Origin of the sequence: Novosphingobium fuchskuhlense (genome assembly GCF_001519075.1) — a bacterium.
Classification (GTDB): domain Bacteria; phylum Pseudomonadota; class Alphaproteobacteria; order Sphingomonadales; family Sphingomonadaceae; genus Novosphingobium; species Novosphingobium fuchskuhlense.
The window spans coordinates 452,055-505,891 of the sequence record NZ_KQ954246.1 but is presented as its reverse complement, the minus strand read 5'-3'; the positions used below and the strand labels follow the sequence as shown (position 1 = coordinate 505,891).

The following is a 53,837-nucleotide window of genomic DNA, read 5'->3' as shown; positions in this document are numbered from 1 at the left end:
ACAGGCTGTCGTCGATCCGCGGATGGAGCGCGATACGGTCGGTGCGCGCTCGCGGCCCGAAGTCGAAACGTCCGGCGCGCGCATGGGTGCCCTGCTGGTTTCCCCCAGTTTCGGGATCGAGACGGATGCGACGGACAATGTCTATGCCCGCAGCGACGTGAAGCGCGGCGATGTCGCGCTGGCCCTGCAGCCCGCGCTCGCGGTGCGGTCGCAATGGGTGCGCCATGCGCTCGGGCTGTCCGCCGAAGGGGCAGTGAAGCGCTATGCCAAGCGCAAGACAGAGAACATCGAGACTTATGCCGTGAAGCTGGACGGGCGGCTCGACATCGGGGCGGATACGCGCCTGACGGGCGATATCGGCGGGGCGCGGCGTATCGAGGCGCGCGGCACCAGCGGGGATACGTTGTTCGGCGCGGCACCGATTGCCTACACCGTGCTGACAGGCGGCGCCGAAATCGAGCAAACCTTCGCCCGCGCGCGCCTCACGCTTGGCGGACGCTACGAACGCTATCGCTATCAGGACCGCGAACTGGGCGGCGCGGTGATCGATCTGTCGCAGCGCGATTTCGAGGCGCTGTCGGGCTCGCTGCGCGCGGCGCTGGGGATCGGACCGGGCGTCTCGGCTTTCGCCAGCCTCGCGCTCAACCGCAACCGCTACCTCGCCCCGCCGATCGGGCCGAGCCGCAACTCGCACGGCTTCACCGCGCTGGCCGGCCTGTCGTTCGGGCTCAACCGGTTGCTGCAGGGCGAGGTGGGCGCCGGCTGGGTGCAGCAGGATTTTGCGGCCCCGGTGTTCCCCCGCATCAGCGGCCTTGCCTACAGCGCCCAGCTCAAATGGAGCCCGACGCGGCTGACGACCGTGCGGCTCAGCGGCGGGCGCAGCTTCCAGCGCTCGCCGATCGCCGGGATCGCGGGGATCCAGCAGCACGAAGCGATGCTCTCGGCCGAGCACGAATTGCTGCGAACGCTGATCCTGCGGCCCTCGCTGCGCTATGTCGTGGCCGATTTTCAGGTGCCGAGCGGTGCACAGCACCGGCAGGAGCGCTACTTCACCGGCGCCTTCGGGGCGACCTGGCGGCTGAACCAGCATGTCGAGATCACCGCCGACTATGCGCACAGCCTCGGGCGCAACAGCGGCGCCGTCGAACCGGGTCGGTCCTATGACCGGAACCGGGCAACGGTTTCGGTGCGCTGGCGGCTCTAGCACAGATCATGGCAACCCTGCCCGAAACCCTGCCCGATACGTTTGCGGCCGATCCCGGCCTGCCGCCGCCCCTGCCGGAATGGGCCGCGCGGCCCCGCCAGTTCGCCCTGCGACTGGTCATGGCCGCGCTGTTTCTCGCGGCGCTCGGCGCGGGCCTTGTCCTGCTGGCACCGCCGCCCGCCGGGCCGGTCGTCCGCCTCGTGCTGCCGCCGCCCTTGCCCGATCCCGCCGCGCTCCTGCCCTATCAGCCGGAAACCGCACGGATCGCCAATGCCGCCATCCCGATCGAGCCTCCGCACGCGCCCGCACCGCCGTTTCGCCTCGGCAGCGCCGATGCGAGCGCGGCGGCCCGCGCGCTGGACTGCCTGGCGGCGGCCGAATGGTATGAAGCGGGCGATGATCCCTCAGGCATGCGCGCGGTCGCGCAAGTCGTGCTCAACCGCGCGCGGCATCCGGCGTTCCCGTCCAGCGTCTGCGCGGTGGTGTTTCAGGGATCGGAGCGCACGACGGGCTGCCAGTTCAGCTTCACTTGCGACGGATCGATGCAGGCCCGCCATCCCGGGCCCGCCGCGTGGGCCCGCGCGCGCGCGGTGGCGGGGGCCGCGCTCGGCGGTGCAGTCGATCCGCGTGTGGGCCTGGCGACGCATTATCATGCCGATTATGTCGTGCCGGTCTGGCGCAGCGGTCTGGTCAAACTCGCGCAAGTGGGCCTGCACTTGTTCTACCGCTGGCCGGGCGAATGGGGTTCGCCCGCCGTGCTGCGCGGCAGCGGCGGAGGAACCGAGCCCCGGATTGCCGCGATGGCTGCGCTCTCGCCTGCACATGCCGGCGATGAGGGGGCCCTCGCGGGTGCCGCCGCCGGCCTCGCGCCGGGCAGCGCAGGCACGGTCCAGCCGCTGTCCTACCTCCCGCTTGACGAGACCGACGCCGCCGCCAGCTCCGGCGCGCGCGGCGGCGGCCCTTTCGACACGGCGGCACAGGGCGGGCAGGATGGTGCAAGACAAGGTGGCAGCAGCCGCATCGTGCTGATGCTCGATCCGGCGGCGTTCCCCGGCACCTATGCCATGCGCGCGCTGGCAGCCTGTGCCGAGCGGCCGCGCTGCGCGGTGGTGGGCGAGTTGCTCGGTGCCGCGCCCGGCGAAGGGCCCGGCTTCGTCTATCTGCGGGATCGGCGCACCGGCGCGGAAGGGGCATGGTGGGATTGCGCCGCCCTCCCCCGCGCCAATCCGGCCCGCTGCCTGCCCAAGGGCAGCGCGCTCGCCCGCCTGCTCGCGGACTGGGGCTGAGGCGCGCGCGGAACCGGCGCTGAGGGGGGGGCGCCGCAAAGGTGCTGCGCAGATCGGTGGCAATTGCGGTTGCGGTCGCGCGGGGCCGTGGCATGCTCCGCCTTGCCTGCGGCTGCACCGGCGGCGCAGGCCGGGAGAATGGCTTTCATGCGCACGCTGTCCCTTGCTCTGCTCGCCGCGTTCGTGGTCTGCGCCCCGGCCCGGGCGCAGGGTGACGCGGCGCAAGCCGATGCTGCAGGGGCAGCAGCCGAAGCGGTGACCGCCGCCGCCGAGGCGGAAACCCTCGCGACGGCGACAAGCCGGCTCGATGCACGCGTGAAGAACCCCATGACACTGTCGGATCGCCAGCTTGCCGCGGCAGCGGTGAAGCTGGAACCGCTGGGATCGTGGCAACAGCCGCAGCCCCGGCTCGCGGCCTGGAACGACGCGCTGATCAGCGGCCTGCGCAGCGCCCCGCTCGCCGCCGTGAGCGCCCGGCTGGCACCCGGGCTGGGCCTTGGCAGCGCGGCGATGCAGGCGCTGGCCCGCGATTGGCTGATCGCCCGGATCGGCGGCTACGATCTTGGCAAGGATGGCGCGCTGGCCGCCGTCCGCCCCGCCTTCCTCGCGCAGCTCCAGCGCGATCTTGCCGCAGCGGGCCATGCGCCCATCGCGATCGAGATAGCTGGACGGGCGTTCTACATGGGCGGCGATTGCGACGAGCCGGGCCTTGCCAGCCTCCTCTCGGCCGCGCCCGACCGGACCGTGGCGGGCTGGGCCCTGGCGCGCGGCACGTTGTGCCCCGCGCCCGGCTTTGCCGCGCTGGCCAGCCCGGACCACCGCACCACGGTCCTGCTGCAACTGCTGATCACGGGCGAAGCCACGGGGATCGATGCGCTGCCGATGGCGGACTGGCTGCTGCAGGATGGCCGGCTCGCCAGGATCGATCCCGCCGATGCGCCGCATGTGCGCCTCTGGCTCACGCGCCTGCTGATCGGCACGCTGCTCGAAGCGGGCATGGCGGACGCAGCGCTGGCCCGGTTTGACGCGCTCAGCACTGACCTGCGCGCCGCCGTACTTCGGAACGCCATGGCGAGCTTCACCGCCACAGTCGACGGCGCGCAGCTCGCGTTCGATGACACCCGGCCCTCACCGCGCCTGCCGCTTGCCGCCGCCATGGTGCTCGGTGCGCGCGCCCGCGATGCGCAGGCCATGCTCGCGGAAGATCCGGCGCTCGCCACCGGCGAAAAGCTGCTCGCCTGCGTGGCCACCTGGCAGGCGCAGCCGCCGCGGAAAGGGGGCCGGAACGACGATCCGTGCGGGATGAGGGCCGCGTCCGGCGACCGCCTGCTCAGCGATGCTCTCGACCATGCCTATTTGCGCGAGGCCATCGACCGGACCGGTGCCGATCTCTACCCCCTTGTCGAGATTGCCGAGGGGTCGAGCCGGAGCGGGGAGCGCGGCGGCGTGATGGTCGCGCTGCGCTGCCGCCTGCTGGCCGAGCCGCAATATGTCGGCTTGTGCCGCAAGGGGCGCGGCGAAGTCGCCCGTTCGCTGCGGGCCATGGCGGACCGCGACGCCTATGACCGGAAAAGGGCCGAGCCGATCCGCGCCGCGCTGGCCGGGGCCGGCCTGCCCGGATGGGATGCCCTCACCGCGCGTTATGAAGCCCTGCGCGCGGCCACGCTTGCCGCATTCCAGGGCCCGGATGACGAACCGCGCTTCATCCGCTGGGCCGAACGGCCGGCGGTCGAGCCCGAGCCATCGCCTTTCGCCGAAAAGCCGCTCCCGCCGGAGTTGCGCTCGCCCGCCGATGCCGAGGCGAAGGACGCCCCCTGGCCGCGCGGCTGGGCACCGCTGCCGCAGGGCTTCGCGCCGCTGCGCACCGATCGGTCGGGCACGTTCGCCGTCGCCGTCAGCGTCTCCTCGCGCTACGACCCTTCCGGCGAGGTCGGCCGCGGCGCCTACTGGGTCCATGTCAGCCGCGATGGCGGGAAGACCTGGCAGGCCCCGCTCCCCACCGGCCTTGCCGCCTTCTTCCCCTATGTCGCGGCCGATGCGTCGAAACTGCGGCTGCTGGATGGCGAGACGATCCGGCTCGAAGTCAGGGTAGATCTTCTGGATACGCGCAGCATAACCTATCCGCCGGTCGGCCTGCACACCCGGCGCACCGCGCGCGATCTCTATCTGGAGCTGCCGCTGGCCGCCCTGCAAGCAGACAGCAACGGCGACGGGCTGACCGACATCGCCGCGCATCACCTCCTGCTCGATTCTCCGGCCCCGCTCGCTCCGTTCGTGGTGGGGAGCGATCTTGCAACCTGCCCCGCCAAGGGGTCGCCCCTGCAGGAATTGCGCGCGCTGCTGCTCGGGCGGCTGTTCGGTGGGCGGCAGGACCGGGCCGTGCTGGAGCCGATCAACCGTCCCCCCGGCGCCATGGGCTTCGGCTGGGCCCAATCGCCTGACGCGCAGAACGGGCCGCTGTTCATCAAGGGCGATGCGGCGGCCTTTGCCTGCCTGCGCCTGCCCTTCCCCGCTCTGGTCTACAGCGCCGCGGGCGAGGAGGCCCTGCAGCGCAAGAGCCCCGATTTCCGCCTTCTGGAAATGCCGCCGATGATCATGAACCGCACCGGCACGCGCGGTTTCGCGGTGTGGTCGTTCGGCTGGACGGGTGGCACGACGCTGTTCGTCCAGAACCCTGATGGCACATGGCGTTCGGTGGAGATCCAGTCCTGGATCACCTGAACATGGTGCCCCCGGCCCAGCGCAGCAGCGATATCGCCCTTGGGCAGGCCCGCATCGGGTGCCGGCAGGGGCCGGATCAGGAAAGCCCGAGCGCGCCCAGCACCGGGCGAAAGCCGGTCCCCTCACGCAGGACGCGGGCCATGTGGCTCCCGCCGAAATGCGCCGGCACCAGCAGCGCCTTGCGGTCTGCGGCAAGATCGAGCACGCGGCGCCGGGTTTCGCGCGCCTGATCCGGCGCCTCGCAGAACACGCTGTTCCATTCGGGCCGGTAGATCTGCGCCGGATGGTGGACGACGTCGCCGACGAACAGCGCGTTGTCGTCCTTGCCCGCCACTTCGAGCATCATGCTGCCGGGGGTGTGGCCCGGGCAGGAGAGCAGCGTGATGCCCTCCGCCACGGCAAAACCTTCCTCCGCCCATTCGGCGCGACCGGCCGCCACGATGGGCGCCACGCTGTCCTCATACATCCCGGCGTTGACGGCCGCGCCCACGCCATCCGGCCCGGCGGCGGCATCATCCGGGTCCCAATAGGCCCGGTCGGCAAGCGGGAGGACATAGCGGGCGTTGCGGAAGGTCGGCTCCCAGCGGCCCTCGACCAGCCGCGTGTTCCAGCCGACGTGATCGATGTGGATGTGCGAGCAGACGACGACGTCGATATCCTCCGGCTGAAACCCCGCGCGGGCAAGATTGCCGAGAAAATCGGTCTGCAGGTTGCTGAACACGGGAATGTTCGGGCGGTCCTTGTCGTTCCCCGCGCCGGTATCGAACAGGATCCGCTGCTTGCCGGTATCGAGCACCCAGCTCTGCAGGAAGGCGTAGAGGTGCCCCGTGGCGGGATCGAAGTATTCGGGCGCGAATTCCTCGGCATGCGGGTCCCAGCCTTCGGGCGTGTAGCCCTGAAACAGATAGGACGGCGGCGCGAAGGTGCCCTGCCATTCCTCGATGCGGTGGACGGTGACGGTGCCGATCTGGAAACGGTCCATATGCTCTCGCTCTCCCCGCCGGGCGGTTCCTCGGCGCAGGGAGAGAGTGCCCGAGCGCGCCGCGTTTCACAACCGGCGGCGGAAGGGCCGGGTTTGGGACAGGCAGGACAGGCTCGCGTGCTTTCGCCGTGCATCGGCTGCTTCACGGCCCTCTCGCCCCGGCCGCAGGGGATGCCGAGCCCATCCGAACTGCTCCGGGCCGGCGCTTCCCGGCCGTCTGCCGGCCGATCCTGCACATGGCGGCTGGGCAGATGGCGCAGAGCGCGGTAGCCGGGGCTTTCAGAGGGAAAGGGCCGGGCATGGTCGAAGGGGCAGGCAGGTTGGGCGGGCGCGGAGCGGCAGAGCGCGGCGGGAGCAGCGGCGCATGGAGCCGCGCCATCGGCGTCTTTGTCCTTACGCTGCTGATCCTGCAGGGCCTCGTCCTCGCCTCGTGGATCGTCGGCCTTGCGCTCATGCTGCCATCGTGGGCATCAAGCACAGCGCTGATCGTGGGCTGCCGCGATGTGCCCGCCGCGCGCCCGCGCGCCGCGGCCCTTGGCCATGTGATCTGCGGCGCGGTCGGCGTTGCCGCGGTCTTGGTGGCGGGCCCCGCCGCGCATCCATGGGCGCTGTGGCTCGCCGCGCCCGCCGTGGCGGTGAGCGCCGCGCTGATGTGGGCGCTTGGTTGCTACCACCCGCCGGCTGCGGCCAATGCGGCGATCCCGCTGTTCACGGCAGCCAGCATGCCCGTTTATGCCGGCGCGGTGGCGCTGGGGGCGGCGCTGCTGCTGCTCGCCGCCCTCGCGTTCGACCGCGCCGACAGGGCGGCCAGCGCCTAGAAGTAGCGCTCACCCACGCGGATCGTGTCACCCGGCAGGACGGCGACCTGCGCGCTGCGCAGCGGCACGGCGCTTTCGCCCTGCCCGGTCTGCCGGCGCAGGAACACGGTTTTCTCGTTGGCGCGGTAGGTGAAGCCGCCGGCGCGGGCGATGGCCTGTTCCACCGTCATCCCGGAAGCATAGGAATATTCACCGGGACGGTTAACTTCGCCCAGAATGTAGAACGGCCGGTAATTGAGCACCTCGATGCTCACGCGCGGGTCGTTGACATAGCCTTCGGCGAGCTTTGCGGTCAGTTCCTGCTGCACCGCCTCGATCGTGCGGCCCCCGGCAGCAACCACGCCGATCAGCGGGAACGCCAGCGAGCCGGCGGGCGTGATATTGTATTCACCGGTCAGCGAAGGCTCGTTGAACACGGTGACGCGCACCTTGTCTCCCGCGCCCAGCCGGTAGGTTTCCAGCCCTGCCGCGACATCCGCGGTCGAGATCGGCGGAGCCCCCGCGGCGGCGCATCCGCCGAGCATCAGCGCAGCGGCACCGGCCACCGCGAGCGCGAGGTGCCGCCGCTTGCCCCGAGGGCCATCGTGCTTGCAATTCATCCGAAATCTCCAGTGCTTTTGCGAACATCGCATCGATGCCGCCAAGTCTATGCCGCGCGCGCCAAAGCGCAATCACCTGGCCCTCTGGCGAATCCTCCGACTTGGAGGAGTTCCGGGGCGCATTGATCCGGGATGCCGGCGCCAGCCCGCCGGTCGGCCCGGCGCACTATCGGCGCAGTCCCGGGCAGGCGGAAATAGTGCACAAATCCTTAAGCATTCACCCGGATTTGCCCCAGGTCGGACGATGCGGGATGCAGGACTCAACGAAGCCTGGGACTGCGCCTGTGAAGTCGCGCAGCGATCCTGCGATGTCTGCCGGCCCTCTTGCTGCCGCCGGTTTGCCTCCGCAGCGGATACGCTTCGCCTTCCCCGTCGCGGCCCCTTGCCTAGTCTTGAGACATGCCGTGAAGGGAGATGCTCTTCCTGATTGGCGAAATTGTACCAATACGGTTCCTCGCCGGTCTGTTCGCCCGCGCCGGATCCGTCGATCGAGGAGAACAGGGGTGAACACGGCAGTCGGTCTCTATCGCAATGCTGGCGGGGTGCCCGGAATGGCCCCCGCCCTCGCTTTCGAGCCAAGGGTCCCGCCCCCGGCCACGGACCGGGTGGACCTGCGCCTGCTGCTGGCGGTGTTCCGCCGCCGGCTCGGCGTGTTCCTTGCCGTGCTGCTGGCCGTGCTCGCGGCGGGTTTTGTGGTCACGGCGCTCCAGCCGCGCACCTATACCGCCCGCGCCGAAGTCACGCTCAACAGCCGCCCGCAGTCGGTCGCCCCCACGAGCACGAGCGACGGGCCGCAGCAGGCGGCGATCCCCAGCGAGGGCTATGTCGACACGCAGGTCGCGGTGGTGACCTCGGAAGCCAACCTCGCCGCGGTGGCGGAAAGCCTTGGTCTGGCCCGGGAGGAACGCTTCGCGAAGAGCCCGGCGGGCGCGCAGGCGGCGGCGCTGGCGTGGCTGCGCAAGGGCGTGGTGGCAACGCGCATCGGCACGACCTACGGCATCGCGATCACGTTCGAAGACAGCGATCCGGCGCGGGCCGCGCGCGTCGCCAACACGTTCGCCCAGCAATACACCGCTGGCGCGCTGGAGGCGAAGCGGCTAGCCGCGCGGCGCACGACCACGACCATTGCCGAGCGGCTTGAGCAGCTGCGCCAGCAGGCCCTGGCCGATACGGCAGCGGTGCAGCGCTACCGCATCGGCAACAATCTGCTTTCGACCACGATGGGCTCGCTCACCGAACAGGAAATCTCGAGCTACAATCAGGCAGTGACCACCGCGCGGGCGGAAGCCAGCGAGGATGGCGCCCGGCTGGATGCGGCGCGGCGCCAGCTGGCGCTGGGCGTCAGCGCGGGCGGGGTCGGCGAAGTGGCCAGCTCGGCGGCGGTGGGCTCGCTGCGGGCGCAGCAGGCTGCGGCAGCGACCGAACTGGCCTCGCTCACCGCGCGCTATGGCCCGCGCCATCCCGATGTGCTGCGCGCCAAGGCCGCGCTCGGCGCGATCGATGCGCGGATTGCCGACGAGACGCAGCGGGTGATCTCGAGCCTGGAAGCGCGCGCCCGGGTCTCGCAGCAGCGGCTGGCCTCGCTCACCGGATCGCTGCAGCAATCGCGCGGCACGCTGGCGCAGAACAACGCCGCGATGGTGGGCCTGCAGGACCTCGAGAAGCGCGCCGAGACATCGAACGCGCTCTATGAAAGCTACCTCAACCGCTTCAAGGAACTGACCGCGCGCGAAGGCACCGAACAGGCCGACGCGGACCTGCTTCACCCGGCCGCTGCCCCGCTGAAGCCAACCAGCCCCAATGTCATGCTCAACCTCGTGCTGTCGGTCGCGCTCGGGCTCGGGCTCGGCGTGGCGGCGGCCTTCGCGGCGGAAATGACCTTCAGCGGGCTGACCACGGGCGATGACATCGAGCAGCGCCTCGGCGTCCGCTACCTCGGCTCGATCCCGACGCTGGGCTCGGTCTCGCGCGGGGGCGAAAAGGTGCCGATGACGGCGCTGCTGGAGGATCCGCGCTCGGCCTTTGCCGAAAGTTTCCGCTCGCTGCGTGCCTCGATCGCGATGAACACCACGCAGGCCCGCATCATCGCGCTCACCTCGGCGCTGCCCGACGAGGGCAAGACCACGACCTCGATCTGTCTCGCGCGGTCGATGGCGCTCTCGGGTGACAAGGTGCTGCTGATCGACGGGGACTTGCGCCGCCAGGGCGTCAGCCGGTTCCTGCGGGGCGATGCGGAGCGGCCGGGGCTGATGGATGTCTTGTCCGGCACCGCCTCGTTTGAGGCAGCGCTGGTGGTCGATCCCGCCACCGGCCTCAACATCCTGCCGCTGGCGGAAAGCAGCAACAAGGCGCCCGAACTGCTGACCGGCGACGAGATGGACCGCATGTTGGCGCAGGCGCGCGAGATGTTCGATGCGATCATCATCGATACCGCGCCGGTGCTGCCCATCGCCGATGCGCGGCTCATGCTGCGCAAGGCCGATGCCTCGGTCTTCGTGGTGCGCTGGCGCAAGACGCCCGAAGCCGCGCTGCGCTCTGCCCTGCGGCTGCTGCCCGACGACCGGGTCCAGCTCGCCGGTGTCGCGCTCACCCGCGTCGACATGCGCAAGCAGGCCCGCTTCGGCTATGGCGACGATGCCTTCTACCATTCCTACAAGCGCTACTATGCCTGAGGCGGCCGCACCAACCCCCGGGCCCACGCCCCGGCGCCCCGGCCCCGCTTCAGGCAGCACCGGCCCGGAGGTGATCCCCTTCCTGCTCCAGGGCAGCGCGGAAGAGCCCCATGCCGCCGCAGCAGGCAGCTCTGCCCCCAATGGGACGTCCACCACCGGGACGTCCATCACCGGGACGGGCACCACAGGAACGGGCACCGACGCAGCCACGCTCGCCGCCGGCACCTATGCCGGACGCCTTGCCGGACTGGACCTTTCCAGCCTCGGGCTGGCGGGTCCGCCAGTCCCCGGGGAAGAGGCGCGGCCGCTGCTTCCCCGCGGCGAAGTTGCCGCCGCGCGATCGGTCGAAGCGGCCGCAGCGGCGGTGGTGCGCGCAGCGGCGGCTGTCGAAGCGGCGGCCGGCACCGTGCACATTGCGGCAGCCGCCATCGATGTAGCCGCAGCAGCGCTCGCCCGGTCCGAAACGCCCGGCAACCCCGAGGGCCTCTCTAGCCCTTCGCCCATACCGGACGCGCTGCCCCTCGCGCTCCCGGCCGATCTTGCCGCATACGCCCCCCTTGCGACCATCGTCGGCGAGGCGCCCCACCGCCCCGCGCCGATCCTGCCCGGCGCCGTCCAGCCGCTCGATCCGCGCCGCCGCTTCCGCCGGGTCGCCATCATCCACTACTGGCTGGTGACGATGCGCGGCGGAGAGCGCGTGCTGGAGCGGCTGCTCGAGCTGTTTCCCGAGGCGGATATCTTCACCCACGTCTATGATCCGGCGGCGATGTCGGCCGCGATCCGGGCGCGCACGGTGCACACCAGCTTCATCCAGAAGCTGCCCGGCGCGCGGCGGCACTACCAGGCCTATCTCCCGCTGATGCCCATGGCGCTCGAACAGCTCGATCTGCGCGGCTACGACCTTGTCATCAGCAGCGAGAGCGGGCCGGCCAAAGGCGTGATCCCCGCGCCCGATGCGCTGCACCTGTGCTATGTCCACTCGCCGATGCGGTACTTGTGGGATCACTACCACGATTACCGCGCCGAAGCGGGCTGGCTCAAGCGCGCGGTCATGCCGCTGCTGTGCCACGGCCTGCGCCAGTGGGACACGAATTCCGCGGCGCGCGTGGACCGCGTGCTCGCCAATTCCAGCTTCATCCGCGAACGGGTGGCCAAGGCCTGGCGGCGTGAGGCGACGGTGGTCCATCCGCCGGTCGATCCCGCGCTGTTCACCCCCTCGGACGAGATCGAGCCCGGCTACCTCTGGGTCGGCCAGCTTGTCCCCTACAAGCGCGCCGATCTTGCCATCGATGCCTTCAATGCGCTCGGCCTGCCGCTGACGGTGGTGGGCGACGGGCCGCAGGCGGCCATGCTGAAGAAGCGCGCCGGGCCGACGATCCGGATGATCCCCCGGCTCGATTTCGCGGCGCTGCGCCGCGCCTATGCCCGGTGCCGGGCGCTGGTCTTCACCGCCGAGGAGGATTTCGGCATCGTCCCCGTCGAAGTCATGGCCTCGGGCCGTCCGGTCATCGCCTATGGCCGCGGCGGCGCGCTTGACAGCGTGGTGGAGGGGCGCACCGGCCTGTTCTTCGGCGAACAGACGCCCGAAGCGCTGATCGCGGCGATCGAGCGGCTGGAAAGCTGGCTGCCCCACTTCGATCCGGCGGCGGCGACCGCGCGCGCGCGCGATTTCGCGCCCGACCGCTTCGATGCCGGGGTGCTGGAGGCACTGGTGTGAGGCTCCAGCCGCTCAACCGCCTGCGCACCTGGCTCACCATCCTGCGGCTGCGGCTGCGGGGCGACCGGCCGGGATCCCGCTTCTTCGTCCACAGCGGCCTCCCCCGCATCGAGGGGCGCGGCCGCATCAGCATCGCCGAGCGCGTCAACTGGAGCTGCCACGGCGCGCCGGTGGCGGTCGAAGTCGGGCCGGGCGCCCTGCTGGAGATCGGCGCGCGCGCCTTTCTCAACGCCGGGGTCGAGATCGTGTGTCACCACTGGGTCCGCATCGGCGAACATTGCCGCATCGGACCGCGCTGCGTCCTGGCCGATACCAACCACCATCCCGTACACGAGGGGCAGGGCGTGCGCGTCGCCCCGGTGAAGCTGGGCCGCAATGTCTGGCTGGGGCGCGGTGTCATCGTGCTGCCCGGGGTAACGATCGGCGATCATGCGGTGATTGCCGCCGGCTCGGTCGTGTTCGGCGATATCCCACCGCGCGAGGTTTGGCGCGGCAATCCCGCGGCCTTCGTGAAGCCGGTACGCGCCGGGGAAGGATACGTCCGGCCATGAAGCCCCCCATGCCCGCCACAGGATTGACGCCACCATGGAACTGACATTCATCGGTGCCATTCAGGTCCTCATCGGCCTCGCGCTGTTCGTCGCGGGATCGGTCGAGGCGATGTTCGCCTTCGTGCTCGTGTCCGCGATGTTCGGCGGATCCGCCGCGATCCTGCTGCCGCTGCTCGGCAATTCCTCGATCCCGCCGGTGCAGTTCGCGCTGCTTTTCGTGGCCATGCGCCTGCTGGTGCCCGGTGCCGGGCAGATGGAAGGGGTCGGCCGCGCGCTCCGGGCCAATGGCTGGCTGGTGTGCTTCGTGGTCTATGGCGTGGCCCTCGCCTTCATCGCACCGCGCCTGTTCGCCGGCCAGATCGAGGTGACGCCGCTGCGCGGCAAGGTGGAGGCCCGCTATGTCTCCACCCTTGCCTATATCTATGCCGTGCGCCCGCTGGTGTTCACCCCGCAGAACCTGACAACCGCGGTCTACCTGCTAGGCACGCTCGTGGCCGGCCTCGCCAGCTTCGTCGCCTCCGGGCGCGCGCGGGGCCGCGCGGTGCTCGTGCGCACGTTGGCGGTGGTCGGCATGGCCCATGCCCTCACCGGCTTCGCCTCGGTCCTGCTCAAGGGCACCCCGGCGGAGGCCGTCCTCCTTGTCTTCCGTAACGGGTCCTACGCGCAGCTCGATCAGTCCTACCTCGGTTTCGTGCGGATGACCGGGCTGTTTCCGGAGGCATCGACTTACGCAAACTACGGCATGCTGCTGTTCGTCTTTGCGTTCGAGTGCTGGCTGCGCCGGATCGATCCGCGCTGGACGGGGCCCGCCGCAGCCCTGCTCGCGGCCGCGCTGGTGCTCAGCACATCGAGCACGGCCTATGCCGGCCTGCCTGTCTATGCCGCGCTGGTCGGCGTGCGGGCCCTGCTGTTCCCCGGTGCACTGCCCACCGATCGCGCCGTGTGGATCGGCGCGGCCGGCCTCGCGATGGTCGTGGCTGGCTGCACGGTGATGATCTGGCACCCCAGCCTTGCCGATGCCTTCTCCGACATGATCCGCCACATGACCGTGGAGAAGGGGGAGACGCTCTCGGCCGTGCAGCGGCGCTTCTGGGCCTGGCAGGGGATCGAGGCCTTCCTCGCCAGCAGCGGGATCGGGATCGGACCGGGCAGCTTCCGCTCCTCCAGCCTCGCGACGGCGGTGCTCGGCTGCACCGGAGTGATCGGCGCGCTCACGCTCAGCCTGCACTTCCTCACCGCGTTCGGCCCGCTCCGTCAATCAACCTGGGCACCTGTCCCCGATCCGGCCCTCTCGACCGGCGCGGCCTGTGCCTGGGCCATGCTGATGGGGATCGCGATGACTTCGATTTCCTCGCCCACCTGCGATCCGGGGACAGACATCGCGATCCTCGGCGGCGCAGCCCTCGCCCTGCGGCGGCGGCAGCAGCAGCAGGCCGCTGTGACCATGGCCGCGCCAGCCCCGCTTTCCAGCCCGCTGACAGCCCCGTCGATCGCGCTGAGCCCTGCCCCGACGCCGTTCATGCTGGGCAGCCCGCCCCCCACGCGCGGCTTCATGCTGCAGGAGCCCTTTGTGCTGGGTGCCGAACTGGAAATCGCCTGAACGGGGCCGGCCGCCGCCCTCGCGGCACCCGCCATGGGCCCCGCGCGCGCAACGGAGGAAGTTCCTCGCACCATGTTCCGGCTTTCCCGCAGCTGGTCGTGCACGCCCGGGGCAGCGCGATGCGGGCACGGTTTTTCCTGTCCTACAGGGCGGGTGCCGGTCAACAATCAGGCGATGCGCCGCCCTATCTTTCAGCCCTGTACCGAGTCGGGTCGCCCAGCCCGATTAATCGAGCCAGCCGATCAAAAGCCCCCTACTGATCGAATACAATTATTCCCCAGGACTGTGTCAACCGTGTCAACCTGCTCCCGTTTCGGGACAGGTGGGGCGGGCTTGACCCCGCCGCCGGCGCAGCGGACAACGCGCAGACCCCGTCCGCCTTGCGCGCAAGGACAGGACGAAATGCGAGGGAACCGGTCATGAATGAAACGCCGCTGCGCATCGTGTTTGCGATCTATCCCGGGATGACCCAGCTCGATTTCACCGGGCCGCAGCAGTTCCTGTCACGCGTCCCCGGGAGCGAGACGATCGTGGCCAGCCGCGATGGCGGAGAGGTGCCCTCGGAGGGGCTGGTCTTTGCAGGAACGCGGGTGCTGGCCGAGATCGACCGCTGCGACCTTGTCTGCGTGCCGGGCGGCCTGAATGCGACCGAAGTGGCGCTCGATGCCGCCTTCGTGGGCGAAGTGCGGCGGCTGGCGCTGGGCGCGCGCTATGTGACCTCGGTTTGCACCGGCTCGCTGATTCTGGGGGCGGCCGGGCTCCTGGTGGGTAAGCGCGCGGCGTGCCACTGGGCATGGCGGCACTTGCTGCCGCTCTACGGCGCGGTGCCCGATGAAGGCCGGGTGGTGCGGGATGGCAACGTGATCACCGGCGGCGGGGTGACCGCAGGGATCGATTTCGCGCTGACCGTGCTGGCCGAGATCGGCGGCGAGGCGCTGGCGCACTCGCTGCAACTGGGCCTCGAATATGCCCCTGCCCCGCCGTTCGATGCCGGCCGGCCAGAGACCGCGCCGGCGGAAATCCTCGCCGCCTACCGCGCACGGATGGAGGCGTTCGCGGCGCAGCGCGAAGCCCAGACGCGGGAAGCCGCCGCGCGGCTGGGGCTTTAGTTCACTTCGGCCCGGTCAGCGCGTCCCACGTGGCCCAGGGGATATCGCGGCCGGGCCAGGCAACCTTGCGGAACGGCCATCTGGCGGCGATCCACTGGTGCGCCCATGCCTCGAGCGCCTTGTCGAAGCCGCCATCGTATTCGGCCTTGGTCACCCAGATCCGCACCACGGCATCGTAACCGGGCACCGGGCTCGGCGCGACATAGATGCAGCCGCGCTCGCGCTTGCCGTCCGGCGTGAGGACCGAGTAGGCGAAGCTCTCGCGGCGGGCGAAGCGTCCGGCCTCCGTCTGCATGTCGAGCATGGCATCGGCATCGCTGATGCCGGCATCCGGCCAGTCCGTACTGCGCGTGAAGGTCTGCTGGAGATGCTCGACCGACGACATGTAGGCATCGAAATCGATCTTCACGAGATCGGGGCCGAGCGGCCGGAGGTGGAAGCCGGGACCTTCCGCACCGGTGGGGACGGCAAAGGCGGGCGCGATGAAGGCAGGCGCGGCGGAGGAAGGGGCGGCGGAGGAAGGGGCCTGCTGATCGGCAGCCCGGGCAGCGGCAGGCGCGGCAGCGGCAAGCAGGATGGCGGCGGCGAGGGAGATGCGCTTCATCGATCAGAGCCCCTTTGATGCGGCGGCGAACGTTCCACGAGCGCGCGCTGGCGGCAAGCGGCATTTGGGGTCAGGCAGGTCGCGGCGCCTCGGCCAGCAGGGCGGCAGCGCGGCGCAGTGCGGGGATGACGGGCCAGGCGGCAAGGAGCCAGCCGGCCGCGGCGCACGCGAGCGGGACAGCAAGCGCCGTCAACGGCGCGGCGCTGCCGAGCAGGCGATCAGCCGCGAACGCCGCGCCGAACGCTCCGCCGAGCGGGAAGATCACGAGACGTACCGCCTCGGCCAGCGCAGGGCGGTCGCGGCGATGGAGCGCGGTGAAGCCGAGCGCAGCGGCGGCGAGAATGGCAACGAGCGTGGCAGCAAGCGCCGCGCCGAATGCGCCCCAGGGCGCCGCGAGGACGGTGAGGCCGGCGGTGGTGATCGCGGCGACGGTCTGAACGGCAAGCACCCTGCCCTGCCGGTCCGCAACGATCAGCTCAGCCGTGGCGACGGCCGTCACGAGAGCTGCCATGCGGGCGAGGCAGAACACCGCGACGACCGGAGCTGCTCCCGCCCAGGCCGGCCCCAGCGCAAGCGGGACCACGCGGTGCGCAAACAGGGCGAGGAGCGCGAGCGCTGGCCAGCCCAGCACGGCGAAGAGCGCGGCAAGGCGCGGCCAGGACCCCGGCTTGCCCGCTGCCTCGCCGTGCGCACGCCCCGCCGCGAGCGTGGTGAGCGCGAGCATGCCGGCGGGCTGGACGAACATGTCGGCCAGCGCGGTGACCATGCGGTTCGCCGCCCGGTAGAGCCCGGAGGCCGCGGGAGAGAACGCCATGCCCAGCACGAGATCGCCGCTGTAGTTGGCGAGAAAGCTGACCAGCACGGACCCGAAGCGGCTGGCTGACCAGCGCAGCACTTCGGCGACCAGCGCGCGCGGCGGAGCGGCGAGCGCCAGCGGCGGACCTAGCGCACCAAGCGCCAGCGCCATGAGCAGGGTGCGCGCGTAGATCTGGAGGACGAGCGCCCAGAGGCCCCAGCCGGCGGCCAGCAAGGCGATGGCGGCAAGCCCTGCCCCGACTTCGGCCAGCACGGTGACCGCATAGTAGCGGCGCACGGCACCGCTGCGCAGCATGACGGATTCGGCGAAGGCGGCGAGCGCGCCGAGCAGCACCGAAGGCGCCAGCGCCAGGATGACCGGCGCCACACCGCCGCCGCGGAAGAGGTACGGCGCTGCCAGCCCGAGCGCGACGAGCAGCCCGATCCAGCCGGCCGCGACAACGACCGTCGCGGCGAGGCAGGCGCCGGCCCCTTGCGCCTGGGGCGCATCATGGGCGAGCTTGAGCAGATACTCGAACGGGCCGGTGTAGAGCATCGTGCGGGCGAGCATGACGAGCGCGCCGGCGATGGCGAACACGCCGAAATCGGCCGGGGCCAGATGACGTGTGGCCACCAGCGTGACGGCGACCATGGCGAACTGGCCGCTGACCCGCGCGGCCATGGCGATGAGCGCGGTGCCGCCTCCGGCGCGCGCGAAACGCAAGAGCCGCGCCTTCATGCCCGGCGCGCCAGATCGCGCAAGCCGGCCAACAGGCGCTGTCCGGCGCGGGCCCAGGTATAGCGCCCGGCCTGCGCGCGGCCTGCGGTGACCAGATCGGCACGCGGCAAGCCGGCAAGGGCCGCCCGCCAGGCGGCGGGATCGTCGGGATCGGCATAGCGCGCAGCATCGCCGCAGACTTCGGGCACCGCGCCGCAGGGTGCCGCAATGACCGGGCAGCCACAAAGCATCGCCTCGACCGGAGGCAGGCCGAAGCCTTCCGTCCGCGAGGGAAACAGCAGTGCCTCGGCCCCTTCGTAGAGCGCGCGCAGGGCCGCATCATTGCACGGGCCGGCGAACACAGCATCGGCCGGCGGCGCGAGACCGGCCGCTTCGAGCGCGGCGCGCGACGGCCCGACGACGACAAGCCGCAAGGGCGCAAGCGCGCCGCCGGAGAAAGCGGCAAAGACGACGGCGTTGTTCTTGTAGGCCTTGGGGCTGCCGAACATCAGCGCATAGCCGCGCTGGGCAAGACCGAGCCGGGCCAACGCTTCCGGATCGGGCTCCGTTTCGAGGATATGGTCGGCGCCGTTGTGGAGCACGGCCGCGACATTGCTGCCGGTGACGCCGCCCCGGGCCAGTTCGCCCGCCGAGAAGGCCGAGACGGTCAGGACCTGCGCGCTCGACCGGGCCATGAGCGGGGTGAGCAGGCGGTAGCCGAGGCGCTGCCGCCACGGGTAGGAACTATCGGCACGCAGGAACTGCGCATCGTGCAGCATGGTGACTTTCGGCCGGTGCGCGAGCGGCGCGAGATTGGCGAGGTTGACCAGCAGCCCCCCGGCCGCCAGCCGGGGCAGCCGGAACTGCTCCCACCCCTGGCTGGCAGGGCGATCATCCTCGATCAGCTGGATGGCCCTGAGCGGCAGGCCATCGGCACAGCCCCGGGGCACGATCAGCGCGCAGGGCGGATCATCCGGCGATGGCGCTGCCGCAAGGAGTTCATCCACTTCGGTGATGAGCCGCGCGGCGACGCGGTGGACTCCGTTGAGGCCCCCGGCGCGAAACTTTCCATTGAAGACGACGCGGCGCATCGGGGCGGCGCTCACATCCGCTCGATCTTGCGCGGATCGATGCGCCCGAGCACAAGATCAAGCAGCGCGCGCATGTTGCCGGCAAGGCGGCCCGCGCGGTCGATATGCGGCTCGGGAAACGGAGCACGCAGCAGATTGGCGGCAAGGTTCTGCCAGAACAGGCGCTGCGCGAGCCACATCGGGATCGTGCCCTTGTGCAGCAGATAGACGATATTGGCGACTTGCGAATAGCCGAGCCGCAGCCCTGAGGTGCGCCCGCCGCGCACGCCAAGATGGACGCCGGTGACACGGCCGCTGGACACAAGCGAACCGCGCCGGGCAAGGCGCATGGTGAGATCGATATCCTCCTGCCAGCCATAGAGCGGCAGCGCCTCGTCAAAGCGAAGACCCCGCATCTGGGCCATGCGCAGCGCCATGTTGCAACCATAGAGTGCGGTGCGCGGCGTGATCGCGTGATCGAGCCCGGCGGCATACTGCTCGATCCGCGCGAGCGCCTGCTGGATCGTGAAACCGCCGTGACGCACCCCGTCTGCCACGAGATTGCCGGTAATCCCGGCTATCCCCGGATCGGAGGCAAACAGATCCTCCACCGCGGCGAGATAACCCGGCGCCATCACGAAATCATCGTCGAGGAACAGGACGATGTCGGCCCGGCCCTCCAGCAGATCGAGCGCGCGGTTGCGCTGCCGGCACAAGCCTTTGGGGGACAGGGCGAGGTCTGGCCGGACCGCGCTTTCGCCGGCCGTGCCGAAATCCTCCTGCGACGGAGCAACGATCAGGACGCCATCGGGTCGCCGCGTTTGCCGGGCGATGAGATCGACCGTTTCGCGCAGCAGCGCGGGCCGACCGACCGTGGCGATAGCGATATGGATACGCAGCATCAAGCAAGAGCCCCCGAACCTGCGCCGCTCCAGCCGAGCGGCCAGCCCGGTCTAGCCCCCTTGCGCGGGCGCGCCCACGAAGGTTGTCTCCGAACCCGACCCGTTAGCGGGCGCGCCTGGGGCCGGGCCAGTGTTAGGAAAAGACCGTAGCCACAGCAGGAAGCCCCCTCCGCGCATGAACCAGATCGCATCGAGCCCCGCCGAAATCGTCATCAATGGCCGTTTCCTGATGCAACCGGTGACCGGCGTGCAGCGGGTAGCGCGCGAACTGACCTGCGCGCTCGACCGGCTGGTGGCCGAGGAAAGCCTGCCGGTCGCGCTGCGGCTGGTCTGCGAACCCGAGGCGGAGCTGGACGATCTGGGGCTGCGGGTGACGCAGGTTGAGCGCGCGGCGAGCCGCTGGGGGCGCAAGCTGGGCGGCCATGCCTGGGAGCAGCTGGTCCTGCCCGGGCACGTGCGCGGCGGGCACCTGCTCTGCCTGGGCAACACCGCGCCGTTTGCCTCGCTCCACGCACGGCAGGGGGTGACGGTGATGATCCATGATCTGTCGTACCGGCAGTTTCCGCTCGCCTACCGGCTGCATTACCGGCTGGGCCACCGCATCATGTTGCCCTCGCTGCTGCGCCGGGCGCAGACGATCCTCACCGTTTCGGAGCGGGAGAAGGCGATGCTGGCAGCGCTGCGCCCTGAAGCGCGCGGGCGCATCCGCGTGGCGCAGAACGGTGGCTGGGGCCGTGCGGCCCCGATGGCCGAGGCGGTGACTGCGGGCGGCGATGCACCCGAGCCGGGCTACATGCTGTTCGTGGGATCGCTTTCCCGGCGCAAGAATATCCACGGCGTGCTGGCCGTGGCCGTGCGCCTTGCCCGCGAGGACGGGCTGCGCACACTGATCGTGGGTGGCGGAAGCGATATCCTTTCACCGATTGCCGGCGAAGTTCCGGCAGACGTCGCCCACCTGGTGCGATTTGCCGGGCCCGTGACCGGGCTCGACGCGCTGGGGCAGCTCTATCGCAATGCCGGGTGCGTGCTGTTCCCCTCGTTCTACGAAGCGAGCGCACTGCCACCGATCGAGGCGATGCACTTCGGCTGCCCGGTGGTCGTTTCCGCCATTCCGGCGCTGACCGAACGGTGCGGAACCGCGGCGGTCTATTGCGATCCGCACGATGTCGATGACATGGTCGCCGCCGTCAGGCGCGTGCTGGCCGATCCCGCGCCGCTTGCCGCCAAGGGCCTGCTGCATGCCGCACACTGGACCTGGCGGGATCAGGCCGTGCGCGTGCTGGACGCCGTGCTCGGACCGGAGGTGATGGAAGCGCAGCAAAAAGCCCGCCGGAGCGCTGAAGCTCCGGCGGGCGAGGCGCCAGGGATGGATTTGATGCTGGCCGGAGAGCCTCAGCAGGCTCCCTGCCCGCGCAGCACCGAGGGCACGGTGAGCAACAGGATCCCGACATTGAGCGGCACCGACTGCGAGCGGGCATAAGCCAGATCGAAGGCAACGCGGCGGCGGTAGCTTGTCCGATCCTGCCGCTTGACCTGCCACAGGCCGGTGATCCCGGGCTTGAGGCTGCAATAGACCGGGAAATGGCGACCGTAGCGCGTGGCCTCTGCCGCCGTGATCGGACGCGGGCCAACAAGGCTCATTTCCCCGCGCAGGACGTTGATCAGTTGCGGCAGCTCATCAAGACAGCTGCGGCGCAGAAAGCGTCCGATAGGCGTGATCCGCGGATCCAGCCGCAACTTGTGCGTTTCGGCCCATTCCGCCCGCGCGGCGGGATCGGTTTCCAGCAAACGCGCGAGGCGTTCGCCGGCATCGACCGTCATCGAACGGAACTTGAGGCAGTGGAACGTGCGGCCGCCCTGCCCGACGCGGCTGTGGGCGAAGAGCAGCGGGCCGGGATCGAAGACCTTGATCGCCAGCGCGACGGCCACCAGCACCGGGGATAGCAAAACGAGGGCCGCGCATGCCCCGACAAGATCGAGCGCGCGCAGCGCCCAGGCCTGACGCGGCGGAGCAAGCGGCTGGCGGGGCGGCAGGGACGGGCGTTCGGCAAGCGGCACAGCGGCGAGCTTGCTGCGCCCCGGCAGGGCAAGGGGGATTTCGGAAATGGTGGCAGGTTCGGAAATCCAGGGTTCGGCCTGGACAGGCATAAGGCTGTTCACTGCTCAGGTCTCCATCGAGGCCCGCACGCCGGAAGGGGCGGCAGTGACGTCATGATGGAGTGCGATGCAGCAGCGGTCAGGCGGTGATGCCCCCGGGACGGTTTGATTTGGGCGCCACGTAACGGTTGACGCGGACGGTATTACCAGAGCCGACTGACACCCCACACGATCGCCGCCCACAGCACGAGCGAGCTGCCTACCGGGAAGGCAACGCGCAGCCAGCCGGGATAGAGCGGCTCTGCGACAGTCTCGTCCGGGGCGGTGCGCTGGATCAGTTCAGCCTGGAGCTGGTGCACAGGCGAAGGGGCCGGAACCGCCAGTTCGTCGGCAAGTCGCGCCGGTGCTGCGGCAACCGGCATAGCCCCGCGCGCATCCGGTGCGCCGGAAAATGGCGCTTCCGAAGCAGCGGGAATGGCGCTTTCGGGGCGTGGCTGGGCAGCGGGCATCGGGAACCTCCGCTCAGAAATTTAGCGGGGTGCCATGAAGCGAGGCTTGCGCGAATCTATGTATTTTTACTTAGGTATATGCAGCGCAACGAAAAACCCGCTGCGCTGCACAATCACCTCCATCTCGGAGCAGTCTATGCCCGGTCTGCCTGATCGAGCGGTTCGCCATCGACCGGGTAACCCGCGTCGGCGGGAATCATCAGCCAACGCGTCCCATCGCGCAGCTCGATCCGCGGGGTGACGGTGACGATAGGCGTGGCAAGCGCATGGGCACGCGCCGCACCGAAATGGTCAAACTGCGCCAGACGTTCGAGATTCCGGCGGGTGGGAAAGATGATCTTGATCGCCTTCTCGTCGGCGAGGCGCAGCGCCTCGGCCGCGCTCGCCCAGAACAGGTGACGATTCTCGGTCGTATCGGCCGTGACGTCCACCGCGCCGGTGCCGAGATCGGCAAGGTAGAACCGGGTATCGAACACCCGCATGTTGCGATGCCGTGGCCACCACCGTGCAAAAGGCACGAGCGCATCGAAATCGAGGTCCCAATCAAAGGCTTCGAGCACATCGGCAAGGCGCCCGGTATCCAGCAGGAGGCGGCGGGCAGCCGCCGCGCGTTCCGCATCAATGGCGCCGACAAGCCCCACCGCAAGGCCGGTTTCCTCGAGCGTCTCGCGCACGGCGGTGATGCGGCCAGCCGCGTCCGCCGGATCGAGCTCAAGGCCGGTGCGCGCCAAGAAGGCCCCCGCCAACTCAGTATCCGCGGGATCCACCTTGCCACCAGGGAACACGGTTGCCCCACCGGCGAAGGCGAGACTGCCCGATCGTTCGACCATCAGGATATGCGCCGGGCCACCGGCGGGATCGTGGCGGAAGACCACAAGGGTCGCGGCGGGAGTGGCGGGGGCGGCATCCGCGTGTTCACCCATGTCATCGAGATCGTCCATGTGCGGACCATGCTACAAGCGGCAGGGGCTTGCCAAGCAGTCCGGCACCGCTTTGCCGGGCTTCTTCTCCAAAGTGACAGGGCCCTGTCGGCAGACTTTACAAGGCTGCGAAGCGGGAGCGGGGCATCGGTGGCAAAAGCATCGATTTTTTGGGTGGATTTGGCGTTTGGCATGGTGCCTGCATAGACTGTGTCGTCCTGAGAGTGTCTTCCCAGAGGCGGAACCGTTCCCCCCGGTCTCCCGGTTCCGCCTCTCCAGGCCCCATCGCCTGACAAGCCCCGCGTGCGGATCCACCCCCCACCCGCGCGCGGGGCCGGACGGCTCTTCCCCATCCTCCACGGCTTCACGAAACGCGAAACGCGGCCCCGCTTGTGGCGGAGCCGCGTTTCTGTATTCGCCACCGCGCAGGGTTCAGGCCTGCGTGACCTCAGCGTCGACCATCAGCTGCTGCAGCTCGCCGGCCTGGTACATCTCCATCATGATGTCTGAACCGCCTACAAATTCGCCCTTCACGTAGAGCTGCGGGATCGTCGGCCAATCGGAGAAGGCTTTGATGCCCTGCCGGATCTCCATGTCCTGGAGCACATCGACCGAGGCGTATTCCACGCCGAGGTGATCGAGGATGGCGATGGCCTTGCTGGAGAAACCACACTGCGGAAACAGCGGCGTTCCCTTCATGAACAGGACGACGTCGTTGCTGCCGACGATTTCTGCGATACGCTCGTTAGTAGACATGGGGTTTTACCGGGCTTTCGTGGCTTTGCGTGGAGATCAGGTGGGGACGGCAGTGGTCACTTGCAAGGCGTGGAGCACCCCGCCCACGCGCTCACCCAGCGCGCCGTAGACCGCCTTGTGCTGCGCAACGCGGCTGAGGCCGGCAAACGAAGGCGCGACAACATGGGCGGCATAGTGATCGCCATCGCCGGCGAGATCGGTGATCGTGACTTCCGCATCGGGGATTGCGGCGCGGATAAGCGCCTCAATCTCTGCCGCCGGCATCGGCATCAGGCTTCGCCCGTGATCTGGCGGCGCGCTTCGATCGCCTGCTCTGCCAGCGCGGAGCGGATTTCGGCCTCGTCCACTTCGACCTTGGCCATGGTCAGATCGCCGAGCAGCTTGCGCACGACGTCCTCGTCACCTGCTTCCTCGAACTCGGCCTGCACGACGGCACGGGCATAGGCCTCGGTCTCTGCGGCATCGAGGCCCATGCGCTGCGCCGCCCAATGGCCGAGCAGCTTGTTGCGGCGCGCCTGGATGCGAAACAGGGTATCTTCATCGTGCGCAAACTTGGCTTCCTCGGCGCGTTCACGGTCCTGGAACGAGGTCATATCTGGTCTTTCCTGTCGGTGGCGCCGCCCGCTCGTGGCGGCTTCAGGTGTGTGGGATAGTGATCGCGGCGTCCGGCTGCAAGCGCCCTATTCGAGCGGGAGCCCGGTCCATTTTGCAAGAAAGGCAAGGACGTCGGCCCCGCTGGCGATCACCTTGTCGACCGGCTTGCCGGGACCGTGGCCGGCCTGTGCCTCAACCCGCAGCAGATGCGGACGCGCGCCGAGATCGGCGGCCTGCAGCGCGGCGACATATTTGAAGCTGTGCGCGGGGACGACGCGGTCGTCGGTATCGGCGGTCGTGACCAGAATCGCGGGGTACTCTGCGCGGGGGCGGATGTTGTGATAGGGCGAATAGGCGCGCAGCACGCGCCAGTCGGCCTCGCGCGCGGGGCTGCCGTAGTCATCGACCCAGAAGCGGCCCGAGGTGAAACGGTCGAATCGCAGCATATCCATCACCCCGACATCGGGATTGGCGGCGGCGAAGAGATCGGGGCGCTGGTTGATCACCGCGGCGACCAGCATGCCGCCGTTGGAGCCGCCCTGAATGGCAAGCCCACCCTTGGCCGCGATCCCCTCCTTGATGAGATATTCGCCCGCAGCGATGAAATCGTCGAAGCTGTTCTGCTTGTTGGCTAGGCGCCCCGCATCATACCATGCGCGGCCGAATTCGCCCCCGCCGCGGATATTGGCGAGCGCGAACACGCCGCCTGCCTCGAGCCAGGCCATGCGAACCGGCGAATAGCCCGGCGTGAGCGCGACATCGAAGCCGCCGTAGCCATAGAGCAGCGTCGGCGCGGCCGCACCGGAACTGGCAAGGCTGCGCTTGCGCACGACATACATGGGCACCTTGGTGCCGTCTTTCGACGGGAACGTGCGCTGCTCGACGACATAGTCGTCCGGATTGAACGACAGGCGCGGGACGGCAAACGGCGTGGCCTTGCCCGTGCGCGTATCGAGGCGGAAGATCGACGGCGGCTGGTTGAAACTGGAGAACTGGTAGAAGGTCTCCGGATCGCCGGGTCGCCCCCCGAACCCGCTTGCCGAACCGATCGCGTCCACCGTGATGGCACGCTGGGGATGCCCGTTCAGATCGGTGACGACGGCGTAACTCGCCCCCTGTTGGAGATAGGACAGAATGAGCCGCCTGCCGACAATGCGGCCGGCATCGAGCGTATCGAGCCGCTCGTCGATCACCGTGTTGATGCTGAACTGACCAGGCTGCTGGCGATCGAGATTGACGCGCACGAGGCGGTAGTGCGGCGCGCCGGCATTGGTAATGAACCACAGCTGGTCACCGATACCTTCGATGAACTTCCAGTCGTCGGTCATTTCGGCCGCAATAGGCAGCGCGGGCCAGTCCTGCGCCCCAGCCGCGAGCCTGCCGCGCACCAGCGGGATGACATGAACGGTGCGGCGCGGGAGCGTGCTGGCCGACGAAATGATGACGGCCCAGCGCCCGTCGGAGGAGACAGCGAGGCGGTGGTTCCAATCGCGGTGATCGGGGGTGGCGAAGACCTTGACATCGGCGCTCTGCGGCGTGCCGACGCGGTGGTACCAGATGGCCTTGTCGTAGACCGGCGCGCGGTAGGCCTCGCCCTCGGGCGGCGCCGGATAGCGGGCATAGAGGAAGCCGCCGTCGCCAACCCATCCGATCGCGGTGTCGTTAGCCCATTCAAGCCGGTCTGCCAGCATCGCGCCCGTGTTGACATCGACCAGGCGGATCGTGCGCCAGTCGCTGCCGTCGCGCTGCTGGGTCAACGCGACGAGGCGGCCTGCCGGCGAAGGCACCCAGGCATCGAGCGTGCGCAGGCCTTCGCCGGTTTCGGTGCTCCAGTTGTTCGGATCGACAAGGACGCGGCCTGTGCCGCCCAGCCCTTCGCGCACCTGCAGCACGGCCTGATTCTGGAGGCCGCTGTTGCGTGTGTAGAAATAGCGGCCACCCGCCTTGCGCGGCAGGCTGAAGCGTTCATAAGCGAACAGGCTGCGGATCTTCTCGCGCAGCGCATTGCGGCCGGGAAGCTCGGCCAGATAGGCCGAGCTGGCGGCATTCTGCTGCTGGACCCACGTTGCGACTTCGGGGCTGGAGCGCACATCCGCCTCGAGCCAGCGGTAAGGATCGGCGAGATCCTCGCCGAACTGATGCTCGATCAGGGAATCGCGTCGCGTGGGCGGATAGCGCGGGGCCGACAGCGCGGTAATTCCGAAGACGCTCGGCAGACGATCGGCCTTGCGCTCTGTCGCGGATGGCTGGACGTTTTCGGCAGTGGTATAGGACGTTGGGCCGCGAACAGGCACTGTCAGCGCCTCGGCCTCCTCACGGGCCATAGCCTCCGGCGCTGGCAGGAAGACTGCCGCCGCCAGGACCGCCCATCCGATCCTTCCCACGATTTTCATCTTTATGAGAGGGCTTTAGCACCATCAGGGGGCAGTGGGCGAGAGCGAAATCGTGCGGGGCCTGCGGGTAAGGGATCGGCAGGGTTTCGGGGCCTTTCGCAGGTTCCGGCACGCGTTGTGCGTTGCAGCTCAGGATGGCTTCCGACGCAGGACGCGGATGGCGCCCAAATGAAAAGGGCGGAGCCTCGCGGCTCCGCCCCAGTTCGTCCCTTGCGGGATCCGGCAGCCTCAGGCCGCTTCGTATTCGTCTTCGTCCGCGGTCAGCACAGGGCCCGAATCCTGGCCCTTGGCGCTGGTGTCGCGATCGACCAGTTCGATCACCGCGAGCGGCGCAGCGTCCGAGGCGCGGTAGCCGGCCTTGATGATGCGGGTGTAGCCACCAGCGCGGCCGGCATAGCGTTCGGCGAGCGTGGTGAAGAGCTTGGCGAGCTGCGCGTCGTCAAGCAGGCGGGCATGCGCGAGGCGGCGATTGGAAAGGCCGCCGTGCTTGCCCAGCGTGATCAGCTTTTCGATATAGGGGCGCAGTTCACGGGCCTTGGGCAGCGTGGTGGTGATCTGCTCGTGCTTGATGAGCGCGGCCGCCATGTTGCGCATCAGCGCGCGGCGGTGCGAGGACGTACGACCCAGCTTACGCTGGCCCAGCTTGTGACGCATCGGTCTTCTCCGTTCGTTAGGGGCCCGTATCAGGTAGCCCGTACCAGGCGGTTTTCACGGGTGCCGCCCAAAACCCGAAGGGGCGCTCCTTTGCGGAAACGCCCCCGATCCGGTTCAGCCCAGAAGCTCCTGCTCGAGCTTCTTGGCCATCTCTTCGATGTTCTCCGGCGGCCAGCCGGGGATGTCCATGCCGAGGCGCAGACCCATCGAGGAGAGCACTTCCTTGATTTCGTTGAGCGACTTGCGGCCGAAGTTCGGCGTACGCAGCATCTCCGCTTCGGTCTTCTGCACGAGATCGCCGATGTAGATGATGTTGTCGTTCTTGAGGCAGTTGGCCGAGCGGACCGAAAGCTCCAGTTCGTCCACCTTCTTGAGGAGGTAGCGGTTGAGCTGGTTGGCGTCGCTTTCCTCGGGCGTATGGACTGCGATACCGCCGCCCATCGCCGGCACGTGGCCGCTGGGCAGCTGATCGTCGAAGTGCACGAAGAGCGAGAGCTGGTCCTGCAGGATGCGGGCCGCATAGGCGACTGCATCTTCCGGCGTGACGGTGCCGTCGGTCTCGACCGAAAGGCTCAGCTTGTCGTAGTCAAGCTCCTGGCCGATGCGGGCGTTGTCGATCTTGTAGGACACCTGGCGGACCGGCGAATAAAGCGAGTCCACCGGGATCAGGCCGATCGGTGCATCGACCGGACGGTTCGACACGGCCGGGACGTAGCCCTTGCCGGTATCAGCCGTCAGTTCCATGTTGAAGGTCGCGCCTTCATCGAGGTTGCAGATCACGAGGTCCTTGTTCATGACCTCGATATCGCCGCTCACCGCGATGTCACCAGCCTTCACTTCGCCCGGGCCGGTGGCCGAAAGCTGCAGACGCTTCGGGCCATCGCCCTGCATCTTGAGGGCGATCTGCTTCACATTGAGCACGATGTCGGTGACGTCCTCGCGCACGCCGGCGAGCGAGGAGAATTCATGCAGAACGTTCTCGATCTTGATCGAGGTGACGGCCGCGCCCTGCAGCGAGGACAGCAGCACGCGGCGCAGCGCGTTGCCGAGGGTGAGACCAAAGCCACGCTCGAGCGGCTCAGCGACAAACGTCGCGCGGCGCTTCGGGTCGTTGCCGGGCTTGATCTCGAGGGAGTTGGGCTTCTTCAGTTCCTGCCAGTTCTTGATGTTGACAGTCATGGAATTCCCCTAGGGTTATCGGAGGATGCCGGCGACTGGCCACAGGGGCCGACGCCGATCAGAATCTTGGGCGGGCGTGGCAGGTGCGGGACGCGCCCCGCATCTGCCGCCCACCACAGGCAGGATCAGACGCGGCGACGCTTCGACGGACGAACGCCGTTGTGCGGGATCGGCGTCACGTCGCGGATCGCGGTGATCGTGAAGCCGACCGCCTGCAGCGCGCGGAGCGCGCTTTCGCGGCCCGAGCCGGGGCCCTTCACTTCGACCTCGAGCGTGCGGACGCCGTGTTCGGCCGCCTTCTTGCCCGCGTCGTCTGCCGCGACCTGTGCGGCATAGGGCGTCGACTTGCGGCTGCCCTTGAAGCCCATCATGCCGGCCGACGACCACGAAATGGCGTTGCCCTGTGCATCGGTGATGGTGATCATGGTGTTGTTGAAGCTGGCATTGACGTGCGCGACACCACTGGTGATGTTCTTGCGCTCGCGCCGCTTGATACGCTGAGGTTCCCGGGCCATTGTACTGAAATCCTGTCGAAAGAAGTGCCTGGAAGTCGGGGCTGAAGAGCCGCCTTACTTCTTCTTGCCGGCGATCGCCTTGGCCTTGCCCTTGCGGGTGCGGGCGTTGGTGTGGGTGCGCTGGCCGCGAACGGGCAGACCCTTGCGGTGACGCAGGCCGCGGTAGCAAGCCAGATCCATCAGGCGCTTGATGTTCATCGCGGTCTCACGACGAAGATCACCTTCCACGGTGTGTTCAGCGTCGATCGTCTCACGGATCTGGAGCACTTCGGCGTCCGACAGATCCTGCACGCGGCGGGTGTGATCGATCCCGAGCTTGTCGGCGATCTGCTTGGCCTTGTGCGCACCGATACCGTGAATATAGGTCAGCGCGATGATAACGCGCTTGTTGGTGGGGATATTGACCCCGGCAATACGAGCCACTTGTTTCTCCATGCTCCACAGGGTGAAAGCAGCGGCACCTCAGGGCACCGCGCCAGACCCCATCTCATCGCTATACACCCGGTGCACGAAGGTAACTTCGCCAGAGGTAACCCGCAAAACTCACGGATTGCCAACCGACGCAATGACCCTTGTCATATCGAGTGAATGGCGCGCTTAGGACGATTCGAGTGGACCGTCAACCACTAAGACACAGCAAAGCGTAGCCCTCGCGCCTCTCGGGCACGACCGCGCTGTATGATGAGGGTTTATACCGTATCGGGGCGGCAAGGTCAAAGGCGTCTGCTGCCATGGACAATTCGATGGGCGGGTATGCTTGTCGTTCCGCCCCGCCCTGCTAGCGTGCGCGGCCGGGCACAGGGGGGCAATCGCACATGACGGCAGGGGTGAACGAGCGCGCGCTGGTCCGCAAGATTGGCTGGCGGGTCCTGCCGTTCATCCTGTTCAGCTACTTCGTTGCCATGGTGGACCGCGGCAACATCAGCTTTGCCGCCGCGACCATGAACGCCGATCTCGGCTTCAGCGAAACAGTTTACGGGCTGGGCGCGTCCGCCTTCTTTCTCGGCTACTCGCTGCTGGAGGTGCCTTCGAATCTGATGCTAGCCCGCTTCGGCGCCCGGATCTGGCTGGCGCGGATCATGCTGACCTGGGGCGTGATCTCGATTCTCACCGCCTTCATCCAAACGCCCTGGCAATTCTATGCGATGCGCTTTGCCCTGGGCGTGGCTGAAGCCGGGTTCTATCCGGGTGCGATCCTCTATCTTTCGACGTGGTTCCCGGGCGAGCACCGCGCCTGGGCGATCAGTCGGTTCTACGTTTCGCTGCCGCTCTCCTACGTGGTGATGGGCAGCATCGCGGCACCCTTGCTCGCCCTGCACGGGATGGCCGGGCTGCACGGCTGGCAGTGGCTGCTGATCGTGGAGGGCATGCCATCGGTATTGCTCGCGCTGGTCCTGATTGCGGCCCTGCCCGACCAGCCGGGCACCGCACGGTGGCTGACTTTGGCGGAACGCTGCTGGCTGGAAGACCGGCTTGCTCGAGAGGCTGCGGCAGCCGGTGCGCTATCACACCACGTGCTGCGAGCGCTGCTCAATCCCTTCGTGGTGATGCTGGGCGCAGCCAACGCGCTGAACTACGTGGCGATCAACGCGATCGCCTTTTCCGCCCCCAAGCTGCTGGCGGCGGGGACCGGGATGGATGTTGCGGGCGTTGGCCGGGTGGTTTCGGCGGGCGGACTGGCGATTGCGCTGGGGCTGCTCATCGTCGGCCCGCTGGCGGGCAAGACGGTGGCCCGCACGCTGATGGCCTATTCAGGCTTCATGGGCCTCGCCGCGGCGGGCCTCTCGGTGCTGTGGCTTGCCGCAAGCCCGACGAGCACGATCGCCGGCTATATCCTGTTCTTCGCTGCCGCGCAGACGGCAGGCATGCTGCCGCTGGCCGTGGTAAGCCGCCTGATACCCGAACGCGACCGTCCGGCGGGACTCGCCATGGCCAACACGATCTCGCAAGGCGTCGCGTTTTTCGGTCCGCTCACGTGGGGCGTGCTCGCCGATGCAACCGGCAGCTATCGGCTCGGCGTGGCACTGCTGATCCCGCTGTCGCTCGGCGCGGCGGGAATGGCGCAAGTCGCACGGCTGCGCGCGCGAACCGTGCGCGCAGGCTGAAGGGAGCGCCGCGCCGCGCAGCGCCCCCCTCCCCCGCATCACACCACGCCGAAGGCCAGCATCGCATCGGCCACTTTCTTGAAGCCGGCGATATTTGCGCCCTTGACGTAGTCGGTATAGCCGCCGCCCTGATCGCCATATTCGAGGCAGGACTGGTGGATGCCGAGCATGATGTCCTTGAGCATCTGCTGGAGCTCTTCCTCCTTCCACGAACGGCGTTCGGAGTTCTGGCTCATCTCGAGGCCAGAGACCGCGACGCCGCCGGCGTTGCTGGCCTTGCCGGGCGCGTAGAGGATTTTCGCCGCCTTGAAGATGTGCACGCCGTCAAGATCGGTGGGCATGTTCGCACCCTCGGCCACGGCACGGCAGCCATTGGCGACGAGCAGCTTCGCGTCCTCCCCGAGCAGCTCGTTCTGCGTGGCGCAGGGCAGCGCGACATCGCAGGGGACGCCCCAAGGGGTCTTGCCGGTCGTGAAGCTGGCGCCCGGGAAGGCCGTGACGTAATCCTCGATGCGGCCGCGCCGGTGGGTCTTGTGGGTCTTCACCCAGTCGATCTTTTCCTGATCGATACCATCGGGATCGTGGATGAAACCGCCCGAATCCGAAAGCGTGAGGACCTTTCCGCCAAGCTGGACGATCTTCTCCGCCGCATGGGTGGCGACATTGCCAGAGCCCGAGATCACCGCTGTCTTGCCGGTCAGATCCTCGCCCTTGGTCGCCAGCATGTTGGCGAGGAAATAGACCGCGCCGTAGCCCGTCGCCTCGGTGCGGATCAGCGAGCCGCCCCATTCGAGACCCTTGCCGGTGAGGACGCCGGTGAACTGGTTGGTGATGCGCTTGTACTGGCCGAACATGAAGCCGATCTCGCGCCCGCCCACGCCGATGTCGCCCGCCGGCACGTCGACGTCGGCGCCGATGTGACGGTAAAGCTCGGTCATGAATGACTGGCAGAAGCGCATGATTTCACGCACGCTCTTGCCCTTGGGATTGAAGTTCGAGCCGCCCTTGCCGCCACCCATCGGCAGCCCCGTCAGCGCGTTTTTGAAAGTCTGCTCGAAGGCGAGGAACTTCAAGACGCTTTCGGTGACGCTGGGGTGGAAGCGGATACCGCCCTTGTAGGGGCCGATCGCGTTGTTGTTCTGCACGCGCCAACCGCGCTGGACGCGGATGTTGCCGGCATCGTCCTCCCAGCAGACGCGAAACGAGACGACACGGTCGGGCTCGGCAATGCGGCGCAGGATCTGCTGCGCATGATATTGCTCCTTGTCCGCCATGAATTCGAAGATGTCTTCAGCAACTTCCTGCACAGCCTGAACAAACTCCGGCTGGTACGGATTGCGCTTCTTCACACCTTCCATGAAGGTCGGCAGGTCGACGTGATCGGAAACGGCCACAGCATTCTCCCCCTTGAGCAAAGCCGCTGATCGGCTTCGGGTTTGCGTGCGACCCACAGGAGGACTTCGCGCCCGCCAGATCGTGCCCGGCGAGTCGCGCGTGTCCTTTGCGATGTTCTAATCCGTTTTGTTGCGTCCGCCAGTGCTCCCGCGCACAGCGTGGGCGATCACGGATTCGATGCGCCGGCCCCGAGCGCCGCATCGAAAGCGGCATTGGCATCGCGGTGCGCGTCGGCCTCGGGATCGCTGACCTTGGTCGCGGGCTTTCCGGCAGGCTTGGCCCGCACCTTTGCGGGTGCCTTTGTCAGCGTTTTTGCCGGTGCCTTGGCAGGCGCAGCCTTGGCGGGCGGCAGGAAGGCCGCCTTGACCGGCGCCTTGCCGGCTGCGGGAGCAGGCGCTGCGGAGGCTTTAGCCGCAGCGGGGAAAGGCGCTTCTTCGGCCTTGGTTGCAGGCTTGGGTTCAGCCTTGGGTTCAGGCGGGGATTCCGGCTTTGGGGCTACCTTCGGCGCCAGCTTTCCGCCAGTGGGCGGCAGGCTGAAGCTCTCGGCGCCCTTGAGCGGCACGACCGGCTTGACCGGTTCGTCCGTTGCGGCGGGTTCGCTCTGCCCAGCGGGCGGCTCAGCCCTGGACACGGTCGGCGTGGCAACCGGCTCCGCGACCGGGCCAAGCCTGCCGGCGAGGCTGGTGAGCTGCGCGGCGAGCATCCGGTCCACCGCCGGTGCGATGTCCTCCACCTTGTAGCGCATGAAACCGCCGACGACGTATTCGAACAGGATGCGCGAGCCCTTCTCGGTAGGCTTGACGGTGATCGTCATCGTCGCGGAGAGTGCCTCGCTCTGCAGCGGGCCCAGCGCGCCCGTCAGCCGCAACGCGCGCGGCGGCTCCACATAAAGGACGCGCATGTGCTGCACACCGCCGGGCTTCTGCGTGACCGGCGCGCCATCGGGGCGCGGCAGGACTTCGCAGAAGCAGCCACCGACCTGAGGGTCGAGCGTCAGATTGGCGGCGTCACCCGAGAAGGTATGCTGGCTCTGCCACCACTGCGCAGGCTGAAGAATGGTCTTCCATGCCTCGGCCGGGGACGCCGTAACTTCGCTGACGAGCCGCACGACAAAACCGGTCTCGCTGCGTGTGACGACGTCAGCATGGGCAGCAGGGACGGCGAACAAAAGCGCGGCCATGATGAGGCCCCCGCCCCATAGCTTACGCCCGATTCCCCGCATGATATGCCCCCCGCTGCAACGCCCGCCAGGGCGTTATGCGTAGGTCTTTATACGAGAATGGCCTCGATGGCACCCGTCACGGCGTCCATATCCGCCATTCCGTCAACGCGGCTGACAATGCCGCGCGCGTCGTAGATCGGCAGGATCGGCGCGGTCTTCGCCCGGTATTCCGCCATGCGGGTGCGGACCGTTTCCTCGTTGTCATCGGGGCGGCGCTTGAATTCGTGCCCGCCGCACTTGTCGCAGGTGCCTTCCACGGCCGGCTTCTCGAACGTGTCGTGATAGCCCTTGCCGCAAGTGGCACAGGTATAGCGGCCGGTGATCCGCTCGACGAGAGCGTCTTCGTTCACTTCGAGCTCGATCACATGATCGAGCGCGCGGCCGCGCGAGGCGAGGATGGCATCAAGGGACTCCGCCTGCGGCGCGGTGCGCGGGTAGCCATCGAAGATCGCGCCCATGCCGGCAGGCATGGCGTCGAGTTCATCGCCGATCAGGGCCGAGACGATTTCGTCGGAAACGAGTTCTCCCGCTTCCATGACGGCCTTGGCCTTGAGCCCGACCGGCGTACCGGCCTTGACCGCGGCACGCAGCATGTCGCCCGTGGAGAGCTGCTTCATGCCATGCCGCTCGACGAGCCGCTGCGCCTGGGTTCCCTTGCCGGCTCCCGGCGGCCCCAACAGGATGATGTTCACGCCTGCAATCCCCTCTTTACCGCTCGCTGGTTTCCTGCAGCATGCCCGTCCCCCGGGCATCCTGCTCAGCGCATACGGCCTTTCAGCTTGGCCTTCTTGATAAGGTCCCCATACTGGTGCGCCAGCAGGTGCGACTGGATCTGGGTGATGGTATCGACCGTCACGTTGACCACGATGAGCAAGCTGGTGCCGCCAAAGAACAGCGACCCCATACCGGTTTCGGCCATGATCGCCTCGGGCACGACGCAGACCACGGTGATATAGGCTGCGCCCAGCACGGTGATGCGCGTGAGCACGTAATCGAGATAGTGCTCAGTGTTCTTGCCGGGACGGATGCCGGGGATGAACCCGCCATTGCGCTTGAGGTTGTCAGCCGTCTCTTCCGGATTGAACACGATCGCGGTGTAGAAGAAGCTGAAGAACAGGATCCCGAGCGCGTAGAGCACCATGTACACCGGCTTGCCGTGGCCGAGGTACTGGTTCAGGCCGACGATGATCTGGCCCATCGTGCTGTCGGGCGAGACCGAGCGGCCCGCAAACTGCGTGATCGTCAGCGGCAGCAGCAGCAGCGAACTGGCAAAAATCGGCGGAATCACGCCCGCGGTATTGAGCTTCAGCGGCAGGTGGCTGCGGTCTGCCGCCATCATCCCGCGCTGGGTGACGCGCTTGGGATACTGGATCAGCAGGCGGCGCGAGGCGCGTTCGAAGAAGCAGATGAAGATGACAACGCCGACGAGCAGCAGAACGATGCCGGCGATGAACAGCGGACTCGTTGCGCCAGTGCGGCCCTGCTCGAACAGGTTGCCAAAGAAAGTTGGCATCTGGGCGACGATGCCGGCCATGATGATCAGCGATGTGCCGTTGCCGATACCGCGGCTGGTGATCTGCTCACCCAGCCACAGCAGGAACATGGTGCCGCCGATCAGGCTGATCACCGCGCCGATGCGGAATACGTAGCCGGGATCGACCACCGCCTGCAGGCCGCTCGAGGCGCTGAACGCCTCAAGCCCGACAGCGAGGAAATAGCCCTGGATCGCGGTGAGGAACACAGCGCCATAGCGGGTATACTGATTGAGCTTCTTGCGCCCGCTTTCGCCTTCCTTCTTGAGCGCGGCGAGCGCCGGATGGAGCGAAGACGCAAGCTGCACCACGATCGAGGCGGTGATGTAGGGCATCACGCCGAGAGCGATCAGGCTCATGCGCTGAAGCGAACCGCCCGAGAAGGCGTTGAACACGTCGAGAATGCCACCCTGCGTGCGCTTGTAGAGTTCGGCCAGGATCATCGGATTGACGCCCGGCAGCGGCACGAAGCTCATGAAGCGGAACACGACAAGCGCGCCCACCGTGAACCAGATGCGCGACTTGAGTTCGGTCGCCTTCGAGAAATTGGCCAGATTGAGCGTGCTGGCGATGTTATCGGCGCGGGATGCCATGTTCGGGTTTCAAGCCTTGCTGCTGGGCTGACTGCGAGTGCTGCCGCAGTGCCTATGTGGCTAGCCCATATAGGGAGGGTTCGGCAATGTCGAACCCCCGCCCTCTCGATTTATCGGGACGGAGCAGGCAGAAACGCAGACGGGGGGCGGTATGCACCTGCCCCCCGCGCGTGTTGCTTACTTGGCCGCCTTGTTCGCTTCGCGGCGAGCCGTCTTCTTCTCGTGCTCGCTGGGCTGCGCTTCGGGAAGCGTGACCGCACCGCCGAGCGCTTCGACCGCAGCGCGGGCCCCGGCGCTGACGCCGGCGACGTGGAAGCTGACCTTGGTCGTCAGTTCACCCTTGGCGAGGAGGCGCACGCCGTCCTTGCCGCCACGGGCGAGACCGGCGGCCTTGAGCGCGGCATGGTCGATCACGCCATCGGTGGCGAGCTTGCCCGAATCGATCGCCTTCTGGATCATGCCGAGGTTCACTTCGGCGTAATCCTTGGCGAAGATGTTGTTGAAGCCGCGCTTCGGGATGCGCATGTGCAGCGGCATCTGGCCGCCTTCGAACCCGTTGACCGACACGCCCGAGCGCGCCTTGGCACCCTTCTGGCCGCGCCCGGCGGTCTTGCCCTTGCCCGAGCCGATACCGCGGCCCACGCGCATACGGCCCTTGCGGGCGCCATAATTGTCGGAGAGTTCGTTAAGTTTGGTCATGGTGTAGCACTCGCTTTCGCTTTGAGTCGCGCTGATAGGAGGTGCGCCCTTAGGCGAAGCAGGGAGGAATGTCACGCCCTTGCGGACGTGGCCAGCACGCTCGGCCTGCCGGATCGGACCGGATGCCCCATTGCAGCACCGCGGCAAAGGTCGCAAGCTGAGGCTTCGGGGCGACGGGAGGGACCAATGCGCGGCTACCGGTCGGTGATGGGTATCCTGGTTATTTTACCGACCGCAGGCCGTGCGGCACCGAGCCAGAGCAGCCTCCAGCGCGACATGACACAGCGGATCGCCAAAGCAACAGGCGAGAAAGTCGAGCCGGCGAAGGACGGCTGGCCGCAAGTGTCGATCAATCCCGGAAGACCCGGCAAGAACCTCCTGCTGAACTTTGGGCGGATCTGGGCCGGTTGCCAGACCTTATCGGCCATAGATTGCGCCGCGCAGGAGCACTGCATCGCACCACGCATCCATTGGTTCAGGAACGGGCAATGGCAGATCGCAGAGAAAACGTAGCGAAACCGAGGGGAGAGCAAGCGATGATCCAGACCAGCCATGCCTGCAGCGTGATGCTTTGCCTTGCAGCAGCCCTCCCCGCTCCACTTGCCGCACAGGGCACCGTGCCATCGGGTTCGGCGCAGGGCGATGTCTCGCTGACCATCTACGCCAACGATCTTGCGCTGGTGCAGGACAAGCGGCAGATCACTCTGCCCAAGGGAACGAGCCGGCAGGAGTTTCCAGACGTTTCCGCGATGATCCGGCCGGAAACGGTGACACTGGGCAGCGGCGACGCCGGGATCGTCGAACAGAACTTCGATTACGACCTGCTCTCGCCCGAAAAGCTGCTCGACAAGGCCGTGGGGCAAACGGTGACACTGGTGCGCACAAATCCGGCGACCGGTGTGGAGACCCGCGAACAGGCCACCGTGCTCGCCAACAACGGCGGTACCATCGTGCGGATCGGTGATCGGATCGAGGTGCTGGAGAACTATGGCGGGCGGATCCTGTTTTCGGGTCTGCCGCCGAGCCTGCGGGCACGGCCGACCCTGTCGATCACGCTCGATGCGGCAAGCGCCGGCCCTCGTCCTGTCACGCTGAGCTACCTTTCCGGAGGCTTTGGCTGGAAGGCAGACTATGTCGCGCTGTTCGACGAAGCGGCCGGCAAGATGGACCTGCAGGGCTGGATCACGCTGACAAACAACACCGGCACCAGCTTCCCCAATGCGCGGGTGCTGCTGGTGGCGGGGCAGCCGGGGCAGGATGCCAACCAGTACGGCGGCGGAAGGCGCTACGTGCAGCGGCAGGTCGCCTACAGCCCGGGCATGCAAAGCGCGAACCGCGAACGGCTGGGCGATTTCTATGTCTATCCCATCGCCGCGCGCACCACGGTGGCCAATGCGCAGCAGAAGCAGGTGAGCTTTCTGGACGTGGCGGAGGCACCGGCCCGCAAGGGCTATTACTTCCGCAACGACTGGCTCGGCACATCTGATGACGCGCAGAGCTTTGCCACTGTGCTGAAGCTGTCGACGGCCAAGGGCAGCGGCGTGGGCGATGCCCTGCCCGCGGGCACGGTGCGCGTCTACATGCGCGATGCGCGGGGGCAGCCGCAGTTTATCGGCGAAAAGGGCATCGACCACACGCCGATGGGGTCGACACTGTCGCTCAAGACCGGCGAGGCGTTCGACGTCAAGGTCCAGCCCACCGTGCAGAAGCGCGAGCGGATCACATCGGACGAGTGGGAGCGTACGGGGCGCTGGCGGATCACCCTGAACGGCAAGACCGACGACGTGACGGTGGAGCGGCAGAAGGAATACTGGCGCACGACGATGACCTACAAGATGACCAATGCCCGGCCCGCCCCTGTCCAGGTCGAACTTGTCCAGGCTGGACTCGACAACTGGTGGAGCGATACGCGGGTCCCATCCGAGAGCGTGAAAGGCACGCAGCGGACATTGGACGAGCGGACCTGGACGGTGGACGTGCCGGCCAATGGCGAGACCACCCTGACCGTCCAGTTCGACACGCGGTACTGATCGCCTAGGCGGTGCGGCGCGCACTCTCCCTGCTGGGCCTGTTGGCTCTTGTACCCGGCGCTGCGCGGGGTGCGGACGAGGCGACCGTGCTTTCGGCAAAGCCCGATGCCGTGGGCGTCACCATCTACCGCGCGCCGGATCGCGCCGCCGATACGGCGATGAACCTCGGCTGGCTTGAAGGCTATGCGCTGATCACGGAGACGCGCACCGTCGACATTCCGGCAGGCGGGGCAACGATCCGCTTCGAAGGCGTCGCCGGCGGGATCCTGCCCGAATCGGCATTGGTGACGGGGCTGCCGGCCGGCGTGCGCGAGAAGAACCTCGATGCCGATCTCCTCTCGGCGCGCAATCTCTATGCCCGCGCCTATGGCCGTCCGGTGATCCTGCGGCGGCACCGGGGCAAGGACGGCAAGGGCACGGTGAGCGAGGAGCGCGCGGTGATCCGCTCCGCGGCTGATGGCGCCGCGATCGTGCAGACCAGGCAGGGCTTTGAAGTGGCCAATTGCGGGCGCGGGATCACCGATACGCTGGCCTATACCGAAATGCCTGATGGGTTATCGGCCAAACCGACGCTTTCGGTGCGCACCGAAAGCACGTCGGCAAAGCGCGCGACGATCACGCTGTCCTACCTCGCATGGGGTTTCGACTGGCAGACCAACTACGTCGTGCAGTTGAACCCGGAGACCGGGAAAGCGGCAATGACGGCGTGGGTGACGCTGGCAAGCAGCGATCCGACGAGCTTTGTCGATGCCGGCGCGGCCGTCGTCGGCGGCAAGCTGGACCGCGAGGATGCGCGCGAGGACCGCGAGCGGCCGGAGGGTGATCTGGTGCTGCATTGCTATCTAGGCGGGCACGCCCAAACGGTGCTGATACAGCAAGCCATGCCCGCACCCGCACCGCCGATCAGTGAAATGGAAGCACCGCTGGCCGATATCATTGTCACAGCGCGCCGAGCCGACGAAAAGGCCATGGCGGCACCGGTCAAGGTCACCGAGGAAGGCCTTGGCGATCTCAAGCTCTACCGCGTCCCTATGCCCACCACGGTGGCCGCCCATGCGCAGAAGCAGGTGGCGATGCACGATCTGAAGGGCGTGAAGTTCACCACCTGGCACACCGCCGATCTCTACGACGATCTTGAGACACGGGCCCAGATCAAGCTGCGCACACGCAACCGCAGGGAAGATGGCCTCGGCATCCCGCTGCCGGGCGGGCCGGTTGCGGTGTTCGAGCCACAGGGCGAAAACATGCTGGTGGTCGGCCAAGGCGGCATGCGCGATTATGCGGTCAACGAGGATGTCGAGGTAACGCTGGGGCTATCACCGCAGGTCGCTGTCGCGGTGGTCAAGAAAGGAACCGGCAGCGGCTGGCGCGACGAGGAAGCCAAGGTGACCAACGCCAACCCTTGGCCGATCACCTTCGAGGGATCGCTGCGGATTGCCGATGGCGAAAAGATCGAACGGCCGTCGAGCAGGCTGCCAGCCAAGTTCGGCCGCCCGACATGGACTGTTCGCGTGCCGGCCAATGCCGAGGCCAGACTGACCTACCGGGTGCGCACACCAACGAACTGACCCGCCAACAAAAAGGGCCCCGGCATTGCTGCCGGGGCCCTTTCAATTCGCGAACGGACCGAGGGTCAGTCGATCACGGCCACCATGTGCGGGAGCTTGGCGATCGCACCGCGCACTTCGGCGGTATCCTCGAGCTCGACGACACGGTGCATCTTGCCAAGACCCAGACCGATGAGGATCTGCTTCTGGGCTTCCGGACGACGGATCGGCGAACCGATCTGCTTGATCTTGATCTTTGCCATGTCTGATTACTCCACGATGGCCGCGGCTTCCGCCTCGGCCTCGACCGGAGCAGCGCCGCCACGACCGAGCAGGTCGGCAATCTTCTTGCCACGACGCTGCGCAACCGACTTCGGGCTGGTCTGATCGGTGAGCGCATCGAAAGTTGCGCGGATCATGTTGTAGGGGTTGGAGGTGCCGACCGACTTGGTCACCACGTCATGAACACCCAGGCTTTCGAACACGGCGCGCATCGGGCCACCGGCGATGATGCCGGTACCGGCCGGAGCCGAACGCAGGTTGACCTTGCCCGCACCGAAACGACCCTTGCCGTCGTGGTGGAGGGTACGGCCTTCCTTGAGCGGAATGCGGACCATGGTCTTCTTCGCCGAAGCGGTCGCCTTGGTGATGGCTTCCGGCACTTCGCGAGCCTTGCCATGACCGAAGCCGACACGGCCCTTGCCATCGCCGACCACGACAAGCGCGGCGAAACCGAAGCGCTTGCCGCCCTTCACGGTCTTCGAGACGCGGTTGATGTGAACGAGCTTCTCGATGAGCTCCTCGCCACCTTCCTCGTCACGGTTGCCACGACCACGGTCGTCACGGCGGCCACGGCCACCACGCTCGCCGCCGCGGTCATTGCCGCCACGGCCACGGCCAGGGCCGCGATCACCGCGACCACCACGACCCTCGCGGGGGGCGTCGGCAGAGACGTCGGCGACAGGTGCGCCATCCAGGTTGGTTTCATCAGCCATCTTAGAACTCCAGCCCGTTTTCGCGGGCAGCGTCGGCCAGCGCCTTGACGCGGCCGTGGAACAGGAAGCCGCCGCGATCGAACACGACGGTGGTGATGCCGGCAGCCTTGGCGCGCTCGGCAATGTCCTTGCCCACCTGCGCGGCGGCATCAACCGTGGCGCCGATAGCCTTCTGGCCCTTGACGAGGCTGGAGGCGGCAGCGAGCGTCTTGCCCGCGGCGTCGTCGATGATCTGCGCGTAGATGTGACGGCCGGAACGGTGCACCGACAGCCGCGGACGGCCACCGGAACGAGCCTTGAGCGCAGTACGGACGCGCTGGCGGCGGCGATCGAAGAGCGAGAGCTTGGCCATTACTTCTTCTTCCCTTCCTTGCGGAAGATGAACTCGCCGGCGTACTTGATACCCTTGCCCTTGTAGGGTTCGGGCTTGCGCCAGCGGCGGATCTCGGCGGCCACCTGGCCGACCTTCTGCTTGTCGATACCCGAGATCAACACGGTGGTGTTGTCCGGGGTCTTGATCTCGATACCTTCCGGGATCGCGTAATCGACGTCGTGGCTGTAGCCGAGCTGCAGCTTGAGATTGTTACCCTGTGAATTGGCACGGTAGCCAACGCCGGTGATGTTCAGGGTCTTGGTGTACCCTTCGGTCACGCCGACAACCAGGTTGTCGACCAGCGTGCGCTGCATGCCCCAGAACGCCCGGGCAGCCTTGGTGTCGTTGGCCGGCTTCACGATGATGGCATTGCCATCGACCGTGTAGCTGATTTCGTCGCGCATGGTCAGCGTGAGCGTGCCCTTGGGGCCCTTCACGGTGATCACGCCGTTCGCGATATCCGCGGTGACGCCGCTCGGGATCGTCACCGGCTTCTTGCCGATGCGGCTCATCAGAACACCTCCGCCAGCACTTCGCCACCGACGTTGGCAGCGCGCGCTTCGGCATCCGAAAGCACGCCCTTCGGCGTCGAGACGATGGTGATGCCAAGACCGTTGCGCACCACCGGAAGTTCCTTGGAACCCGAGTAGACACGGCGGCCCGGCTTCGAGACGCGGGCAACGTGCTTGATCGCAGGCTGGCCCTCGAAATACTTCAGCTCGATGCGCAGCTGCGGGTGGGCGCCGGTGGCGTCCTCCGTGAAGCCGCGAATGTAGCCCTCACGCTGGAGAACCTCGAGCACGTGGAGACGCAGCTTCGAAGCGGGCGAAAGGACCGAGTCCTTCTTCGCCTGCTGGCCGTTGCGGATGCGGGTGAGCATATCACCCAGGGGATCGGTCAATGCCATTTCGTGATCCTTACCAGCTCGACTTGGTCACGCCGGGGATCATCCCCTTGTTGGCGAGATCGCGCAGTTCGACGCGGCAGAGGCCGAACTTGCGGTAGTAGCCGCGCGGACGACCGGTGGTGTTGCAGCGGTTGCGCACGCGGGTCGGGTTCGCGTTGCGCGGCAGCTCGGCCATCTTGAGGCGGGCAATGAGGCGCTCGGTTTCGTCGAGCTTCTCGTCAGCCGCAACGGCCTTCAGCGCAGCATACTTCGCCGCGTACTTCTGAACGAGCTTCTTGCGGCGCTCATTCTTGTTGATGGAACTCAGTTTCGCCATGGACTTAAGCTCTCTTCTTCAAAACCTAGGCGAGCCGCCTTCATCAGGCAGACGGCTCGAGCCGGAAAGATCCTCAGGCGGCCTGCTGCTCTTCAGCAGCTTCGCGCGGGAACGGGAAACCGAAGAGGCGGAGCAGCTCGCGCGCTTCGTCGTCGGTCTTGGCGGTGGTGGTCACGATGATGTCCATCCCGCGCACCTTCTCGATCTGGTCGTAGCTGATCTCCGGGAAGATGATCTGCTCTTTCAGACCCATCGCGTAGTTGCCGCGGCCATCGAACGACTTCGGGTTGAGACCACGGAAGTCGCGGATGCGGGGCATTGCGATGGTGATGAGGCGGTCGAGGAATTCGTACATGCGTTCGCGGCGCAGGGTAACCTTGCAACCGATCGGCATGCCCTCACGCAGCTTGAACTGCGCGATCGACTTCTTCGCCTTGGTGATCACCGGCTTCTGACCCGAGATGAGTTCCATCTCGGCCGCAGCCGTTGTGACCTTCTTCTTGTCCTGGCTCGCCTCGCCCACGCCCATGTTGAGCGTGATCTTCTCGATCCGGGGGATTTCCATGTGGTTGGCGTAGCCGAACTTGGCCTGCATCGCGGCAGCGACCTCGGCATCGTACTTCGCCTTCATGCGGGGCACGTACTTATCAGCCATCGATCGTCTCCCCGGTCTTGACGGCCACGCGGACCTTCTTGCCGTCCTTCACTTCGAAGCGCACGCGGGTCGGCTTGCCGTCGTTGCCGGCAAGGCCCACCTTCGAGATGTGCAGCGGAGCCTCGCGGCGGTCGATGCCGCCCTGCGGGTTCTCCTGAGTGGGCTTGCGGTGGCGCGCGGCAATGTTGATGCCGGCCACGACGACCTTCTCTTCCTTGGGCATGACCTGCAGCACCGTTCCGGTGCGGCCCTTGTCCTTGCCCGACCGGATGACGACAGCGTCACCCTTCTTGATCTTGGCAGCCGACATTACAGCACCTCCGGCGCAAGGCTGATGATCTTCATGAAACCGCGGGCGCGCAGTTCGCGCACCACGGGGCCGAAGATACGGGTGCCGATCGGCTCTTCGTTCTTGCCGACGAGCACGGCGGCGTTGGTGTCGAAGCGGATCACGCTGCCATCGGCGCGGCGCACGTCCTTGCGGGTACGCACGATCACCGCACGGTGAACGTCGCCCTTCTTGACGCGGGCACGCGGCTGCGCTTCCTTGATCGACACGACGATCACATCGCCGACGCTGGCAAACCGACGCTTCGACCCGCCCAGCACCTTGATGCACTGGACGCGCTTCGCGCCGCTGTTGTCAGCGACTTCGAGATTGGACTGCATCTGGATCATTGATCCGGTTCCTTCTCACTGGCTTGCCGGAACCAGTCCGGCAGTTCCAAAATGGATTGCGACTTAGACGTCGGCTTCGATTGCGGCGGCCTTGCCGGCCTGCACGCGGTCGATGACCTTCCAGGTCTTCAGCTTGGAAATCGGCGCAGTCTCTTCGATGCGCACGGTTTCACCGGCCTTGAACGTGTTGGTCTCGTCGTGGGCATGGTACTTCTTCGAGCGACGGATGATCTTCCCGTAGAGCGGGTGCTTCACCTTGCGCTCGACCTTGACCACCACGGTCTTGTCGGTCTTGTCCGAGACGATCGTCCCGATCAGAATACGCTTGGGCATAGTCTTTTCCTTACGCCTTGGCCGACTGAGAACGCTCAGTCTGCAGCGTCTTGATGCGGGCGATGTCGCGGCGGACTTCGCGGATGCGGGCCGGCCGTTCAAGCTGGTTGGTTGCCGCCTGGAAGCGCAGGTTGAACGCCTCACGCTTCAGTTCGGCGAGGTCAGCCTGAAGCTGATCGTCGGACTTGACGCGCATGTCTTCAAACTTGGCCATCATTCGCCTCCGAGGTGCGAGGTGTCACCCAAGCGGGCAACGACCTTGGTCTTGATCGGCAGCTTCATCGCAGCGCGGCTGAAAGCTTCGGCCGCGAGAGGACCCGCAACGCCATCGAGCTCGAACAGGATGCGACCCGGCTTCACGCGGGCTGCCCAGTATTCGATCGAACCCTTGCCCTTGCCCTGACGGACTTCGGCAGGCTTCTTCGACACCGGCACATCCGGGAACACGCGGATCCAGAGACGACCCTGGCGCTTGATGTGGCGCGTGATCGCACGGCGGGCGGCTTCGATCTGGCGAGCGGTAACCCGCTCCGGCTCGAGTGCCTTGAGGCCATAGGTACCGAAGTTAAGATCGGTGCCACCCTTGGCGTCGCCCTTGATCCGGCCCTTGAAGGCCTTGCGGAACTTGGTCTTTTTCGGTTGCAGCATGGTTCTGTACCTACCTTAGCGCGCCGGACGGACGCCGGAGGTTTGAGCCTCCATCATCAGCCGGTCCTGCGCCATGGGATCGTGACCAAGGATCTCGCCCTTGAAGATCCAGGTCTTGATGCCGATCACGCCATAAGCGGTGTGCGCCACGGCTTCGGCATAATCGATGTTCGCACGCAGCGTGTGAAGCGGCACGCGGCCTTCGCGGTACCACTCGACGCGGGCGATTTCCGCACCGCCGAGCCGGCCGCCGCAGGTAATCTTGATGCCCTCGGCACCGAGACGGAGCGCCGACTGCACTGCGCGCTTCATCGCACGGCGGAACGCCACGCGGCGAACGAGCTGGTCTGCAATGCCCTGCGCAACGAGCTTGGAATCGATTTCCGGCTTGCGGATCTCGACGATATTGAGCTTCACGTCGCTGGCGGTCATCTTGGCAAGCTGGCTGCGCAGCTTCTCGATGTCCGCACCCTTCTTGCCGATGATGACACCCGGGCGGGCGGCATAGATCGAAACGCGGCACAGCTTGGCCGGACGCTCGATCACCACCTTCGAGATAGCGGCCTGGGGCAGGTGCTCCATAATGAACTTGCGCATCGCAAGGTCCTCACGAAGCAGGTTCTGGTAGTTGCGGCCTTCCGCGTACCAGCGGCTGTCCCAGGTGCGGTTGATCTGCAGGCGCAGACCGATGGGGTTCGACTTGTGACCCATGATCAGGCCTCCTCACCGTTGGCCGCAGCCTCACGCACCACGATCCGCAGACGCGAGATGGGCTTGAGAATGCGGGTGGACTTGCCGCGACCACGGGTGTGGAAGCGCTTCATCGTGATCGACTTGCCGACCGAAGCCTCGGCGACGACGAGCGCGTCAACATCGAGGTTGTGGTTGTTCTCGGCATTGGCGATCGCCGAGGCGAGCACCTTGCGCGCATCAACCGCCATCGCCTTCTTCGAGAAGGCGAGGATGTTCATGGCGTCTTCGGCGCGCTTGCCGCGGATCAGGCCGGCAACGAGGTTCAGCTTCTGAGCCGAGCCGCGGATCTGCGTGCCCACCGAAAGCGCTTCGTTGTCCGCCACGCGGCGCGGGGATTTAGGCTTGCCCATCAGCGCTTGCCCTTCTTGTCAGCGGCGTGGCCCGGGAAAGTACGCGTGGGTGCGAACTCGCCGAGCTTGTGGCCGACCATCTCCTCGTTGACGGAGACGGGGATGAACTTGTGCCCGTTGTAGACGTTGAACGTCAGACCAACGAACTGCGGCAGAATGGTCGAACGCCGCGACCAGGTCTTGATCGGACCTGCACGCGAACCAACATCCTGGGCCACTTCGGCCTTCTTCAGGAGGTGCAGGTCGACGAAGGGTCCCTTCCAGACGGAACGTGCCATGGGGTGTTACCTCTTCTTCTTCGCGTGACGCGAACGGATGATCATCTTGTCCGTCTGCTTGTTGTGACGGGTGCGGGCGCCCTTGGTCGGCTTGCCCCACGGCGTGACCGGATGACGGCCACCCGAGGTACGGCCTTCACCACCACCGTGCGGGTGATCGACCGGGTTCTTGGCGACACCGCGGGTGAGCGGGCGACGACCGAGCCAGCGGCCACGACCAGCCTTGGCAAGGTTCTGGTTAGAGTTGTCAGGGTTCGAGACCGCGCCAACCGTGCCCATGCAATCGCCGCGCAGGTAGCGCTGCTCGCCCGAGTTGAGGCGGACGATGACCATGCCGCGGTCACGACCGACGAGCTGGACATAAGTGCCGGCCGAACGGGCAATCTGGCCACCCTTGCCAGGCTTCATCTCCACGTTGTGGATGATGGTGCCGACCGGCATCTGGCTGAGCAGCATCGCGTTGCCCGGCTTAACGTCGGTCTTTTCACCGGCGATGACTTGGTCACCAACCGCGAGACGCTGCGGCGCGATGATGTAGGTCTGCTCGCCGTCCTCGTACTTGACGAGAGCGATGAACGCGGTGCGGTTGGGGTCATACTCCAGACGCTCGACGGTCGCGGGCATGTCCCACTTGCGGCGCTTGAAGTCGATGAACCGGTAGCGCTGCTTGTGACCGCCCGCGATACCGCGGCTGGTGACGTGGCCCTTGTTGTTGCGGCCGCCGGTCTTGCTCTTGCCCTCGGTCAGCGCCTTGACGGGCTTGCCCTTCCACAGCGACGACTTGTCGACGAGGATCAGGCCGCGCCGTGCGGGGCTGGTCGGGTTGTAGTTCTTGAGTGCCATGGTCTATGCGCCTCAGATACCGCTGGTGACGTCGATCGACTGGCCTGCAGCCAGCGTCACGACAGCCTTCTTGAAGTCCGAACGCTTGTAGGGCTTGCCCTTCCAGCGCTTGGTCTTGCCGTCCTGGTTCAAGGTGTTCACCTTGGTGACCTTGACGCCGAACAGAGCTTCCACGGCCGCCTTGATCTGCGGCTTGGTGGCCTTGTCGGCGACCTTGAACACAACGGCGTTGTGCTCGCTCAGCAGCGTCGACTTCTCGGTGATGTGGGGAGCCACGATCACGTCGTAGTGACGCGTGTCGATTGCGTCCTTAGCCATTGAAACGCGCCTCCAGCTTTTCGACCGCAGCGCGCGTCAGCACCAGCGTATCATGCTTCAGGATGTCGTAGACGTTCGCACCCATCGCCGGGAGCACGTTGACCCCGATGATGTTGCGCGCAGCGCGGGCGAAGTTGTCGTTCACCGCTTCGCCGTCGATCACGAGGACCTTCTTGCCAAAACCCGCCTTGGCGAGCGTAGCGGCCAGCGTGGCGGTCTTGCCGTCGGTGTCGAGCGTGTCGACCACGACCAGACCACGACCGTCGGACTGCGCCTTGGTCGAAAGCGCCATCTTCAGACCCAGCGCGCGGATCTTCTTGTTGAGCGAAGGATCGAAATCACGGACGCGAGGACCATGAGCCTTGCCGCCGCCGATGAAGATCGGTGCCGCACGATCGCCGTGACGGGCGCCGCCGCCACCCTTCTGGTTGCCGAGCTTCTTGCCGGTACGCGCCACGTCCGAACGCTCACGCGCTCCGCGGGCGGTGCCACGGCGCTTCTCGAGCTGCCAGGTGACGACACGGTGGAGGATATCGGCGCGGGGCGCCACACCGAACACGGCATCCGACAGTTCGGCTTCGCCGGCTGCGGTGCCATCGAGATTGAGGACCTGAACCTTCACGACTTAGCCCTCCTGACCATCGACGGTGGTCTCAACCGCCGCGGTGTCTTCCGCAGGGGTGTCGGCAGCCGCTGTGGTGTCGTTGCTGTTGGCGGCCTGCTTGAGGCCGGCCGGATACGGCGCTTCGGCGTGACGGTCGATCTTGACCGCGTCGCGAACGAGCAGCCAGCCATTCTTCGAGCCGGGAACCGAGCCCTTCACGAAGATCAGGCCACGCTCGTCGTCAGTACGGACGATCTCGAGGTTCTGCTGCGTGCGCTGACGGTCGCCCATGTGGCCGGCCATCTTCTTGTTCTTGAACACGCGGCCCGGATCCTGGCGGTTGCCGGTCGAACCATGGGCGCGGTGGGTGATCGACACACCGTGGGTGGCGCGCATACCGCCGAAGCCCCAGCGCTTCATCGCGCCGGCAAAGCCCTTGCCCTGGGTGTGACCGGTAATGTCGACATACTGGCCGGGCACGAAGTGCGAAGCGGCGATGGTCGAGCCGACCTCGAGCAGCGCATCGTCTGCGACGCGGAACTCGGCGACTTCCATCTTCAGCTCGACTTCAGCCTTCGCGAAGTGCTCGCGCTGCGGCTTGGCGACATTCTTCTGCTTGGCCTGACCCGCGCCGAGCTGAACCGCGACGTAACCGTCACGTTCTTCGGTGCGGACCGAGACCACCTGGCAATTTTCAAGCGCCAGGACGGTAACCGGCACGTGCCGTCCGTCGTCCTGGAAAAGCCGGGTCATCCCGACCTTCTTCGCGATCACGCCGGTGCGCATGACCATACTCCTTACAGAGGCCTTGCGAGGACCATCCCCGCGAGGCGTGTTCAGCCCGTATGTGTGAAACGCGCCCCGTCCGGGCTGAGTGCCCCTGCGTTAACAGGAGCGAACGGGGGGACGCTTGCCCGGCAAGTTGCCTGTTGAAAGGCGGCGCCGGAGGTATCCCATTGTCCGAGAGGCTCAGTGCCTCTTAAACTCTGGTGCTTCTGCCTTGCGGCAGGAGCGAAATCTTACGCGAGCTTGATCTCGACGTTCACGCCAGCAGCGAGGTCGAGCTTCATGAGCGCGTCCACGGTGGCGGCGTTGGGCTGCACGATATCGAGCAACCGCTTGTAGGTGCGAACCTCGAACTGCTCGCGCGACTTCTTGTCGACGTGCGGACCACGGTTGACGCAGAACTTCTCGATACGCGTCGGCAGCGGAATGGGGCCCCGGATCAGCGCGCCGGTGCGGCGGGCGGTGTCAGCGATTTCGCCAGTGGCCTGATCGAGCACGCGGTGATCAAAAGCCTTGAGACGAATGCGGATATTCTGGGCGTCCATGTCCGTTTACCGATGCGAAAGAGCTAAAACAAAAAGACCAGTCGCTCCGCCCTCTCACCCTGCCCCAGCTAGAGAAGCGCGGGGAAAGCGGGCCGACTGATCCGCAAAAACCGGCCGGCGGGAGAACGAATCTCCCGCCGGTGCGCGGCCTATATTACTTCGTGATCTTGCTGACAACCCCCGAACCGACGGTGCGGCCGCCTTCGCGAATTGCGAAGCGTAGACCTTCGTCCATCGCGATCGGAGCGATGAGACGGACCGACAGGGTCAGGTTGTCGCCGGGCATCACCATCTCGGTGCCCTCGGGAAGGATCACTTCGCCGGTGACGTCGGTGGTGCGGAAGTAGAACTGCGGGCGGTAGTTGGCGAAGAACGGGGTGTGACGGCCACCTTCGTCCTTCGACAGCACGTAGACCTCGGCCGAGAACTCGGTGTGCGGGGTCACGGTGCCGGGCTTGGCAAGGACCTGGCCGCGCTCGACGTCTTCACGCTTCACGCCGCGGACGAGCGCGCCGATGTTGTCGCCAGCTTCACCCTGGTCGAGCAGCTTGCGGAACATTTCAACGCCGGTCACGACGGTCTTGGTGGTGTCCTTGAGGCCGACGATCTCGACTTCTTCACCAACCTTGACGATGCCGGTCTCGACACGGCCGGTCACGACGGTGCCGCGACCCGAGATCGAGAACACGTCTTCCACCGGCATCAGGAACGGCTTGTCGGTCGGACGCGGGGGCTGCGGGATGTAGCTGTCGACAGCGGCCATGAGCTCGTTGATCGAGTTCTTGCCGATGTTGTCGTCGCGACCTTCGAGGGCGGCGAGAGCCGAACCCTTGACGATCGGAATATCGTCGCCCGGGAAGTCATACGACGAGAGCAGTTCACGCACTTCCAGCTCGACGAGCTCGAGGATTTCCTCGTCGTCAACCTGGTCGACCTTGTTCATGTAGACGACGAGCGCCGGCACGCCGACCTGGCGGGCGAGCAGGATGTGCTCGCGGGTCTGCGGCATCGGGCCGTCAGCAGCATTCACGACGAGGATCGCGCCGTCCATCTGGGCGGCACCGGTGATCATGTTCTTGACGTAGTCGGCGTGGCCCGGGCAGTCGACGTGCGCATAGTGACGGTTGGCGGTCTCGTACTCGACGTGGGCCGTCGAGATGGTGATGCCGCGCTCGCGCTCTTCCGGAGCCTTGTCGATGTTCGCGTAGTCGGTGAACGTCGCGCCGCCGGTTTCAGCGAGCACCTTGGTGATCGCAGCCGTCAGGGTGGTCTTGCCATGGTCGACGTGACCGATGGTGCCGATGTTGCAGTGCGGCTTGGTCCGCTCAAACTTAGCCTTGGCCATTGCTCAAACCTTCTTCTTTGAAATTGCAGATACTGCGGGTTCGAGACGGCGCCCGCTGAATCAGGCGCCGCCCCTAGATTGATCCGCTTGCTTATGCAAGCCCGCCGTCCTCCGTAAATTCGCGCGAACGCGCGAACCGACGGAAAACGCCGCTTACGCCATCTTCGCCTTGATCTCGGTCGCGACGTTTGCCGGGACTTCATCGTAGTGATCGAAGAACATCGAGTAGTTCGCACGGCCCTGCGTAAACGAGCGCAGCTGGTTCACGTAGCCGAACATGTTCGCGAGCGGAACCATGGCGACAACCGCCTGGGCATTGCCCCGGCTGTCGGTGCCCTGGATCTGGCCGCGCCGCGAGTTGATGTCGCCGATCACGTCGCCGAGGTATTCCTCCGGCGTGATCACCTCGACCTTCATGATCGGCTCGAGCAGCTTGATCCCCGACTTCTGGGCCACTTCGCGCATCGCGCCGCGGGCACAGATTTCGAAGGCCAGCGCCGACGAGTCGACGTCGTGGTACGCGCCGTCGTAGAGCAGGACTTCGAAGTCGATGATCGGGAAGCCGATCAGCGAGCCGGTCTCGGCCGTTTCACGGAAACCCTTTTCAATGGCGGGGATGTATTCCTTCGGAATGTTGCCGCCCTTGATTTCGTCCTTGAAGACGAAGCCCGAACCGCGCTCGCCCGGCGTGACCTTGACCTTCACGCGGCCGAACTGACCGGTACCACCCGACTGCTTCTTGTGGGTGTAGTCGATGTCCACCGGCTTGCCGAGGTATTCGCGGTAGGCCACCTGCGGCGCACCGACGTTGGCCTCGACCTTGAACTCGCGCTTCATGCGGTCAACCAGAATCTCGAGGTGGAGTTCGCCCATCCCTTTGATGATGGTCTGGCCCGATTCATGGTCGGTCGAGACGCGGAAAGACGGATCCTCTGCCGAGAGACGGTTGAGCGCGATGCCCATCTTCTCCTGGTCGGCCTTGGTCTTGGGCTCCACCGAAAGCTCGATCACCGGCTCGGGGAATTCCATCCGCTCGAGAATGATCGGCTGCTTTTCCGAGCACAGCGTATCGCCGGTGGTGGTTTCCTTCAGGCCCGCCAGCGCCACGATGTCGCCCGCGTAGGCCACATCGATGTCTTCGCGGTTGTTGGAGTGCATCAGCAGCATGCGGCCGACCTTCTCCTTCTTGTTCTTCACCGAGTTCAGGTAGCTGCCCTTGGTCAGCGTGCCCGAGTAGATACGGGTGAAGGTCAGCGAACCGACGAAGGGATCGTTCATGATCTTGAACGCGAGCGCCGAGAACGGCGCTTCGTCCGAAGTCGCACGGCTGTCGGGTTCGTCCGTATCCGGGTTGATGCCCTGCACGTCCTCGATGTCGAGCGGCGAAGGCAGGTAATCGACCACGGCGTCGAGCAGGGGCTGAACGCCCTTGTTCTTGAACGCAGAGCCGCACAGCACCGGCACGAACGACTGATTCAGCGTACCCTTGCGGATCAGCGCCTTCAGCGTTGCCACGTCGGGCTCGGTGCCCTCGAGGTACGCTTCCATCGCGTCGTCGTCCTGCTCGACAGCGAGCTCGACGAGGGTGTTGCGGTATTCCGCCGCCTCGTCAGCCATGTCGGCCGGGATTTCCTCGTAGAAGAACTCGGCGCCAAGGCTCTCGTCCTTCCAGATGATCGCGCGCATCTCGACGAGATCGACGAGACCCTTGAAATCGCTTTCCGCGCCGATCGGGAGATAGAGCACCGCGGGCTTGGCGCCGAGGCGATCGATGATCGTCTGCACGCAATACTTGAAGTTCGCACCGGTGCGGTCGAGCTTGTTGATGAAGCACATCCGCGGAACGCCGTACTTGTCGGCCTGGCGCCACACGGTTTCCGACTGCGGCTCGACACCCGCAACGCCGTCGAACGCGGCAACCGCGCCGTCAAGCACGCGCAGCGAACGTTCGACTTCGATGGTGAAGTCGACGTGGCCGGGGGTGTCGATGATGTTCAGGCGATGGTCGTTCCAGAAGCAGGTCGTCGCGGCCGACGTGATCGTGATGCCGCGTTCCTGCTCCTGCTCCATCCAGTCCATGGTCGCGGCGCCGTCGTGAACTTCGCCGATCTTGTAGGACTTGCCGGTGTAGTAGAGGATACGCTCGGTCGTCGTGGTCTTGCCGGCGTCGATGTGCGCCATGATGCCGAAGTTGCGATAGCGCTCGAGCGGATGGCTGCGGGCCATGGGAGGTTCCTTGGGTTCGGGAGGGGCCGATCGGGTTCGGCCCGCCCCATAGTGTGCTTAGCGTGACCGTTTCAAGACGGCCGCCTGATCATCCTGTGACTGACCGGCGGCCCCCTTGGAGTGCCCTGTTACCAACGATAGTGGCTGAAGGCGCGGTTGGCGTCGGCCATGCGGTGCGTGTCTTCGCGCTTCTTGACCGCGTTGCCACGGTTGTTGGCAGCGTCGAGCAGTTCGGCCGAAAGGCGCGCGGCCATCGTGGTTTCGCTGCGGTTGCGCGCGGCGGTGATCAGCCAGCGGATCGCGAGGGCCTGCGCACGCTCGGTACGCACTTCGACGGGGACCTGGTAGGTCGCACCACCGACGCGGCGGCTGCGGACTTCGATCTGCGGCTTCACGTTGTTGAGCGCATCGTGGAAAAGCTGCAGCGGATCCGCCTTGGCGCGGGTCTGCATGGTTTCCATCGCACCGTAAACGATGCTTTCGGCAACCGACTTCTTCCCATCGAGCATGAGGTTGTTCATGAACTTCGAGAGAACCTGATCACCGAACTTGGGATCCGGCAGGATTTCCCGCTTTTCGGGACGACGACGACGAGACATATTCTGTACTCCTTCGGAACGCGGCCAGCCTTACCCGGCCTGCCATGCGGTTCCGATCCCAGATGAGACTTACTTCGGACGCTTGGCGCCGTACTTCGAACGCGACTGCTTGCGGTCCTTGACACCCTGGGTATCGAGAACGCCGCGCAGCACGTGGTAGCGCACGCCCGGAAGGTCGCGCACACGGCCGCCGCGGA

60 protein-coding genes (2 of these 60 cut by a window edge) are annotated in these 53,837 nt (G+C 66.7%); 14 read left to right on the top strand and 46 right to left on the bottom strand.

The annotated features are described in order from the left end of the window. The 3 genes from AQZ52_RS16310 to AQZ52_RS16300 all read left to right on the top strand — a co-directional run. A protein-coding gene (locus tag AQZ52_RS16310; protein ID WP_067913402.1) for an outer membrane beta-barrel protein crosses the window boundary here: on the top strand, positions 1–1,204 show its 3' portion. Its footprint begins 68 nt before the window's first position; the window shows 1,204 of its 1,272 coding nt (coding positions 69–1,272); its start codon lies beyond the left edge, outside the window; the stop codon is at positions 1,202–1,204. An 8-nt stretch (positions 1,205–1,212) separates the two neighbouring features. Continuing rightward, positions 1,213–2,490 (top strand): cell wall hydrolase, encoded by a 1,278-nt coding sequence (locus AQZ52_RS16305; protein ID WP_067913399.1) that lies wholly within the window; start codon positions 1,213–1,215, stop codon positions 2,488–2,490. A gap of 147 nt (positions 2,491–2,637) precedes the next feature. Further along, positions 2,638–5,211 carry a hypothetical protein gene (locus AQZ52_RS16300; protein ID WP_067913396.1) on the top strand — a complete coding sequence of 858 codons (2,574 nt, stop codon included), beginning with the start codon at positions 2,638–2,640 and terminating at the stop codon, positions 5,209–5,211. A gap of 76 nt (positions 5,212–5,287) precedes the next feature. On the opposite strand, the gene AQZ52_RS16295 is transcribed toward AQZ52_RS16300, so the two are convergent. Beyond that, the gene (locus tag AQZ52_RS16295) at positions 5,288–6,193 is read right to left on the bottom strand and encodes an MBL fold metallo-hydrolase (RefSeq protein ID WP_067913393.1); all 906 of its coding nucleotides are present in this window, start codon (positions 6,191–6,193) and stop codon (positions 5,288–5,290) included. 299 nt (positions 6,194–6,492) lie between these two features. On the opposite strand from AQZ52_RS16295, the gene AQZ52_RS16290 reads away from it, so the two are divergent. Then, entirely contained in the window at positions 6,493–7,011 is a 519-nt protein-coding gene (locus AQZ52_RS16290; protein WP_067913390.1) for an HPP family protein, read from the top strand. On the opposite strand, the gene AQZ52_RS16285 is transcribed toward AQZ52_RS16290, so the two are convergent. After that, complete coding sequence (locus AQZ52_RS16285) at positions 7,008–7,610, bottom strand: polysaccharide biosynthesis/export family protein (protein WP_067913387.1); 603 nt, start codon at positions 7,608–7,610, stop codon at positions 7,008–7,010. The two genes, AQZ52_RS16290 and AQZ52_RS16285, sit on opposite strands and share 4 nt — an antisense overlap. A 503-nt stretch (positions 7,611–8,113) precedes the next feature. Between AQZ52_RS16285 and AQZ52_RS16280 the strand changes: the two genes are divergently transcribed. The 5 genes from AQZ52_RS16280 (at position 8,114) to AQZ52_RS16260 (ending at position 15,259) form a co-directional block, all read left to right on the top strand. Further along, positions 8,114–10,282 carry a GumC family protein gene (locus AQZ52_RS16280; protein WP_240481717.1) on the top strand — a complete coding sequence of 723 codons (2,169 nt, stop codon included), beginning with the start codon at positions 8,114–8,116 and terminating at the stop codon, positions 10,280–10,282. A 679-nt stretch (positions 10,283–10,961) separates the two neighbouring features. Further along, a complete protein-coding gene (locus AQZ52_RS16275) occupies positions 10,962–11,999 on the top strand; it encodes a glycosyltransferase (protein ID WP_082698242.1) in 1,038 nt (345 codons plus the stop codon). After that, positions 11,996–12,550: an acyltransferase gene (locus AQZ52_RS19230; RefSeq protein ID WP_067913384.1), complete on the top strand. Its 555-nt coding sequence runs from the start codon at positions 11,996–11,998 to the stop codon at positions 12,548–12,550. The genes AQZ52_RS16275 and AQZ52_RS19230 overlap by 4 nt, the downstream gene beginning before the upstream one ends. A 34-nt stretch (positions 12,551–12,584) precedes the next feature. Further along, entirely contained in the window at positions 12,585–14,150 is a 1,566-nt protein-coding gene (locus AQZ52_RS16265; protein WP_067913381.1) for a hypothetical protein, read from the top strand. 419 nt (positions 14,151–14,569) lie between these two features. Beyond that, positions 14,570–15,259 carry a DJ-1/PfpI family protein gene (locus tag AQZ52_RS16260; protein ID WP_067913378.1) on the top strand — a complete coding sequence of 230 codons (690 nt, stop codon included), beginning with the start codon at positions 14,570–14,572 and terminating at the stop codon, positions 15,257–15,259. Between the two features lies 1 nt (position 15,260). On the opposite strand, the gene AQZ52_RS16255 is transcribed toward AQZ52_RS16260, so the two are convergent. From AQZ52_RS16255 to AQZ52_RS16240, 4 genes are all read right to left on the bottom strand, one after another. Then, positions 15,261–15,863 (bottom strand): twin-arginine translocation pathway signal protein, encoded by a 603-nt coding sequence (locus tag AQZ52_RS16255; protein ID WP_067913375.1) that lies wholly within the window; start codon positions 15,861–15,863, stop codon positions 15,261–15,263. 70 nt (positions 15,864–15,933) lie between these two features. Next, entirely contained in the window at positions 15,934–17,397 is a 1,464-nt protein-coding gene (locus AQZ52_RS16250; RefSeq protein WP_067913373.1) for an oligosaccharide flippase family protein, read from the bottom strand. Continuing rightward, a complete protein-coding gene (locus tag AQZ52_RS16245; RefSeq protein ID WP_205626502.1) occupies positions 17,394–18,482 on the bottom strand; it encodes a glycosyltransferase family 4 protein in 1,089 nt (362 codons plus the stop codon). Before AQZ52_RS16245 ends, AQZ52_RS16250 begins: the two co-directional genes overlap by 4 nt. Continuing rightward, the gene (locus AQZ52_RS16240; RefSeq protein ID WP_082698176.1) at positions 18,479–19,348 is read right to left on the bottom strand and encodes a glycosyltransferase family 2 protein; all 870 of its coding nucleotides are present in this window, start codon (positions 19,346–19,348) and stop codon (positions 18,479–18,481) included. The genes AQZ52_RS16245 and AQZ52_RS16240 overlap by 4 nt, the downstream gene beginning before the upstream one ends. A gap of 175 nt (positions 19,349–19,523) precedes the next feature. Here AQZ52_RS16240 and AQZ52_RS16235 point away from each other — a divergent pair, with 175 nt between their 5' ends. After that, the gene (locus tag AQZ52_RS16235) at positions 19,524–20,828 is read left to right on the top strand and encodes a glycosyltransferase family 4 protein (protein WP_067913366.1); all 1,305 of its coding nucleotides are present in this window, start codon (positions 19,524–19,526) and stop codon (positions 20,826–20,828) included. Here the strand turns inward: AQZ52_RS16235 and AQZ52_RS16230 are convergent. From AQZ52_RS16230 to rpsM, 11 genes are all read right to left on the bottom strand, one after another. After that, positions 20,741–21,508, bottom strand: a complete 768-nt coding sequence (locus AQZ52_RS16230; protein WP_338045536.1) for a sugar transferase — start codon at positions 21,506–21,508, stop codon at positions 20,741–20,743. The two genes, AQZ52_RS16235 and AQZ52_RS16230, sit on opposite strands and share 88 nt — an antisense overlap. A 140-nt stretch (positions 21,509–21,648) precedes the next feature. Next, positions 21,649–21,954, bottom strand: a complete 306-nt coding sequence (locus tag AQZ52_RS16225) for a hypothetical protein (protein WP_067913363.1) — start codon at positions 21,952–21,954, stop codon at positions 21,649–21,651. A 134-nt stretch (positions 21,955–22,088) separates the two neighbouring features. Continuing rightward, positions 22,089–22,895 (bottom strand): NUDIX hydrolase, encoded by an 807-nt coding sequence (locus tag AQZ52_RS16220; protein WP_240481715.1) that lies wholly within the window; start codon positions 22,893–22,895, stop codon positions 22,089–22,091. Between the two features lie 411 nt (positions 22,896–23,306). Next, positions 23,307–23,630, bottom strand: a complete 324-nt coding sequence (grxD, locus tag AQZ52_RS16215) for a Grx4 family monothiol glutaredoxin (RefSeq protein ID WP_067913361.1) — start codon at positions 23,628–23,630, stop codon at positions 23,307–23,309. Between the two features lie 36 nt (positions 23,631–23,666). Next, positions 23,667–23,900, bottom strand: a complete 234-nt coding sequence (locus tag AQZ52_RS16210; protein WP_067913359.1) for a BolA/IbaG family iron-sulfur metabolism protein — start codon at positions 23,898–23,900, stop codon at positions 23,667–23,669. Beyond that, positions 23,900–24,223: a DUF1476 domain-containing protein gene (locus AQZ52_RS16205; protein ID WP_067913357.1), complete on the bottom strand. Its 324-nt coding sequence runs from the start codon at positions 24,221–24,223 to the stop codon at positions 23,900–23,902. The genes AQZ52_RS16210 and AQZ52_RS16205 overlap by 1 nt, the downstream gene beginning before the upstream one ends. A gap of 87 nt (positions 24,224–24,310) precedes the next feature. Next, entirely contained in the window at positions 24,311–26,548 is a 2,238-nt protein-coding gene (locus AQZ52_RS16200; protein ID WP_082698172.1) for a prolyl oligopeptidase family serine peptidase, read from the bottom strand. A gap of 297 nt (positions 26,549–26,845) precedes the next feature. Then, entirely contained in the window at positions 26,846–27,271 is a 426-nt protein-coding gene (rplQ, locus tag AQZ52_RS16195; RefSeq protein WP_067913355.1) for a 50S ribosomal protein L17, read from the bottom strand. Positions 27,272–27,385: 114 nt separating this feature from the next. Further along, positions 27,386–28,450, bottom strand: coding sequence for a DNA-directed RNA polymerase subunit alpha (locus AQZ52_RS16190; protein WP_067913352.1), 1,065 nt, complete (start codon positions 28,448–28,450; stop codon positions 27,386–27,388). Between the two features lie 125 nt (positions 28,451–28,575). Continuing rightward, positions 28,576–28,965, bottom strand: a complete 390-nt coding sequence (gene rpsK, locus AQZ52_RS16185; protein ID WP_008065643.1) for a 30S ribosomal protein S11 — start codon at positions 28,963–28,965, stop codon at positions 28,576–28,578. A gap of 54 nt (positions 28,966–29,019) precedes the next feature. After that, entirely contained in the window at positions 29,020–29,388 is a 369-nt protein-coding gene (gene rpsM / locus AQZ52_RS16180) for a 30S ribosomal protein S13 (protein ID WP_067913348.1), read from the bottom strand. Positions 29,389–29,780: 392 nt separating this feature from the next. Here rpsM and AQZ52_RS16175 point away from each other — a divergent pair, with 392 nt between their 5' ends. Continuing rightward, on the top strand, positions 29,781–31,070 hold the full coding sequence (locus AQZ52_RS16175; RefSeq protein ID WP_082698170.1) for an MFS transporter: 1,290 nt from the start codon (positions 29,781–29,783) through the stop codon (positions 31,068–31,070). 38 nt (positions 31,071–31,108) lie between these two features. On the opposite strand, the gene gdhA is transcribed toward AQZ52_RS16175, so the two are convergent. The 5 genes from gdhA to rplO all read right to left on the bottom strand — a co-directional run bounded on the left by gdhA (position 31,109) and on the right by rplO (position 36,511). Continuing rightward, on the bottom strand, positions 31,109–32,464 hold the full coding sequence (gene gdhA, locus AQZ52_RS16170; protein ID WP_067913345.1) for an NADP-specific glutamate dehydrogenase: 1,356 nt from the start codon (positions 32,462–32,464) through the stop codon (positions 31,109–31,111). Positions 32,465–32,631: 167 nt separating this feature from the next. Then, complete coding sequence (locus AQZ52_RS18255; protein WP_082698168.1) at positions 32,632–33,645, bottom strand: SRPBCC family protein; 1,014 nt, start codon at positions 33,643–33,645, stop codon at positions 32,632–32,634. Positions 33,646–33,734: 89 nt separating this feature from the next. Next, complete coding sequence (locus tag AQZ52_RS16160; protein ID WP_067913342.1) at positions 33,735–34,379, bottom strand: adenylate kinase; 645 nt, start codon at positions 34,377–34,379, stop codon at positions 33,735–33,737. A 65-nt stretch (positions 34,380–34,444) separates the two neighbouring features. Next, the gene (secY, locus tag AQZ52_RS16155; RefSeq protein ID WP_067913339.1) at positions 34,445–35,812 is read right to left on the bottom strand and encodes a preprotein translocase subunit SecY; all 1,368 of its coding nucleotides are present in this window, start codon (positions 35,810–35,812) and stop codon (positions 34,445–34,447) included. Positions 35,813–35,989: 177 nt separating this feature from the next. Then, complete coding sequence (gene rplO, locus AQZ52_RS16150; protein WP_067913336.1) at positions 35,990–36,511, bottom strand: 50S ribosomal protein L15; 522 nt, start codon at positions 36,509–36,511, stop codon at positions 35,990–35,992. A 186-nt stretch (positions 36,512–36,697) separates the two neighbouring features. Between rplO and AQZ52_RS16145 the strand changes: the two genes are divergently transcribed. The 3 genes from AQZ52_RS16145 to AQZ52_RS16135 are packed head-to-tail and all read left to right on the top strand — an operon-like array spanning position 36,698 to position 40,109. Next, positions 36,698–37,024, top strand: a complete 327-nt coding sequence (locus tag AQZ52_RS16145) for a hypothetical protein (RefSeq protein WP_067913332.1) — start codon at positions 36,698–36,700, stop codon at positions 37,022–37,024. A gap of 23 nt (positions 37,025–37,047) precedes the next feature. Next, a complete protein-coding gene (locus AQZ52_RS16140) occupies positions 37,048–38,541 on the top strand; it encodes a DUF4139 domain-containing protein (protein WP_240481711.1) in 1,494 nt (497 codons plus the stop codon). A gap of 41 nt (positions 38,542–38,582) precedes the next feature. Next, positions 38,583–40,109, top strand: a complete 1,527-nt coding sequence (locus AQZ52_RS16135; protein ID WP_156424997.1) for a DUF4139 domain-containing protein — start codon at positions 38,583–38,585, stop codon at positions 40,107–40,109. A 65-nt stretch (positions 40,110–40,174) separates the two neighbouring features. Here AQZ52_RS16135 and rpmD read toward each other — a convergent pair whose 3' ends face one another. The 24 genes from rpmD to rpsL form a co-directional block, all read right to left on the bottom strand. After that, positions 40,175–40,351 (bottom strand): 50S ribosomal protein L30, encoded by a 177-nt coding sequence (gene rpmD / locus AQZ52_RS16130; protein ID WP_067913326.1) that lies wholly within the window; start codon positions 40,349–40,351, stop codon positions 40,175–40,177. Positions 40,352–40,357: 6 nt separating this feature from the next. Beyond that, complete coding sequence (gene rpsE / locus AQZ52_RS16125; protein ID WP_067913321.1) at positions 40,358–41,083, bottom strand: 30S ribosomal protein S5; 726 nt, start codon at positions 41,081–41,083, stop codon at positions 40,358–40,360. A 1-nt stretch (position 41,084) separates the two neighbouring features. Next, positions 41,085–41,435 (bottom strand): 50S ribosomal protein L18, encoded by a 351-nt coding sequence (gene rplR / locus AQZ52_RS16120; protein ID WP_054121085.1) that lies wholly within the window; start codon positions 41,433–41,435, stop codon positions 41,085–41,087. Next, positions 41,435–41,968 carry a 50S ribosomal protein L6 gene (rplF, locus tag AQZ52_RS16115; protein WP_067913318.1) on the bottom strand — a complete coding sequence of 178 codons (534 nt, stop codon included), beginning with the start codon at positions 41,966–41,968 and terminating at the stop codon, positions 41,435–41,437. The genes rplR and rplF overlap by 1 nt, the downstream gene beginning before the upstream one ends. Continuing rightward, a complete protein-coding gene (gene rpsH / locus AQZ52_RS16110) occupies positions 41,968–42,363 on the bottom strand; it encodes a 30S ribosomal protein S8 (RefSeq protein WP_067913314.1) in 396 nt (131 codons plus the stop codon). Before rpsH ends, rplF begins: the two co-directional genes overlap by 1 nt. Positions 42,364–42,373: 10 nt before the next feature. Beyond that, positions 42,374–42,679 carry a 30S ribosomal protein S14 gene (rpsN, locus tag AQZ52_RS16105; RefSeq protein WP_067913311.1) on the bottom strand — a complete coding sequence of 102 codons (306 nt, stop codon included), beginning with the start codon at positions 42,677–42,679 and terminating at the stop codon, positions 42,374–42,376. Between the two features lie 73 nt (positions 42,680–42,752). Beyond that, on the bottom strand, positions 42,753–43,334 hold the full coding sequence (rplE, locus tag AQZ52_RS16100) for a 50S ribosomal protein L5 (RefSeq protein ID WP_067913308.1): 582 nt from the start codon (positions 43,332–43,334) through the stop codon (positions 42,753–42,755). After that, complete coding sequence (rplX, locus tag AQZ52_RS16095) at positions 43,327–43,644, bottom strand: 50S ribosomal protein L24 (RefSeq protein ID WP_067913306.1); 318 nt, start codon at positions 43,642–43,644, stop codon at positions 43,327–43,329. The genes rplE and rplX overlap by 8 nt, the downstream gene beginning before the upstream one ends. After that, positions 43,644–44,012, bottom strand: a complete 369-nt coding sequence (gene rplN, locus AQZ52_RS16090; RefSeq protein WP_054121079.1) for a 50S ribosomal protein L14 — start codon at positions 44,010–44,012, stop codon at positions 43,644–43,646. The genes rplX and rplN overlap by 1 nt, the downstream gene beginning before the upstream one ends. Before the next feature lie 63 nt (positions 44,013–44,075). Next, the gene (rpsQ, locus tag AQZ52_RS16085) at positions 44,076–44,345 is read right to left on the bottom strand and encodes a 30S ribosomal protein S17 (RefSeq protein WP_067913302.1); all 270 of its coding nucleotides are present in this window, start codon (positions 44,343–44,345) and stop codon (positions 44,076–44,078) included. Between the two features lie 10 nt (positions 44,346–44,355). After that, positions 44,356–44,562 (bottom strand): 50S ribosomal protein L29, encoded by a 207-nt coding sequence (gene rpmC, locus AQZ52_RS16080; RefSeq protein WP_067913299.1) that lies wholly within the window; start codon positions 44,560–44,562, stop codon positions 44,356–44,358. Then, positions 44,559–44,993 carry a 50S ribosomal protein L16 gene (gene rplP / locus AQZ52_RS16075; protein WP_067913294.1) on the bottom strand — a complete coding sequence of 145 codons (435 nt, stop codon included), beginning with the start codon at positions 44,991–44,993 and terminating at the stop codon, positions 44,559–44,561. The genes rpmC and rplP overlap by 4 nt, the downstream gene beginning before the upstream one ends. Positions 44,994–45,008: 15 nt before the next feature. Beyond that, on the bottom strand, positions 45,009–45,704 hold the full coding sequence (rpsC, locus tag AQZ52_RS16070) for a 30S ribosomal protein S3 (protein WP_067913290.1): 696 nt from the start codon (positions 45,702–45,704) through the stop codon (positions 45,009–45,011). Between the two features lie 2 nt (positions 45,705–45,706). Next, complete coding sequence (gene rplV, locus AQZ52_RS16065; protein ID WP_067913287.1) at positions 45,707–46,096, bottom strand: 50S ribosomal protein L22; 390 nt, start codon at positions 46,094–46,096, stop codon at positions 45,707–45,709. Beyond that, positions 46,096–46,374 carry a 30S ribosomal protein S19 gene (gene rpsS / locus AQZ52_RS16060; protein ID WP_067913284.1) on the bottom strand — a complete coding sequence of 93 codons (279 nt, stop codon included), beginning with the start codon at positions 46,372–46,374 and terminating at the stop codon, positions 46,096–46,098. The genes rplV and rpsS overlap by 1 nt, the downstream gene beginning before the upstream one ends. A gap of 6 nt (positions 46,375–46,380) precedes the next feature. Then, the gene (gene rplB / locus AQZ52_RS16055; RefSeq protein WP_067913281.1) at positions 46,381–47,217 is read right to left on the bottom strand and encodes a 50S ribosomal protein L2; all 837 of its coding nucleotides are present in this window, start codon (positions 47,215–47,217) and stop codon (positions 46,381–46,383) included. Between the two features lie 12 nt (positions 47,218–47,229). Then, entirely contained in the window at positions 47,230–47,535 is a 306-nt protein-coding gene (locus AQZ52_RS16050; RefSeq protein ID WP_067913278.1) for a 50S ribosomal protein L23, read from the bottom strand. Continuing rightward, complete coding sequence (gene rplD, locus AQZ52_RS16045) at positions 47,528–48,157, bottom strand: 50S ribosomal protein L4 (RefSeq protein WP_067913275.1); 630 nt, start codon at positions 48,155–48,157, stop codon at positions 47,528–47,530. The genes AQZ52_RS16050 and rplD overlap by 8 nt, the downstream gene beginning before the upstream one ends. A gap of 3 nt (positions 48,158–48,160) precedes the next feature. Further along, entirely contained in the window at positions 48,161–48,925 is a 765-nt protein-coding gene (gene rplC / locus AQZ52_RS16040) for a 50S ribosomal protein L3 (protein ID WP_067914094.1), read from the bottom strand. A 233-nt stretch (positions 48,926–49,158) separates the two neighbouring features. Then, positions 49,159–49,470 carry a 30S ribosomal protein S10 gene (gene rpsJ, locus AQZ52_RS16035; protein ID WP_028639306.1) on the bottom strand — a complete coding sequence of 104 codons (312 nt, stop codon included), beginning with the start codon at positions 49,468–49,470 and terminating at the stop codon, positions 49,159–49,161. A 154-nt stretch (positions 49,471–49,624) separates the two neighbouring features. Beyond that, on the bottom strand, positions 49,625–50,815 hold the full coding sequence (gene tuf / locus AQZ52_RS16030; RefSeq protein ID WP_067913272.1) for an elongation factor Tu: 1,191 nt from the start codon (positions 50,813–50,815) through the stop codon (positions 49,625–49,627). 153 nt (positions 50,816–50,968) lie between these two features. After that, on the bottom strand, positions 50,969–53,041 hold the full coding sequence (gene fusA / locus AQZ52_RS16025) for an elongation factor G (protein ID WP_067913269.1): 2,073 nt from the start codon (positions 53,039–53,041) through the stop codon (positions 50,969–50,971). Between the two features lie 128 nt (positions 53,042–53,169). After that, positions 53,170–53,640, bottom strand: a complete 471-nt coding sequence (gene rpsG / locus AQZ52_RS16020; protein WP_067913266.1) for a 30S ribosomal protein S7 — start codon at positions 53,638–53,640, stop codon at positions 53,170–53,172. Between the two features lie 69 nt (positions 53,641–53,709). Next, positions 53,710–53,837, bottom strand: partial view of a 30S ribosomal protein S12 gene (rpsL, locus tag AQZ52_RS16015; protein ID WP_054121067.1) — the 3' end only. The gene runs 244 nt beyond the window's last position; 128 of the gene's 372 nt are visible here — the last part of the coding sequence; the start codon falls outside the window, past its right edge; it ends in the stop codon at positions 53,710–53,712.

Excerpts from the sequence above, each read along its gene's own strand:
- AQZ52_RS16305 (WP_067913399.1), top strand. The coding sequence starts at position 1,213 with ATGGCAACCCTGCCCGAAACCCTGCCCGATACGTTTGCGGCCGATCCC.
- AQZ52_RS16300 (WP_067913396.1), top strand. The coding sequence starts at position 2,638 with ATGCGCACGCTGTCCCTTGCTCTGCTCGCCGCGTTCGTGGTCTGCGCC.
- AQZ52_RS16295 (WP_067913393.1), bottom strand. The coding sequence starts at position 6,193 with ATGGACCGTTTCCAGATCGGCACCGTCACCGTCCACCGCATCGAGGAA.
- AQZ52_RS16290 (WP_067913390.1), top strand. The coding sequence starts at position 6,493 with ATGGTCGAAGGGGCAGGCAGGTTGGGCGGGCGCGGAGCGGCAGAGCGC.
- AQZ52_RS16285 (WP_067913387.1), bottom strand. The coding sequence starts at position 7,610 with ATGAATTGCAAGCACGATGGCCCTCGGGGCAAGCGGCGGCACCTCGCG.
- AQZ52_RS16275 (WP_082698242.1), top strand. The coding sequence starts at position 10,962 with ATGCGCGGCGGAGAGCGCGTGCTGGAGCGGCTGCTCGAGCTGTTTCCC.
- AQZ52_RS16265 (WP_067913381.1), top strand. The coding sequence starts at position 12,585 with ATGGAACTGACATTCATCGGTGCCATTCAGGTCCTCATCGGCCTCGCG.
- AQZ52_RS16260 (WP_067913378.1), top strand. The coding sequence starts at position 14,570 with ATGAATGAAACGCCGCTGCGCATCGTGTTTGCGATCTATCCCGGGATG.
- AQZ52_RS16255 (WP_067913375.1), bottom strand. The coding sequence starts at position 15,863 with ATGAAGCGCATCTCCCTCGCCGCCGCCATCCTGCTTGCCGCTGCCGCG.
- AQZ52_RS16250 (WP_067913373.1), bottom strand. The coding sequence starts at position 17,397 with ATGAAGGCGCGGCTCTTGCGTTTCGCGCGCGCCGGAGGCGGCACCGCG.
- AQZ52_RS16240 (WP_082698176.1), bottom strand. The coding sequence starts at position 19,348 with ATGCTGCGTATCCATATCGCTATCGCCACGGTCGGTCGGCCCGCGCTG.
- AQZ52_RS16235 (WP_067913366.1), top strand. The coding sequence starts at position 19,524 with ATGAACCAGATCGCATCGAGCCCCGCCGAAATCGTCATCAATGGCCGT.
- AQZ52_RS16225 (WP_067913363.1), bottom strand. The coding sequence starts at position 21,954 with ATGCCCGCTGCCCAGCCACGCCCCGAAAGCGCCATTCCCGCTGCTTCG.
- AQZ52_RS16220 (WP_240481715.1), bottom strand. The coding sequence starts at position 22,895 with ATGGACGATCTCGATGACATGGGTGAACACGCGGATGCCGCCCCCGCC.
- grxD (WP_067913361.1), bottom strand. The coding sequence starts at position 23,630 with ATGTCTACTAACGAGCGTATCGCAGAAATCGTCGGCAGCAACGACGTC.
- AQZ52_RS16210 (WP_067913359.1), bottom strand. The coding sequence starts at position 23,900 with ATGCCGATGCCGGCGGCAGAGATTGAGGCGCTTATCCGCGCCGCAATC.
- AQZ52_RS16205 (WP_067913357.1), bottom strand. The coding sequence starts at position 24,223 with ATGACCTCGTTCCAGGACCGTGAACGCGCCGAGGAAGCCAAGTTTGCG.
- AQZ52_RS16200 (WP_082698172.1), bottom strand. The coding sequence starts at position 26,548 with ATGGCCCGTGAGGAGGCCGAGGCGCTGACAGTGCCTGTTCGCGGCCCA.
- rplQ (WP_067913355.1), bottom strand. The coding sequence starts at position 27,271 with ATGCGTCACAAGCTGGGCCAGCGTAAGCTGGGTCGTACGTCCTCGCAC.
- AQZ52_RS16190 (WP_067913352.1), bottom strand. The coding sequence starts at position 28,450 with ATGACTGTCAACATCAAGAACTGGCAGGAACTGAAGAAGCCCAACTCC.
- rpsK (WP_008065643.1), bottom strand. The coding sequence starts at position 28,965 with ATGGCCCGGGAACCTCAGCGTATCAAGCGGCGCGAGCGCAAGAACATC.
- AQZ52_RS16175 (WP_082698170.1), top strand. The coding sequence starts at position 29,781 with ATGACGGCAGGGGTGAACGAGCGCGCGCTGGTCCGCAAGATTGGCTGG.
- AQZ52_RS18255 (WP_082698168.1), bottom strand. The coding sequence starts at position 33,645 with ATGGCCGCGCTTTTGTTCGCCGTCCCTGCTGCCCATGCTGACGTCGTC.
- secY (WP_067913339.1), bottom strand. The coding sequence starts at position 35,812 with ATGGCATCCCGCGCCGATAACATCGCCAGCACGCTCAATCTGGCCAAT.
- rplO (WP_067913336.1), bottom strand. The coding sequence starts at position 36,511 with ATGACCAAACTTAACGAACTCTCCGACAATTATGGCGCCCGCAAGGGC.
- AQZ52_RS16145 (WP_067913332.1), top strand. The coding sequence starts at position 36,698 with ATGCGCGGCTACCGGTCGGTGATGGGTATCCTGGTTATTTTACCGACC.
- AQZ52_RS16140 (WP_240481711.1), top strand. The coding sequence starts at position 37,048 with ATGATCCAGACCAGCCATGCCTGCAGCGTGATGCTTTGCCTTGCAGCA.
- rpmD (WP_067913326.1), bottom strand. The coding sequence starts at position 40,351 with ATGGCAAAGATCAAGATCAAGCAGATCGGTTCGCCGATCCGTCGTCCG.
- rpsE (WP_067913321.1), bottom strand. The coding sequence starts at position 41,083 with ATGGCTGATGAAACCAACCTGGATGGCGCACCTGTCGCCGACGTCTCT.
- rplR (WP_054121085.1), bottom strand. The coding sequence starts at position 41,435 with ATGGCCAAGCTCTCGCTCTTCGATCGCCGCCGCCAGCGCGTCCGTACT.
- rplF (WP_067913318.1), bottom strand. The coding sequence starts at position 41,968 with ATGAGCCGCATCGGCAAGAAGCCGGTGACGATCCCGAGCGGCGTCACC.
- rpsH (WP_067913314.1), bottom strand. The coding sequence starts at position 42,363 with ATGGCATTGACCGATCCCCTGGGTGATATGCTCACCCGCATCCGCAAC.
- rpsN (WP_067913311.1), bottom strand. The coding sequence starts at position 42,679 with ATGGCGAAACTGAGTTCCATCAACAAGAATGAGCGCCGCAAGAAGCTC.
- rplE (WP_067913308.1), bottom strand. The coding sequence starts at position 43,334 with ATGGCTGATAAGTACGTGCCCCGCATGAAGGCGAAGTACGATGCCGAG.
- rplX (WP_067913306.1), bottom strand. The coding sequence starts at position 43,644 with ATGTCGGCTGCCAAGATCAAGAAGGGTGACGCTGTCGTCATCCGGTCG.
- rplN (WP_054121079.1), bottom strand. The coding sequence starts at position 44,012 with ATGATCCAGATGCAGTCCAATCTCGAAGTCGCTGACAACAGCGGCGCG.
- rpsQ (WP_067913302.1), bottom strand. The coding sequence starts at position 44,345 with ATGCCCAAGCGTATTCTGATCGGGACGATCGTCTCGGACAAGACCGAC.
- rpmC (WP_067913299.1), bottom strand. The coding sequence starts at position 44,562 with ATGATGGCCAAGTTTGAAGACATGCGCGTCAAGTCCGACGATCAGCTT.
- rplP (WP_067913294.1), bottom strand. The coding sequence starts at position 44,993 with ATGCTGCAACCGAAAAAGACCAAGTTCCGCAAGGCCTTCAAGGGCCGG.
- rpsC (WP_067913290.1), bottom strand. The coding sequence starts at position 45,704 with ATGGGTCACAAGTCGAACCCCATCGGTCTGCGCCTGCAGATCAACCGC.
- rplV (WP_067913287.1), bottom strand. The coding sequence starts at position 46,096 with ATGGGCAAGCCTAAATCCCCGCGCCGCGTGGCGGACAACGAAGCGCTT.
- rpsS (WP_067913284.1), bottom strand. The coding sequence starts at position 46,374 with ATGGCACGTTCCGTCTGGAAGGGACCCTTCGTCGACCTGCACCTCCTG.
- rplB (WP_067913281.1), bottom strand. The coding sequence starts at position 47,217 with ATGGCACTCAAGAACTACAACCCGACCAGCCCCGCACGGCGCGGCCTG.
- AQZ52_RS16050 (WP_067913278.1), bottom strand. The coding sequence starts at position 47,535 with ATGGCTAAGGACGCAATCGACACGCGTCACTACGACGTGATCGTGGCT.
- rplC (WP_067914094.1), bottom strand. The coding sequence starts at position 48,925 with ATGCGCACCGGCGTGATCGCGAAGAAGGTCGGGATGACCCGGCTTTTC.
- rpsJ (WP_028639306.1), bottom strand. The coding sequence starts at position 49,470 with ATGGACGCCCAGAATATCCGCATTCGTCTCAAGGCTTTTGATCACCGC.
- tuf (WP_067913272.1), bottom strand. The coding sequence starts at position 50,815 with ATGGCCAAGGCTAAGTTTGAGCGGACCAAGCCGCACTGCAACATCGGC.
- fusA (WP_067913269.1), bottom strand. The coding sequence starts at position 53,041 with ATGGCCCGCAGCCATCCGCTCGAGCGCTATCGCAACTTCGGCATCATG.
- rpsG (WP_067913266.1), bottom strand. The coding sequence starts at position 53,640 with ATGTCTCGTCGTCGTCGTCCCGAAAAGCGGGAAATCCTGCCGGATCCC.